We start from the raw sequence: 56,350 nt of genomic DNA, 5'->3' as shown, positions 1-56,350 counted from the left end.
AACAGGCCGACCCGCAAAGCGCCGCGGGGATCGCCGCGCAGGCGCACTGGTTCGGCGACGCCAGCGTGGCCGCGCCGGTGGCCGCGCCGCCGCTGACTGTGATCGGCGTGCTGGCCGGCCCGGCGAGTCAGGCCTTCGCCATCGTCGAGGAAAACGGGCAGAAGCTGCCGCTGTTGGTCGGCAAGGCGACGCCGGGGGGCTGGACGCTGCAGCAGGTGACCGCATCCGGCGTGGTGCTGAGCCGGCCGGGCGGCAACAACAGTTTCGTGCCCTTGATCAGCCGCAACGGCGAGGCCGCGGCCGCACCACCGGCCGCTCCCGGCGGCTTCGCACCTCCTTCGGCCAACCCGGCCATCGCCGTCCCGCCACCTCAGGGCGTCACTCTACCGCCTTCGGCCAACCCGGCCGTATCCGCCCCGGCGCCTACCCTGCCGCCGGACAATGTCGTTCCACCCCCCAGCCACTAAGACTTCGTCCATGCGCTTTGCCCGTATTGCCTGCCTGCTTGCCCTGACCGTTGCCTGCCGCAGCTTCGCCGCCCCCGCCGAGCCGGTGATGCTCAACTTCGTCAACGCCGACATCGAGACGGTGGTGCGCGCGATCGGCGAGATGACCGGCAAGAACTTCGTGATCGACCCGCGGGTGAAGGGCACGGTCAATATCGTGTCGAGCCGGCCGGTGCCGGGCGCGCTCGCCTACCAGATCCTGCTGTCCAGCCTGCGCCTGCAGGGCTTCGCCGCGGTCGAGGGCAACGGTGTGGTGAAGATCATGCCCGAGGCCGACGCCAAGCTGCACGCCAAGGCCGGCACGCCGCGCCGCAACGACGGCGACCGGCTGATCACCAAGGTGTTCGCGCTGAAGCAGGGCAGCGCCACCCAGCTGGTGCCGGTGATCCGGCCGATCGTGTCGCCGAACAACACGGTGGCGGCGTTCGCGCAGGGCAACGCGCTGGTGGTGACCGACTACGCCGACAACATCCGCCGCATCGAGTCGATCATCGAGTCGGTCGAGAGCGCCTCGGCCGGCGACGTGGCGGTGCTGCCGGTGACCTTCGGCTCGGCGGTGGAAATGGGGACGATGCTCAACAAGCTGATGCAGGAGTCGGCCGGAGCCGGCAGCGGCGACAACGGCAAGATGACGATCATCCCGGACGCGCGCGCCAACGTGCTCCTGGTGCGCGCCGACACGCCGGGGCGGTTGGGCAAGGTGAAGAGCCTGCTCAAGGTGCTTGACCAGCCGAGCCAGGCCGGTTCGAACGTGCGGGTGGTGTACCTGAAGAACGCCGAGGCGACCAAGGTGGCGCAGACGCTGCGGGTGCTGCTGACCAGCTCGTCGAGCGATAGCGGCAGTGCGGCGAGCAGCGCCGCCAGCAATGCCGCGGCGAATAACACGGTTCCGAGCAGCAGCGACCCAAGCAGCGGCAACGCGATCGCCAGCACCCCGATCAGCCGCAACAACGCCCCGGCGGCGCTGGCGCCGGCGCCGGTCGGCTCGATGATCCAGGCCGATCCGTCGAGCAACGCGCTGATCCTGAACGTGCCGGACAGCATGTATCAGAACCTGCGCAACGTGATCGACCTGCTCGACCGCCGCCGCGCCCAGGTGCACGTCGAGGCGCTGATCGTCGAGCTGTCGGCCGAGCGGGCGATGGAGCTGGGCGTGCAGTGGCAATCGCTGTCCAATGGTGGTGGCGGTGCTACGGTGATCGGCGGCACCAACTTCCCTGGCACTAGCGGTGTCCAGGGCATCCTCAGTACCGCCAAGAGTCCGGGCAACCTGGCCGGGCAGGGCGGCCTGAACATCGGCGTGGTGAAGGGCACGATCAACATCCCGGGGCTGGGCGAGATCCTCAACCTCAGCGTGCTCGCGCACGCGCTTGAGACCGAGGCGAAGGGCAACGTCCTGTCGACGCCGAACCTGATGACGCTCGACAACGAGGAAGCGAAGATCGTCATCGGCCAGAACGTGCCGATCCTGACCGGCCAGTACAGTAATACCTCCGGCAGCAGCTCGACACCGCAGACGCCGTTTCAGACCTTCGACCGCAAGGACGTCGGCCTGACGCTGAAGGTGAAGCCGCAGGTGTCCGAGGGCGGGCTGATCAAGCTCAACATCTTCCAGGAGGCGTCGAGCATCGACGAGTCCACCCGCAACAACCCGGCCGGCCTGACCACCAACAAGCGCTCGATCGACACCACCGTGCTGGTCGACGACGGCAATATCATCGCGATCGGCGGCCTGATCCAGGAAACGGTCAGCGACGGCACCGACCAGGTGCCGCTCTTGGGCGACATCCCTGGCCTCGGTTGGCTGTTCAAGTTCCAGAAGAAGAACCGCAAGAAGACCAACCTGATGGTGTTCCTGAAGCCGACCATCGTCCGCGACGATGTAGGCGCACGCACCTTGGCCGGCGAGCGCTACGACTACATTATCGGCGACCGCCAGACCAACGGCCAGGCCAAGCTGCCGCTCGACATCGGCAGCATGATGAAGGCGCCGCCGATCCAAAGCGGCATCCAGCAGGGCCTCGACGCGCTGCACCCGGCGCAACCGTTGTCGCAGCCGCCGCTCGCACCATGAAGACGCTGACCAGCTACTCGTTCGCGCGCGCCAACCGGGTGCTGATGCTCGACGGCGCCGGCGGGCGCCGCCTGCTCTTGGCCGACAGCGCCACGCCGGCGGCGTGGGCCGAGGCGCTGCGGGTGTTCGGCGCGGCCGAGGCCGAGCGCTTGTCCGACACCGACTTCGACCAACGCTTGGCCGAACACTACGCGCAGCGCGACGGCCAGGCGGCCGAGGTGGTCGACGACATCGGCCAGACCCTCGACCTGTCGGCGATGGTCGAGTCGCTGCCGGCGGTGGAAGACCTGCTCGAGAGCGAGGGCGACGCGCCGATCATCCGGATGATCAACGCGCTGTTGACGCAGGCGCTGCGCGACGGCGCGTCCGATATCCACATCGAACCGTTCGAGACCCGCTCGCTGGTGCGCTTCCGCCTCGACGGCACGCTGCGCGACGTGGTCGCGCCGCACCGTGCGCTGCACGCGGCGATGGTGTCGCGGATCAAGATCATGGCGGCGCTCGACATCGCCGAGAAGCGCATCCCGCAGGACGGCCGGATCTCGCTGCGCCTCGCCGGCCGGCCGGTCGACGTGCGGGTGTCGACGCTGCCGACCGCGCACGGCGAGCGGGTGGTGCTGCGTCTGCTCGACAAGGAAAGCGTGCGCCTGGATCTCGCGACGCTCGGCATGGCGCCGGACACGCTGGGCCGGCTCGACCAGCTGATCCGCCAGCCGCACGGCATCGTGCTGGTGACCGGGCCGACCGGCTCGGGCAAGACCACCACGCTGTACGCGGCGCTGTCCCGGCTCGACGCCGGCCAGACCAACATCATGACGGTCGAGGACCCGATCGAGTACCAGCTGGCCGGCGTCGGCCAGACGCAGGTCAACGCCCGCATCGACATGAGCTTCGCCAAGGCGCTGCGCGCGATCCTGCGCCAGGACCCGGACGTGATCATGATCGGCGAGATCCGCGACCTGGAGACCGCGCAGATCGCGGTGCAGGCGAGCCTGACCGGCCACCTGGTGCTCGCCACCCTGCACACCAACGACGCCGCCAGCGCGGTGACCCGGCTGACCGATATGGGGGTCGAGCCGTTCCTGTTGGCGTCGAGCCTGATCGGCGTGATGGCGCAGCGGCTGGTGCGCCGGCTGTGCCTGGCCTGCAAGGAAATCAACCCGCTCGACTTGGCCGAACGGCCGGGCCTGGCCCACTACCGCCCGGTCGGCTGCCTGGCCTGCGGCGGTAGCGGCTACCGCGGCCGTTACGGCATCTATGAACTGTTGCCGGTCGATGACGCGCTGCGCCGGTTGATCCACGACCGCGCCGCCGAACAGGTGCTACGCGATGCGGCGCTGCTTGATGGTATGCGCACGCTGCGCGAGGACGGCCTGCGCTGGCTCGCCGCCGGCGAGACCGCGCACGAGGAAATCCTGCGTGTGACGAGGAGCGTCTGATGGCAGCGTTCCGCTTCGTCGCGCTGGCGCCGGACGGCCGCGAGGAGAAGGGCTTCGTCGAAGCCGACTCGCCGCGCAGCGCGCGTGCCCAGCTGCGCGAGCGCGGCCTAGTGCCGGTGTCGGTGGAAAGCGTCGCGGCCAAGGCCGCCGCCGGCAGCTTCGGCCGGATCGGTCGCAGCCTGCCTAGCGCCACGCTGGTGCTGCTGACCCAGCAGCTGGCGACCCTGCTCGACGCCGGCCTGCCGCTCGAGAAGGCGCTGAGCGCGGTCGCCGACCAGAGCGAGGACGCGCGTGCCAAGACCGTGGCGGTGGCGATCCGCAGCAGCATCCTCGAGGGCCACAGCCTGGCGCAGGCACTCGCCGCGCAGCCGGCGGTGTTCTCGCCCTTGTACCGCTCGCTGGTCGCCGCCGGCGAAACCAGCGGCGAACTGACCCGGGTGCTGTTGAAACTGGCCGACTACCTGGAAAACCGTCAGCACACCCGCCAGAAGGTGATCCTGGCGCTCGCCTACCCGGCGGTGGTGACGCTGGTCGCGGTGCTGGTGGTCGGTGGGCTGATGAGCTTCGTCGTGCCGCAGGTGGTCGGCGTGTTCGCGCAGACCAAGCAAACGTTGCCGCTGCTGACCCGGCTGTTACTGATGACCAGCGACTTCCTGCGCCAGTGGGGCTGGCTGGCCGGCCTGCTGCTGGCCGGAGGTGGCTATCTGGCGGTGCGTGCGCTGAAGACCGAGGCGTTGCGCCGCCGCTTCGATGCACGACTGATGAAGTTGCCGGTGCTCGGCCGGCTCTTGGTCAGCCTCGATACCGCACGAATGGCGAGCACCTTGGCGATCCTCGCCGGCAGCGGCGTGCCGCTGTTGTCGGCGCTCGATGCTTCGCGCAATCTGCTGACCTTGCTGCCGCTGCGCGAAGCGTTGGCCGAAACGCACGACAAGGTGCGCGAGGGGGCGTCGCTGGCGCGCTCGCTCGGTTCGAGCAAACGCTTTCCGCCGGTACTGACGCACCTGATCGGCAGTGGCGAGGCCAGCGGTACCTTGCCGACCATGCTGGAAAAGGTCGCCGAGCAGCAGCAGCGCGAGGTGGAGCGCAAGCTCGCCACGCTGACCACGCTGATGGAGCCGCTGTTGATCCTGGTGATGGGCGGCGTGGTGTTGCTGATCGTGCTGGCGATCATGCTGCCGATTATCGACATGAACCAGATGGTGCACTGAGTGAGCGCTGCTCATCGACCCTGTTGGGCGTTGTTGCGCGGCCTTGCCGTACTAGTTGTACTGTCTGCGGCCGCGCGCCTAGCCCAACAGGGCCGCTGAGCGGCGTTGGTAGCGTCGTGAAAATGCAATTGTAAATACCCGCCCACAAGGCAAGTCGTAACACGGAGACAACATGAAACCCATCCGCCACGCCGCCCAGCGCGGCTTCACCCTGATCGAGATCATGGTGGTGATCGTCATCCTCGGCGTGCTCGCCGCGCTGATCGTGCCCAAGGTGATGGGCCGCCCGGACGAGGCACGCATCGTCGCCGCCAAGCAAGACATCGGCGCGATCAGCCAGGCGCTGAAGCTGTACCGTCTCGACAACACCCGTTACCCGACTTCGGAGCAGGGACTGAAGGCGCTGGTGCAGAAGCCGACCACCGGCCCGGAAACCAAGAACTGGAAGCCGGGCGGCTACCTCGAGCGCCTGCCGGACGATCCGTGGGGCCACCCGTACCAGTACGCCAACCCGGGCACGCACGGCGAGATCGACATCTGGAGCCTCGGCGCCGACGGCGAGCCGGGCGGCGAGGGCGCCGACGCCGATATCGGCAACTGGCAGCTGTAAGCCGTCCGGCCGACCATGCACTCGCGCGCCGCAGGGTTTACGCTGATCGAGCTGTTGGTGGTGATGCTGATCATCAGCATCATGGCGACCACGCTGACGCTCAGCCTGGCGCCCGACACGCACCGGGCCGCCGAGGACGAGGCGTGGCGCTTCGCCCGGGTGCTCGAGCAGGCGGTCGACGCCGCCGAGCTCGGCCAGCCGCTGGCGCTGGTCTGGAGCGCCGAGGGCTATGCGTTCCGCGAGCTCGACGACGATGGCCGCTGGCAGGCGCCGAGCGATGCGTTCTTCGCCGCGCACCGTTGGCCGGACGGCATCAGCAGCGAGTCGGTGAAACTTAACGGCGTCGCGCAGCCGCCCGGGCAGCCGCTGTGGCTGGTCGAGCAGGGCCAGGCGCGGCCGTACGAATTGATCCTGCGCGCCGGCGAGCGGCGGCGCCGGATCCAGCTGTCGCCACTCGGCAAGGCCAGCGTCGGGGCGCTGTCGTGAGCCGGCAACGCGGTTTCACCCTGTTCGAGGTGCTGGTGGCACTGGCGATCATGGCGATCGCGCTGGCGGCGCTGCTGCGCGCCACCGGCCTTGCCGCCGACAATAGCGAAGGCCTGCGGCTGAAGATGCTGGCGACCTGGGAGGCGCAGAACCAGCTGGCGTTGATGGTCGCGCGGCGCGAGTGGCCGGCGCAGGGGACCGCCGCCGGCGAGGTCAAACAGGGCGGCGTGCTGTTGCGCTGGGAGCGCGAGGTGATTGAGACGCCCGATCCGCGCTTGCGCCGGGTGCTGATGAGGGTGAAGCGCGGCGACTATGTATTGGCCGAGCTGAACGGCTTCCTGCGACTGCCGGGAGGTGGCGGATGAAGCGGCAGGGCGGCCTGACCCTGATCGAGCTCCTGGTCGCGATGAGCCTGTTGGCGATCCTGTCGGTACTCGGCTACCGCGCCTTCGGCAACCTGTTGATCGCACGCGAGCGGCTGATGGACACCGGCACCCGCTGGGTCGAGTTGGCACGCGCGTTCCGTCGGCTCGAGGGCGAGTTGGCCGAACTGCCGTCTGTCGCGCAGGTGAACAACGGCGTGCCGCCGCTGCTGTTGCAGCTGGACGGCCCACGCCAGCAGCTGGTGCTGACGCGCTTCTCGGCGCGCTACCAGGGCGGGCGCGAGGCGCTGCGCTACCGCGCCGACGGCCAAGGCCTGGCCTGGGCGGCCGGCGCGCCGGAACTGACGGCCAACTTCCTGCCCTTGCTGCCGGCCGACAGCCCGGTGCACTTCAGGGTGCTGACGGCGAGCGGCAACTGGCTCGACAGCTGGCCAGTGCCGGGCGAGACCGCCCGGGCGCTGGAGATGGCGGTGACAACGCCGGGCAGCGAGCCGATCCGCCGCGTCTGGGCACTGCCATGAGGCGCCAAGATGGCATGGCAGTGGTGATGGCGCTGTTGATCGTCGCGCTGGCGGCGAGCGCGTCGGCCTTGGTGCTGTGGCAGCAGGGGCTGTGGCTGCGCCAGGTCGAGCAGGACCGCGCGCGCGCCGGGGTGCGGCTGGCGGCCGACGGCGGCCTCGCCTGGGCGATGGACCTGCTGCGCTTCGACGGCATGAGCACCAGCATCGACCATCTGGGCGAATTGTGGGCGCAGCCGCTGCCCAAGCTCGATGCGCAGGGCTTCAGCGTTACCGGCCAGATCAGCGACGCCCAGGCGCGCTTCAATCTGAACAATCTGGTCGACGGCAACACCGGCAAGATCAACCCGCCGCAGCTGAAGCTGTACCGGCAGCTGCTCGTGACGCTCGGCCAGCCGCCGACCTTGACCGAACCGCTACTGGCCTGGATGGGCGCGCGCGGCGACGATGACAAGAATGCCGCGAGTGGCCCGCCGCGCCGGCTGGAGCGCGCCAGCCAGCTCGCCTGGGTGCCGGGCTACCGCCCCGAGGTGCTGGCGCGGCTGCTGCCGCAGGTGGTGGCGTTGCCGGAAACCAGCGCCACCGCGATCAACGTCAACACCGCCACACCGGAGGTGCTGGCGGCGCTGGTGCCGGCGCTCGACAGCGGTCGCCGCTTGGCGCTGCTCAACCAGCGCAAGGCGCTGCCTTTCAAAGATCAGGAAGATTTTCAGGCCAAGCTAGTGCTGCCGGACAAGCTGAAGCCCGACAAGGCGCTGTTCGACGTGAAGAGCGGCTATTTCCTGCTCGACAGCGAAGTCAGCAAGGCGCCGGTGCGGCTCAAGCAGCGCACGCTGCTGCGCCGTTCCGGCGAGGTGAGCCTGGTGTGGCGCGAAGAGGGCGGCTTGCCGCCGACCAATACGGACAATCATGACGATACTGCGACTCCATCTGACGCCGGGCTGGCCCGATAACGCCGCTAATCTGCCCTGGGCGCTGCTCGACGCGCACGGTCAGCGCCGCGACAGCGGCGACGCCGCGCCGTCCGGCTGGCCGGCCACCGCCGCGGTGGAGCTGGTGCTGCCGGCCGGACGGACGCTGTTCACCGCGGTGAAGCTGCCGGACGGCCAGCGCGAGCCGACGCCGCAGCTGATCGGCTACGCGCTCGAGGACCAGCTCGCCAACGACCCTTCGGCCAACCTGTACCTGGTCGGCAAGCTGCTCGCCGACGGTCGTCGCCATGTGGCGCTGACCGAGGCGGCGCCGGTGAAGCGCGCGGTGGCGATGCTGCGCCAGCTCGGCCGTGCCCCTGACCGGATCGTGCCGGAGGAGGCGTTGCTGCCGCTGCCGGCGGCCGGCTGGGCACTGGCACCGCTCGAGCAGGGCTGGCTGGCGCGGCTGCCGCAGGCGCCGTGCTGGCTGCCGGCCGGCAGCGAGGCGGCGCTGTTGCCGGCGCTGGCGGCCGGTGCCGACGGCCCGCTGACGCTGCACGGCGCGGCGGACGCGTTGGCCGAATGGCTGCCGGTGCACGAGGCGGTGCGGGTCGCGCCGTTCGACTGGCGCCGGGGCCTCGCCGACGGCAGCGTCGACTTCGCTACCGGCGAGCTGGCGGCGCGTCACTTCAGCCGGCGTTACTGGCCGCTGGCGCGCAAGCTCGGCCTCGTCGCCGGCCTGTTGATCGCGTTGCAGCTGGCGTTGCTGCTCGGCGAACTGGGCTGGACCGCCTGGCAGAAGTCGCGCCTGGCCGAACGCAGTAAGGCGCTGAGCACGCCGTGGCTGACGTCCCCGGCGCTGCCGGGGATGGCGACGCTGCCGGTGACGCGCGCGGTCGACAGGTTGCGGCTGGCGCACGGCCTGCCGGCGCGCGACGATGGCCTGGCGCTGATGGGCGCGCTGGCCCGGGTGACCGGCAGCGAGCTGACCGTGCAACGACTCAACTACGACAACGGCAGGCTGGAGTTGACCGTCGCGGCGCTGCCGCCGGCTTCGCTGACCCGCTGGCGCGCGCAGCTGGCCGAGCGGCGCATTGCGCTGACCCAGCAGCGCGGCGAAAACGGCAGCCAGCAACTGCTCGTGACGGAGGAACCGTAATGGCAACGATGGCATGGCAGGCTCAGGCCGGCCGCATGTGGGCGGCGCGCAACCCGCGCGAGCGGGTGTTGCTGGCGACACTGGCGCTGGTGCTGGGTGCAACGCTGGTGTATCTCGCGATTTGGCAGCCGGCCGAGAAGCAGATCGCGCGCAACAGGGCGAGCATCGTCCGGCTGGCGGCCGAGGTGGCGACGCTGGAAAGGCTTGACGCCGAGGCGCGGCCGCTGAAGCGCCAGCCGGCCGCCGCGCCGCGCAAGGCGGCCGAACTGCAGCCCTTGCTGCAGCAGATGCTGAGCCAGCACGGCCTGTCCGGCCTGACGCTGGCCGCCGACGGCGAGTACGGCGTGACGCTCGCCGGCGAGGCGGTGTTCGACCGTTGGCTGCAGTTCGCCGGCGAGCTGGCTGCGCAGCAACAGATTCGGCTGGTGCGGCTGCAGGCCGACGCGATCGGCCCGGGCAAGGTGCGGCTGAAGGCGCTGTTGGTGCAGGGCGGGGGCGAGGCATGAGGCGACGCTACCGCTGGTCGCTGGTCGCGGCCGGCCTGGGACTCGGCGCGCTGGCGGCGGCGCCGGCCAGCCTGCTCGATACGGCGCTGGCCGCCACGAGCCAGCGGTATCTGCGTCTGGCCGAAGCCAGCGGCAGCGTCTGGCAGGGGCAAGGCCAGCTCTATTATCAAGGTGAGCGCGAGGCGCTACCGTCGAGCCGCTTGAGTTGGCGCTTCGAGGCCAAGGCCTTGTGGCGCGGCGAACTCGCCTGGCGGCTCGATACGCCCGGCCGGAAGGGCCGGCTGGCGCTGAGTCCGCGCGGCGTCCAAATTGAGCAACTGGTGCTCGTGCTGCCGGCGGCGGCGATTGCCGAGGCGGCGCCGGCCTGGCGCGGGGCGGGCCTCGGCGGGCAGCTCGCGCTGCAGCTCGAGTCATGGCGCTGGCAGCGCGGCCAGTTTGCCGGGCAACTGCAGCTCGACTGGGACGGCGCCAGCGCCAACGTCAGCACGGTGCGGCCGTTCGGCCGCTATCGCTTAAACGTCACCGGTACAGGCAACGGCGTCGGCCTGGCGCTGGCGACGCTGGCCGGGCCGCTGACGCTGGAGGGCGGCGGCCACTGGCAGCCGGGCGCGCGGCTGATGCTGGCCGGCAACGCCAGCAGCCCGCCGGAGCAGGCCGAAGCGCTGCGGCCGCTGCTGTTGCTGATGGGGCGTCAGGTCGGCGAGAACCAGTACGCCTGGCAGCTGAAGTAGCGAATTAGCCCGTCCTGCTGTTGTGCCTGGACGAAAATCACGTTATTATTGAAAGGTTTAACCAAACGGGACAAGTGCCGCCGCACTGAGTCCCGTTATTCGCATCAAGCCATCATAAAAGCAGCAAATGCAAACAGCAAACAGGAGCCAGCCAATGTCCATGCCCGCACTTCTTGCCTTGGCTGACGGTACGATATTCAAAGGCACTGCCATCGGTGCCGCTGGTTTCACCGTTGGCGAAGTGGTCTTCAATACCGCCATTACCGGTTACCAGGAGATCCTCACCGATCCCTCGTACACCAAACAACTCGTCACCTTGACGTATCCGCATATCGGCAACGTCGGCGCGAATTCGGAAGACACCGAATCCCGCGCCGTTTTTGCGTCGGGGCTGATCATTCGCGATCTGCCGCTGTTGCACAGCAACTTCCGCGCCGAGCATTCGCTGTCCGGCTACCTGCAGGCCAACAACGTCGTCGCGATCGCCGACATCGACACCCGCAAGCTGACCCGTCTGCTGCGCGAGAAGGGCGCGCAGGCAGGCTGCATCATGGCCGGTGCCGACCTCGACGAGGCGCGCGCGGTCGAACTGGCCAAGGGCTTCGGCAGCATGGCCGGCCAGGATCTGGCCAAGGTGGTCAGCTGCGAGCAGACCTACCACTGGGACACCCGCGAGTGGCGTCTCGGCGAAGGTTACGGTGCCCAGGCCGAGGCCAAGTACCACGTGGTCGCGTACGACTTCGGCGTCAAGCACAACATCCTGCGCATGTTGGCCGAACGCGGCTGCCGCCTGACCGTGGTGCCGGCTCAGACTTCGGCGAAAGATGTGCTGGCGCTCAACCCGGACGGCGTGTTCCTGTCGAACGGCCCGGGGGACCCGGAACCGTGCGACTACGCGATCGAAGCGATCAAGCAGATCCTCGACACGAAGCTGCCGGTGTTCGGCATCTGTCTCGGCCACCAGCTGCTCGGCCTCGCCACCGGCGGCAAGACCTCGAAGATGAAGTTCGGCCACCACGGCGCCAACCACCCAGTGCAGGACCTCGACTCCGGCCGCGTGATGATCACCAGCCAGAACCACGGCTTCCAGGTCGACGAGACCAGCCTGCCGGCCAATGTGCGCGTCACCCACCGTTCGCTGTTCGACGGTACCGTGCAGGGCATCGCGTTGACCGACCGTCCGGCGTTCTCGTTCCAGGGCCACCCGGAAGCGAGCCCGGGCCCGAACGACGTCGCCTACCTGTTCGACCGCTTCGTCGCGCTGTTGGCCGAGCGCCAGCGCTGAGCCGGAAAACGCAGGAGAGACCATGTTTGGCATCACCGACCCGTTGACCTACCTGATCGGCACCATCTTCATCGTGCTGCTGCCGGGGCCGAACTCGCTGTACGTGCTGTCGGTGGCAGCGCAGCGCGGGGTGAAGGCCGGCTTCGTCGGTGCGTTCGGGGTGTTTGCCGGCGACGCGATGCTGATGATCGCCACCGCGGCCGGTGCCGCGTCGATCCTCAAGGCGCTGCCGGGGTTGTTCATGGTGCTGAAATACGCCGGTGCCGCGTACCTCGCCTGGATCGGCGTCAACATGCTGAAGGGCGCGGTCAAGAGCTGGTTCGGCCCGGCGCCGGTCGAGAGCGAGACGGTGGCGCTGACGGTGGACACGCGCAACCCGTTCGCCCGGGCGCTGTCGATCAGCCTGATGAACCCCAAGGCGATCCTGTTCTTCCTGTCGTTTTTCGTGCAGTTCGTCGACCCTGCGTACCCGCATCCGGCGCTGACCTTCGTCGCGCTCGGGCTGATGTTGCAGGTCTGCAGCGCCACCTACCTGACCGTGCTGATCCTGGCCGGAGCGCGCCTGGCGGCGGCGTTCCGCGCACGGCGCCGCCTGGCCAGCGCGGCGAGCGGCGGGGTGGGCGTACTGTTCCTGGGCTTTGGGGCCAAGCTGGCCGCGGCCAGCCTGAATTAAGCAATACCGAATTGAATATCGAGATAGAGCGATGCCGAAACGTACCGACATTAAAAGCATTCTGATTATTGGCGCCGGCCCGATCGTGATCGGTCAGGCCTGCGAATTCGACTATTCCGGCGCGCAGGCGTGCAAGGCGCTGCGCGAAGAGGGTTACAAGGTCATTCTGGTCAACAGCAATCCGGCCACCATCATGACCGACCCGAACATGGCCGACGTCACCTACATCGAGCCGATCAACTGGCAGGTGGTCGAGAAGATCATCGCCAAGGAGCGCCCGGACGCGATCCTGCCGACGATGGGCGGCCAGACCGCGCTGAACTGTGCGCTCGATCTGGCTCGCAACGGCGTGCTCGACACGTACAAGGTCGAGCTGATCGGCGCGACCGAAGACGCGATCGACAAGGCCGAAGACCGCGGCCGCTTCAAGGAGGCGATGGCCAAGATCGGCCTGTCGTGTCCGCTGTCCTTCGTCTGCCACACGATGGAAGAGTCGTTGGCGGCGCAGACCAAGGTCGGCTTCCCGACGCTGATCCGGCCGTCGTTCACTATGGGCGGCTCGGGCGGCGGCATCGCGTACAACAAGGAAGAATTCCTGGCGATCTGCGAGCGCGGTTTCGAGGCGTCGCCGACGCACGAACTGTTGATCGAGCAATCGGTACTCGGCTGGAAAGAGTACGAGATGGAAGTGGTGCGCGATAAGCACGACAACTGCATCATCATCTGCTCGATCGAGAACTTCGACCCGATGGGCGTGCACACCGGCGACTCGATCACCGTCGCGCCGGCGCAGACGCTGACCGACAAGGAATACCAGATCATGCGCAACGCCTCGCTGGCGGTGCTGCGCGAGATCGGCGTCGACACCGGCGGTTCGAACGTGCAGTTCGCGACCAACCCGGACACCGGCGAAATGATCGTGATCGAGATGAACCCGCGCGTGTCGCGTTCCTCGGCTCTGGCGTCGAAGGCCACCGGCTTTCCGATCGCCAAGATCGCCGCCAAGCTGGCGGTCGGCTTCACCCTCGACGAGCTGAAGAACGACATCACCGGCGGCAACACCCCGGCGTCGTTCGAGCCGTCGATCGACTACGTCGTCACCAAGATCCCGCGCTTCGCGTTCGAGAAATTCCCGCAGGCCGACGACCGGCTGACCACGCAGATGAAGTCGGTCGGCGAGGTGATGGCGATGGGCCGCACGCTGCAGGAATCGATGCAGAAGGCGCTGCGCGGTCTGGAGACCGGCCTGTCCGGCTTCGACTCGGTGACTACCGACCTGGAAGAAATCCGTCACGAGCTCGGCACGCCGGGCCCGGAGCGCATCCTCTACGTCGCCGACGCGTTCCGCGCCGGCTTGTCCCGCGACGACATCTTCGCAATCAGCAAGATCGACCCGTGGTTCCTCGCGCAGATCGAGGACATCGTCGGCGAAGAGCAGGCCTTGGCCGGCCGCAAGCTCGAAGAGCTCGACTACGCCGAACTGCGCCGCCTGAAGCGCAAGGGCTTCTCCGACCGTCGCCTCGGCACGCTGCTCGGCGTCGACCAGGGCGCGGTGCGCGCCAAGCGCTGGGCGCTGAAGCTGCACCCGGTCTACAAGCGCGTCGACACCTGCGCCGCCGAATTCGCCACCGACACCGCCTACATGTACTCGAGCTACGAGGAAGAGTGCGAGTCGCAGCCGACCGACAAGAAGAAGATCATGGTGCTCGGCGGCGGGCCGAACCGTATCGGCCAGGGCATCGAGTTCGACTACTGTTGCGTGCATGCGGCGCTGTCGCTGCGTGAGTCGGGTTTCGAGACCATCATGGTCAACTGCAACCCGGAAACCGTGTCGACCGACTACGACACCTCCGACCGCCTGTACTTCGAGCCGCTGACGCTGGAAGACGTGTTGGAAATCTGCCGCATCGAGAAGCCGACCGGCGTGATCGTCCAGTACGGCGGCCAGACCCCGCTGAAGCTGGCGCGTGCGCTCGAAGCCAACGGCGTGCCGATCATCGGCACCAGCCCGGACATGATCGATGCCGCCGAAGACCGCGAGCGTTTCCAGAAGCTGCTGCAGGAACTCGGCCTGAAGCAGCCGCCGAACCGCACCGCGCGCAACCCGGTCGACGCGATGAAGTTGGCCGAAGAGATCGGCTACCCGCTGGTGGTGCGGCCAAGCTATGTGCTGGGCGGCCGCGCGATGGAGATCGTCCACGAGCCGGCCGACCTCGAGCGCTATATGCGCGAGGCGGTCAAGGTGTCGAACGACAGCCCGGTGCTGCTCGACCGCTTCCTGAACGACGCGATCGAAGTCGACGTCGACGCGGTGTCCGACGGTGAGCAGGTGGTGATCGGCGGCATCATGCAGCACGTCGAGCAGGCCGGTGTGCACTCCGGCGACTCGGGCTGCTCGCTGCCGCCGTACAGCCTGTTCCCGGCGGTGCAGGACGAGATCCGCCGCCAGACCATCGCGATGGCGAAGGCGCTGAACGTGGTCGGCCTGATGAACGTGCAGTTCGCGATCCAGGGCGACACCATCTACGTGCTGGAAGTGAACCCGCGCGCCTCGCGTACCGTGCCGTTCGTCTCCAAGGCGACCAGCGCGCCGCTGGCGAAGATCGCCGCCCGCGCGATGGCCGGTATCAGCCTGGCCGAACAGGGCTTCACCAAGGAAATCGTGCCGCCGTACTACGCGGTGAAGGAAGCGGTGTTCCCGTTCATCAAGTTCCCGGGCGTCGACACCATCCTCGGGCCGGAAATGAAGTCGACCGGCGAGGTGATGGGCGTCGGCCGCACCTTCGCCGAGGCGTACGTGAAGAGCCAGCTCGCCGCCGGCGACCGCCTGCCGAAGACCGGCAAGGTGTTCATCTCGGTGCGCGACAGCGACAAGACCGGCGCGGTCGAAGTCGCCCGCGAACTGCAGCGCCTCGGCTTCGGCGTGTGTGCGACCCGCGGCACCGGCAAGGTGCTGCAGGACGCTGGCATCGCGGTGCAGGTGGTCAACAAGGTGGCCGAAGGCCGTCCGCACATCGTCGACATGATCAAGAACGGCGAGATCGCGCTGGTGATCAACACCGTCGACGAGAAGCGCCAGGCGATCCAGGACAGCCACTCGATCCGCCGCAGCGCGCTGCAGATGCGCGTGCCGCAGTACACCACCCTGGCCGGCGCCAAGGCGGTCTGCGTGGGCATGGGGCACGCCGACGACTTCGACGTCTACAGCTTGCAGGGCCTGCACGCCCAGGTGGCCGATGCCAAGTGATTGATCGGCGGCGTTCGGCCACACTTTGAACCGGACGCCGTTTGCCGTTACAATCCTTGCAAAGTTAAGCACCAGCCAAGCCGCCGTCCCGTACGGCGGCTTGCGTTTTTAGTATCGCGGCGGCCAGTCCGCCCTGGAGAAAACCCATGATTAAAGTCCCGTTGACCGTGCGTGGCGCGGAACTGCTCAAGGACGAGCTGCAGCGGTTGAAGAGCGTGGAGCGTCCCAAGGTGATCGAGGCCATCGCCGAAGCCCGCTCACACGGCGACCTGTCGGAAAACGCCGAATACGACGCCGCCAAGGAACGCCAGGCCTTCGTCGAAGGCCGCATCGCCGAGCTGGAAGCCAAGCTGTCCAACGCCCAGGTGATCAACCCGGCCGAGCTCGACGCCGACGGCCGCATCGTGTTCGGCACCACCGTCGACCTGATCGAGCTGGAATCCGAAGACAACGTGACCTACCAGATCGTCGGCGACGACGAGGCCGACATCAAGCTCGGCAAGGTCTCGGTCAACTCGCCGATCGCGCGCGCGCTGATCGGCAAGGAGGCGGGCGACGTCGCCGAAGTGATGGCGCCGGGCGGCATCCGCGAATACGAAGTGCTGGACGTTCACTACCGCTAACACCTCGCTCGGGGAGTCTGCATGAACTGGATACGCGCCATCGCCGCCACGCTGTGGATCGGCGGGATGTGGATCGTTGGGCTGATGGTCGCCCCCTTGCTGTTCGCCTCGCTCGACCGGGTCACCGCCGGGATGGTGGCCGGACGGATCTTCGCGGTGCTCGGCTGGGTCGGCCTGCTGTGCGGGGTGATCCTGCTGGTCGACATCATCTGGCGTGACGGGGTGAGCGGGGTGAAGGGCGCACTGTTCTGGGTGGCGTTCGGCATGCTCGCCTGCACGGTGATCAACCAGTTCGCCGTCACCCCGATCATCGCGCAGCTCAAGCAGGGCATGAACCACGCGGCGCAGGGCATGTTCGGCGGCGGCTTCGCCACTTGGCACGCGATCTCCAGCCTGATCTACCTGGTGCAGAGCCTGCTCGGCTTGGTTTATGTGCTGAAAAGAGACAGTTGAGGCGCTTCGGCCAACCGTATGATTAGCTTGGCCGAACGGGCAAAATAAAAGCGGTGGCCACGGCCACCGCTTTTGTTGCCGGGAAGTAGGGGCTTATTTGGCCGCTTTCTTCTTGCTCGGCTTCGGCAGTACGATCTTTTCCTTGTCCGACGGGCGCCACATCACCAAGAGCTTGCCGATGTGCTGCACCGGCGCAGCGCCCAGTTCGTCGCACAACTGCTCGTACATGGCGACGCGGGCGTCGCGGTCGTCGCCGAGCACGCGCACCTTGATCAGTTCGTGGGCGTCGAGGTTGACGGCCACCTCGCGGATCACCGCCTCGGTCAGGCCGTTATTGCCGATCATCACCACCGGGTTCAGGCCGTGAGCCAGCCCCTTCAGGTACTGGCGCTCGACCGCAGTCAGCTCGATTTTCATGGGTAGGGTTCCTGAATAAAAGCGGATTCTACTAAACTTTAGCCTGTTGCCCCAAGGCCGCCGACGACAGCCGGCGAAAACGCGACAGCCACAAGTCCGGCGCTTACCCGCCGAGGCCGACTTTCCGTTACGATCGGAACTGACCGATCACCGAATCATCCGGACGGCAGCGCCGTCCGCCCAGACACGAAACCGCATGGCACGATCCAAAACCAGCAAGGCGTGGCTGTCCGAGCACGTCCACGACCACTACGTCCACCAGGCGCAAAAGGACGGTTACCGTTCGCGCGCCGCCTACAAGCTGTTGGAGATCAACGAGAAGGACAAGCTGATCCGCCCCGGCACCGTGCTGGCCGACCTCGGCAGCGCGCCGGGCAGCTGGTCGCAGGTGGCCGCGCAGATCGTCGGCGACAAGGGCCGCGTGTTCGCGCTCGACATCCTGCCGATGGACCCGCTGCCGGGCGTTGACTTCATCCAGGGTGACTTCCGCGAGCAGGAAGTGCTCGACGAATTCGTGCGGTTGCTCGGCGGTCGCGCGCTGGACCTTGTTATTTCCGATATGGCCCCCAATATCTCCGGGATGAGCGCGATCGATCAGGCTCGCAGTTTCCACCTGACCGAGCTCGCGCTGGAATTCGCCCGCGATCATTTGAAACCGGGTGGCCATTTTCTCGTCAAAGTGTTTCAGGGCAGCGAATTTCAGGATTACCTGAAAGCGATGCGCGAACTCTTCGTCGAAGTGGTCAGTCGTAAGCCCAAGGCCTCGCGCGACCGCTCCAATGAAATCTACCTCCTGGGAAAGGTACGGCGCTGACATTCCACAGGGGCGGGTTTACAATTCGTTTAATGACACGGGCCACAAAGAGCGTCAGGGCGCAAAGGAGTCCCATCGAGTGAACAATATCGGTAAGAATATCGCCATCTGGGTGATTATCGGACTGGTGCTGATGACAGTATTCAACCAGTTCAATAAGCGCCAGGATGCGCAGAACCAGGTCGAGTACTCCCAGTTCATCAGTGACGTGGAGTCCGGCAAGGTGCAATCGCTGACCATCGAGGGGCATCCGTTGCGTGGCCAGTGGCTGAAAGGGAAACGCTCGGACGGCACCACGTTTGCCACCTACGCGCCGTACGACCCGCAGCTGGTCGACGACCTGATCAAGAACAACGTGCGCTTCGCCGCCAAGCCGGAAGAAGAGCCGAGCCTGCTGATGAACATCTTTATCAGCTGGTTCCCGATGCTGCTCTTGATCGGCGTCTGGGTGTTCTTCATGCGTCAGATGCAGGGCGGCGGCAAGGGCGGGGCGTTCTCGTTCGGCAAGAGCAAGGCGCGCATGCTCGACCAGGACACCAACACCGTCACCTTCCAGGACGTCGCCGGTTGCGACGAGGCGAAGGAAGAGGTGAAGGAGATCGTCGACTACCTGCGCGACCCGACCCGCTACCAGAGCCTCGGTGGCCGGATTCCGCGCGGCATCCTGCTGTGCGGTAGCCCGGGTACCGGTAAGACGCTGCTGGCCAAGGCGATCGCCGGTGAAGCGAAGGTGCCGTTCTTCAGCATTTCCGGGTCCGACTTCGTCGAAATGTTCGTCGGTGTCGGCGCCGCCCGCGTGCGCGACATGTTCGAGCAGGCCAAGAAGAACTCGCCGTGCATCATCTTCATCGATGAAATCGACGCGGTCGGCCGCCAGCGCGGCGCCGGCCTCGGCGGTGGCAACGACGAACGCGAGCAGACGCTAAACCAGCTGCTCGTAGAGATGGATGGCTTCGAGACCAATACCACGGTGATCGTGATCGCCGCGACCAACCGTCCGGACGTGCTCGACCCGGCGCTGCAGCGCCCGGGCCGCTTCGACCGCCAGGTGGTGGTGCCGCTGCCGGACATCCGCGGCCGCGAACAGATCCTGACCGTGCACATGCGCAAGGTGCCGGTGTCGGCCGACGTCGACGCGCCGATCATCGCACGCGGTACCCCAGGCTTCTCGGGCGCCGACCTCGCCAACTTGGTGAACGAGGCCGCGCTGTTCGCCGCGCGTCGCAACAAGCGCCTGGTCGACATGGAAGACTTCGAGGCCGCCAAGGACAAAATCATGATGGGCGCCGAGCGCCGCAGCATGGTGATGACCGAGGAAGAGAAGAAGAACACCGCCTACCACGAGTCCGGTCACGCGGTGGTCGCCAAGCTGCTGCCGAAGTCCGACCCGGTGCACAAGGTCACCATCATCCCGCGCGGCCGCGCGCTGGGTGTGACGATGCAGCTGCCGGAAGAGGACCGTTACGCCTACGATCGCGGTTATCTGCTCGACCGTGTCGCCATCCTGTTCGGTGGCCGGATCGCCGAAGAGCTGTTCATGAACCAGATGACCACCGGCGCCTCGAACGACTTCGAGCGGGCGACGCAGATGGCGCGCGACATGGTGACCCGCTACGGCATGAGCGACAAGCTCGGCCCGATGGTGTACGGCGAGAACGAGGGCGAAGTGTTCCTCGGTCGCTCGGTCACCACGCACAAGAACCTGTCCGAGGCGACGATGCAGCAGGTCGACAGCGAGATCCGCCGCATCATCGACGAGCAGTACAAGCTGGCACGCCGCCTGCTCGACGAGAACCGCGACAAGGTCGAGGCGATGACCGCCGCGCTGCTCGAATGGGAAACCATCGACGCCGAGCAGATCGACGACATCATGGCCGGCCGGCCGCCGCGTCCGCCGAAACCGGGCAACGGCTACACGCCGACCAATGGCGGTACGCCGTCGGCTTCGGCGCCCGAGCCGACCACGATGCCGGCGCAGGAACTGTAAGCCAGCTTCTGCCCGTTCCCGCCAAGGCGGCAGCGCACGCTGCCGCCTTTTATTTTGCTACGGATCCGATCTACCGATGACCTCTTTGCTGTGCGGCCGTTTCCGGCTCGACCTGTCCCAACCGCTGGTGATGGGCATCCTCAATGTCACCCCCGACTCGTTTTCCGACGGCGGCCGCTTCGACCGGCTCGACACCGCGCTGGCGCACGCCGAGCAGATGGTGAGGGATGGCGCGGCGCTGATCGATATCGGCGGCGAATCGACCCGGCCGAACGCGCCCCATGTCAGTCCCGAGGAGGAGCTGGAGCGGGTGTTGCCGGTGCTGGAGAGGTTGGTCGGACTCGGCGTGCCGCTGTCGCTCGACACCCGCCGCGCCAGCGTGATGCGCGCGGCGCTCGCCACCGGCGCGGTCGACCTGATCAACGATGTGTCGGCGCTGGAGGACGACGGCGCGCTTGGGCTCGCCACCGCTTCGGCCAACGTGGCGGTGTGCCTGATGCACAAGCAGGGCAATCCGGACACGATGCAGGACAAGCCCGGTTACGACGACGTGGTCTCCGAGGTCGGCGACTACCTCGGTCGCCGGGTGCGGTTGTGCATCGATGCCGGCATCGCCGCCGACCGGCTGTTGGCCGACCCCGGCTTCGGCTTCGGCAAGACGCTGGAGCACAATCTCGCGCTGCTGCGCCAGTTGCCCGAGCTCGAGCGCCGCGCCGGCGTACCGCTGCTGGTCGGGATGTCGCGCAAGTCGATGCTCGGGGCGATCACCGGTGAAACCGTGCCGGCCGAGCGACTCGGGGCCAGCGTGGCGGTGGCGCTGGAGGCGGCGCGGCGCGGTGCCAGGATCATCCGCGTACACGATGTGAAGGCAACCCGTCAGGCGCTGCAGGTGCTGGCCGCGCTGTAAGGACCACGCGCCACTACTTTGTCATATACTGCGCAGCGTCCGATCGTCGGCCAAAGACGGCCGGGGAGGGACGGTGCACGGTACACTACCCCAGTTTTTTCAGGATATTGCTTCGATGGCTCGTAAATACTTTGGGACCGACGGCGTGCGTGGCGAGGTCGGTCGTTTTCCGATCACGCCGGAATTCGTGCTGAAGCTCGGCTACGCGGCTGGCCGGGTGCTGGTGAACCACGAGGCGCAGACCCGCCCGACCGTGCTGATCGGCAAGGACACCCGGATCTCCGGCTACATGCTCGAGGCGGCGCTGCAGGCCGGCTTCACCGCCGCCGGCGTCAACGTGCTGTTGACCGGCCCGCTGCCGACGCCGGGCATCGCGTATCTGACCCGCGCGTTGCGCCTGTCGGCCGGCGTGATGATCTCGGCGTCGCACAACCCGTTCCAGGATAATGGCATCAAGTTTTTTGCCGAGGGCGGCAAGAAGCTGGACGACGCGCTCGAACTCGAGATCGAGGCGATGCTCGAGCAGCCGATGGGCACCAAGCCGTCGCTCGAACTCGGCCGGGCGCGCCGCATCGAAGGCGCCGCCGACCGCTATATCGAATTCTGCAAGAGTGGCTTCCCGAACGACCGCAATCTGCGTGGCCTGAAGATCGTGGTCGATTGTGCGCACGGTGCGACCTACCACATCGCGCCGAAGGTATTCCATGAGCTGGGCGCCGAGGTGGTCGTGATCGGCGGCGAGCCGTCCGGTTACAACATCAACGACAAGGTCGGCGCGACCTATCCGGCGACCCTGCAGCAGGCGGTGCGCGAGCACGCGGCCGATTACGGCATCGCGCTCGACGGCGACGGCGACCGCCTGATCATGGTCGACCGCGACGGCGCCGCCTACGACGGCGACCAGCTGATCTACGTGATCGCCAAGGCGCGCGCCGCGCGCGGCGAGCTGAAGGGCGGCGTGGTCGGCACGGTGATGACCAATATGGCGATGGAGCTGGCGTTGGCTGAACAGGGCGTGCCGTTCGCGCGCGCCAAGGTCGGCGACCGCTACGTGCTGGAGCTGCTGCACGCCAACGGCTGGCAGGTCGGCGGCGAAGCGTCGGGCCACGTGCTGTGCCTCGACCAGCATACGACCGGCGACGGCATCATCTCGGCGCTGCAGGTGCTCAACAGCCTGGCCGAGCTGCAGATGGAGCTTGCCGACGTATGCCGCGACTGGCAGCCGTTCCCGCAGACGCTGATCAACGTGCGCCTGAACGGGCAGGACTGGAAGAACGCCTCGGCGGCGCTGCTGGCCGACGCCGAAGCGGCGCTGGCCGGTCGCGGTCGGGTGGTGTTGCGTCCGTCCGGTACCGAACCGGTGGTACGGGTGATGGTCGAGGCGGATGAGGCGGGGTTGGCCGAGCGCTGGGCGCGCGACATCGCCGACGCGATCGAGCGTGCGGCGGTCTGAGGCCGGCGGTACGATGGCAAACGCCGCGTTGGACGCGGCGTTTTGTGCAAGTGCAGAAGGTGGATCGAAGCGGCCGATTAGCGCCGCAACTGGCGCGGCACCCGCGCGGTGATCGCGCACATCAGCTCGTAGGCGATCGTGCCGGCCTCGGCGGCGACCTTCTCGATCGGCACGTTCGGCCCCCACAGTTCGACCCGGCTGCCGACGCCGGCCTGCGGCAACTCGGTCAGGTCGACCGTCAGCATGTCCATCGAGACGCGACCGAGGGTGCGGCTGGGCCGGCCGTCGATGCCGACCGGGGTGCCGGTCGGCGCGACGCGCGGGTAACCGTCGCCGTAACCGCAGGCGACCACGCCGATCCGCATCGGCCGCTCGGCGCTGAACAGCGCCCCGTAGCCGACGCTGTCGCCGGGTCGCAGCTCTTGGACGGCGATGACCTCGGCCGTCAAGGTCATCGCCGGCTTCAGGCCCAGCTCGGCGCCGGTGAGGCCGTCGAACGGCGAGGCACCGTACAGCACCAGCCCAGGGCGGACCGCGTCGGCGTGGCACTCCGGGAAGGCGAACAGCGCGGCCGAGTTGGCGGCGCTCAGCGCCAGCCCGCTCGGCTGCGCGGCCTGCCGGAACGCGGGCCACTGTGCCACAATGCCGCGGGCGTCGTCGGCGGTGGCGAAGTGGGTCATCACCGTGGTCGGCACCACCTGCGGCAGCGCGGCGAGGCTGGCGAGCAGTTCGGGCAGCCGCTCCGGCCGGAAGCCGAGCCGGTTCATGCCGCTGTTGAGTTTGAGCCAGACTTCGAGCGGGCGCGGCAGCGGCGCGCGGCGCAGCCAGTCGAGCTGGTGGTCGCTGTGGATCGCGCCGCTCAAGCGGTGCTCGCTCATCGCGGTGACTTCGGCGGCGTCGAACGGGCCCTCGAGCAGCATGATCGGCTGGACGATGCCCGCTTCGCGCAGGCGGAGCGCGTCCTCGATATTGAGCAGTGCGAAGCCATCGGCGATGTCGGCCAGCGCTTCGGCGACGGCCAGGCTGCCGTGGCCGTAGGCGTCGGCCTTGATCACAGCGAGCGTGCGCGAGTTGGGCGCTTTTTGTTTACAGATCAGGTAGTTGTGCCGTACGGCCGCAAGGTCGATGGCTACACAGACAGGGCGTGTCATGGCAAATGGTGGGTCGACGAGGTGTGCTATTATAAGCCGCCGTTAATGCTTGCATACACTAGCCTGTACGTCAGGAAACGCAACCTCACCGGCCGGCGGCGCGGCGGAAAATAATGGATATTCTTCAGCTCTTACTCGATTTCTTCACGAGCTACGGCTACCTCGCCGTGTTTTTCGTGCTGCTGCTGTGCGGCTTCGGCGTGCCGATTCCGGAGGACATCACGCTGGTCGCCGGTGGGGTGATCTCCGGTCTGGGCTATGCCAATGTGCACGTGATGTTCGCGGTCGGGATGGCCGGGGTGTTGCTCGGTGATGCCGTGATGTTTACCGCTGGCCACGTGTTCGGCCCGCGGGTGCTGCGCTTTCGCCCGCTCGGGCGGATCCTGACGCCGGAGCGCTTCCAGGCGGTGCAGCGAAAGTTCGACAAGTACGGCAACTGGGTGCTGTTCGTCGCGCGCTTCCTGCCGGGGCTGCGCTCGCCGATCTTCATCACCGCCGGGATGAGCGGCAAGGTGTCCTACCTGCGCTTTTTGGTGATGGACGGCATGGCCGCGCTGATCTCGGTGCCGGTCTGGGTGTATCTGGGCGACTTCGGCGCGTCCAACCGCGAGTGGCTGCTGCTGATGGTCCATCGCGGCCAGACCGGGCTGTTGCTGGCGGTGGGGCTGCTGCTGCTGACGGTCGGGGTGGTCTGCTGGCGCAAGAAGAAGCTGGGTACGGCCACGCACCGTAAATAGTGCTCCGAGCGGGTTTGATGCAAAACGGGCTGCCTTTTGGGCAGCCCGTTGTGTTTGTTGCTGTTGGAATGCGGGCTCAGCCCACCGACAGCAGCTCCACTTCGAACACCAGAGTGGCGTCGGGCGGGATCACGCCACCAGCGCCGCGCGCGCCGTAACCGAGGTGCGGCGGAATGGTCAGCTTGCGCTTGCCACCGACTTTCATGCCGATCACGCCTTCGTCCCAGCCCTTGATCACGTAGCCCGCGCCGAGCGGGAAGGTGAACGGCTGCATGCGATCCTTGCTCGAATCGAACTTGGTGCCGTCGGTCAACCAGCCGGTGTAGTGCACGGTCACTTCCTGGCCCTTGATCGCTTCGGCGCCCTGGCCCAGTTCCAGTTCGTCAATGATCAGTTCGTTACTCATCGGGCATCCTTTTGTTGCGTCACAGTGAAAACCGATTGTAGCAGGCCTCGGCGACGGACTCCGGGGCGACCGGTTGTCTTTTCCGTTATGTGGCTTATAACGGAAAAATACTGGGGCTTTTGCCACGCGACTCGCTAGAAGGGGGCTGTAATGGATATTACCCACCTACCATCCCGGGACCACCCGGTGGTGCATCACGTCAAGCCGTCCGATACCCTGACCTGGTTGAAGCAAGGTTACCGCGACCTGCAGCGCGCCCCGGCCGACGCGATGCTGTACGGCGTCGCCTTCGTGGTGATGGGCTTTCTGTTGGTGTTCTACTTCGACCGCGCCCCCGAGTACGTGATCACGCTGTCGACGATGTTCATGCTGCTCGGGCCGTTCCTGGCGATCGGGCTCTACGACATCGCCCGGCAGCTGGAAATGGGCGGACGGCGCATCAATCTGATGCAGAGCCTGACCGCCTGGCGGGCCAACATCCAGAGCTTCTCGCTGTACGTGGTGCTGCTGACGGTGTTGGTGTTTGCCTGGTTCCGTGTGTCGCTGTTGATGTTCGCGCTGTTCTTCGAGGGGCCGCTACCGACGATCAACTCGTTGATCACGAACGCGCTGCATCCGGAGAACCTGACGTTCCTGGTCGCCTACTTCGGTACCGGTTTCTTCTTCGCGCTGCTCACCTTCGCGATCAGCATGGTGTCGATCCCGATGATGCTCGACAAGGAGGTCGACGCGATCACCGCGATGATCACCAGCTTCCAGGCGGTCTATAAGAACCTGCTGACGATGCTGGCATGGGCGGCTATCATCGTGGCGTTGACGGCGGTGGGCTTCTTGACCTACTTCATCGGGCTGGTTTTCATCATGCCGGTGATCGGCCTCGCCACCTGGCATGCCTACCGCGCCCTGATAACCTACGAGCGCTGACCAGACCCTTCATGACCCACTCCATCGTGTTTCTTGACCGGGACAGCCTGGCTGTCCCGGTTCCCGTTTTTGGCTTTCCGCACCGCTACACCGAGTACCCGGCCACGTCGGCCGAACAGCTGCTGCGGCACGCCGCCGGTGCCGACATCCTGATCACCAACAAGGTGCCGATCAGCGGCGCGCTGTTGGCCGAACTGCCGGATCTCAAGCTGATCGCGGTGGCCGCGACCGGCGTCAACCATATCGACCTCGACGCCTGCCGCGCGCGCGGCGTGGCGGTGTGCAATGTGCGCCACTACGGCGACGACACGGTCGCCGAGCATGCCTTCATGCTGATGATGGCGCTGCGCCGCAATCTGCCGGCGTACCAGCGCGACGTCGCGGCTGGCGTCTGGCAGAACGCCGGGCAGTTCTGTCATTTCGGCGCGCCGATCCGCGATCTGGCCGGTGCGACGCTCGGCCTCGTCGGCGGTGGCGGCATCGGCCAGGCGCTGGCCAAGCGCGCCGAGGCGTTCAGCATGACGGTGTGGCAAGCCGAGCGCAAGGGCGCGGCGACGGTGCGGCCGGGCTACACGGCGTTCGACACCGTGCTCACGCAGGCCGACGTGATTTCGCTGCACTGCCCGCTCAACGACGAGACGCGCGGAATGATCGGCGAGGCGGAGCTGGTGCGGATGAAGCCGGGCGCGATCCTGATCAACACCGCCCGCGGCGGGCTGGTCGACGAGGACGCGCTGGTCGCGGCGCTGAAGTACGGCCAGCTCGGCGGCGCCGGCTTCGACGTGCTGTCGGTCGAGCCGCCGCGCGACGGCAACCCGCTGTTGAAGGCGCGGCTGCCGCACCTGATCGTCACCCCGCATGTGGCGTGGGCGAGCGGCGAGGCGATGGGGCGGCTGGCGCAGCAGGTGGTCGACAACATCAACGCCTTTGTCGGTGGGCGCGAGGCCAACCGGGTGGTGTGATTCGTCGGGGACGATAACAGGAACGGCGAGCCGGTGGCTCGCCGTTCCTGTTTTACGATGGTGATGAGCCGTCCTGCCTAGGCGAGGGACATGGTACGAGGCGTGTACAGGCTCAGTCCGGAATCTCGTTCGGGTTGAGGCGCGGCGTGTCCTCGGGGTCGAGGCCGAGTCGCTGGCGGATGCCGGAAAGGTAGCGGTTGACGTCCGGACCGCCGCCGTAGCGCTGGGCGTGCCAGATCATTTCGCCGAGCGCGTCCATACAGGCGTGCTGCGCGTCGTGCTCGCTGCCCAGGCGCAGCGCCAGCTGCGCGTACAGCGAACGGATGCCGAACGGCTGGTCGATCGAGCGCTGTTCCTCGATCGCCAGATGCAGGCCCAGATGCAGGAACGGATTGGTCTCGCCTAGCTCTGGAGTCCATTCGCGTTCGAGATAACGCGCAGGATTGTCTAGGATGGGATGGTATTCGGGATGTTCGACCAGGATCGCGAACGTCATCTGCTCGAGATCGGTCAGCGGCTGTCCGGCCTGGTGCTTGGCCCAGGTGTCGAAGAAGAAGCGCCGCGCATCCTGCCGACTGGGTGTAAACATCGTTAAAAACCCGACTAAAAAACTCGGGTAAGATTATAGCGATAGCGACGGAGACCCGCCATGACTACGCTTCACGACTTCAGCGCCCGCCACCTCGACGGTCATGAGGAATCGCTGGCCGATTACGCCGGTCGCACCGTGCTGGTGGTGAATACCGCCAGCGAGTGCGGCTACACCCCGCAATACCAGGGCCTGCAGGAACTGTACGAACACTTCGGGGCGGAGAAGCTCGCCATCCTGGCGTTTCCGTGCAACCAGTTCGGCGGCCAGGAGCCCGGCTCGGCCGACGCGATCGCGCAGTTCTGCGAGGCGCGCTTCGCGGTCCGCTTCGACCTGTTCGACAAGATCGAGGTGAACGGCCCGGGCGCCCATCCGCTGTGGCGCTGGCTGACCGGCGCCGACAGCGCCAAGCCGCAGCCGATCAAGTGGAACTTCACTAAGTTCCTGCTCGACCCGAAGGGCCGGGTGGTGAAACGCTTCGAGCCGGCGGTGGCGCCGTACGAGCTGCTCGACGACATCGCCGCGCTGGCCGGCAAGTCGACCGGCTGAGTTCGACCGCACAGCCCCAAAATGCGTTCGGCCAACCTGGCAAGGTTGGCCGAACGGAGCGCGGGACCGAGTGGGATCAGGCGGCGCGGCGGGTGAAGATCACGTCCCAGACGCCGTGGCCGAGCTTGATGCCGCGCGCCTCGAACTTGGTCAGCGGGCGGTAGGCCGGACGCGACGCGAAGCCGTCGGCGCTGTTGGCGAGCTCGTCGTTGCCGGACAGCACCTCCAGCATCTGCTGCGCGTACTCTTCCCAGTCGGTGGCGCAGTGCAGATAGCCGCCGGTCTTCAGCTTCTTCACCAGCTTGGCGATCAGCGGCGGCTGGATCAGCCGGCGCTTGTGATGGCGCTTCTTCGGCCACGGGTCGGGGAAGAAGATGTGGATGCCGTCGAGCGAGCCGTCCGCCAGCATGTGATCGATCACCTCGACCGCGTCGTGGCGGATGATGCGCAGATTGGTGATGTCCTGCTCGCCGATCAGCTTCAGCAGGTTGCCGACGCCCGGCGAGTGCACCTCGACGCCGAGGTAGTCGTTGTCCGGACAGGTGTTGGCGATCTCGGCGGTGGCGGTGCCCATGCCGAAGCCGATCTCGAGGATCTTCGGTGCTTGACGGCCGAACGCGGCGGTCAGATCCAGCGGCTCGGCGCGGTACTCGATGCCCCAGCGCGGCAGACCGTCGTTCATGGCGCGCTGCTGCGCCGCCGACAAATGCCCCTGGCGCAGCACGAAGCTCTTGATGTGTCGCTGGTAGGCCGGATTTTCCATGGTTCCTGTCCGAAAAACGCAAAAAGAACGCGATGTTACCGAATCCGCCGCGGTGAGGCGAGCCTAACGCGGCGGCGTCCAGCCGGCGAGGAAGGCGTCGACGCTCGGATAGGCGAGCCGCACCTGCAGTTCGGCCAACCTGGCGTTGCTGAGCCGGCGCGATTCGGCGAGAAACGACCACAGCGCCGGCGACACTCGCTGCCGCACCTGATCGCGCGGCAGCCGTTCGGGGCGCGGCAGGCCGGTGGCATCGGCTAGGCGGTCGAACCAGTCGCCGATCGGCAGCGGCGCATCGTCGCAGGCGTTGTAGACGCGCAGCCCGCCGCGGCGGCGCAGCGCGGCGGCGCACAGCATCGCCAGGTCGTCGGCGTGGATGTGATTGCTGACGCTGTCCTCGCCGGCGACGATGCTCGGCGTGCCATTGGCAAGGCGCGCCAGCGGCAGCCGCTCGGCGGCGTAGATGCCGGGCGCGCGCAGGATGGTGACGCTGGTGCCGTGACAGGCGGCAAAGCGCCGCAGCGCGGTCTCGGCGTCGAGCCGGCGCCGGGCCCGGTCGCTGGTCGGCCGGCACGGCGTGGTCTCGTCGACCCAGCCGCCGCCGGCGTCGCCGTACACCCCGCTGGTACTGATGTACACCACCCGCTGTGGTATGCTGCCCGCTTTCGCCAGCGTCGCCAGACAGCGCCGCAAACGCCGGTCGCGCACGCCGCTGTCCGGCGGCGGTGCGGTATAGAGCAGCGCTTCGGCGAGGCCTGCCAGCCGTGGCAGTAAGGCCGGCCGGTCGAGGTCGACTAGCAGGGGAATCACCCCGAGAGCGCGCGCCGCGGCGGCCTGCTCCGGCCGTCGCACCGCGGCGATCAGCCGCCAGTGGCCGGCCAGCCGTGGCACCGCGCGGCGCGCCACGTCGCCGAAACCGATAATCAATAAGGTAGGCATGCTGGCATTGTAGCGAGCAAACACCAAGGGTAGAGAAAACATGACGTGTCAGGTCAAGGTGCTTCCGAGCGGCCACACCTTCGCCGTGGAAGACCACGAAACCATTCTCGACGCCGCGTTGCGTCATAGCGTCGGCCTGCCGTACGGCTGCCGTGACGGCGCCTGTGGCGCCTGCAAGGGCAAGGTGGTCGAGGGCCGGGTCGAACAGGGCGCTCACCAGTCCAAGGCGCTGACCGAGCAGGAAGCGGCGCAAGGGCTGGCGCTGTTCTGCTGCGCCAAGCCGCAGGGCGACCTGACCATCGAAGTGCGCGAACTCACCGGCGTCGGCGACATCCAGATCAAGACGCTGCCGTGCCGGGTCGAGAAGATCGAGAAAGTGCACGACGTCGCGATCCTGAAGCTGAAGCTGCCTGTGTCCGAGCGGCTGCAGTTCCGCGCCGGCCAGTACATCGACATCCTGATGCGCGACGGCAAGAAGCGCAGCTTCTCGATCGCCAACGCGCCGCACGACGACGCCTTCATCGAACTGCACATCCGCAACCAGCCGGGCGGCAGCTTCTCCGAGTACGTGTTCAACACGATGAAGGAGCGCGAGATCATGCGCTTCAAGGGGCCGCTCGGCACCTTCTTCCTGCGCGAGGACTCGGACAAGCCGATCATCTTCATCGCCAGCGGCACCGGCTTCGCGCCGATCAAGGGCATCATCGAGCACGCTATCTACAGCGGCATCGACCGCCCGATGGTGATGTACTGGGGCGCCCGCACCAAGGCCGACCTGTACCAGGCCGAGCTGGCCGGCTCCTGGCAACAGCAGCTGCAGGGTTTCAGCTTCATCCCGGTGTTGTCCGAGGCGCTGCCGGAAGACAACTGGATCGGCCGTACCGGTTTCGTCCACCAGGCGGTGCTCGACGACTTCGCCGACCTGTCCGGCTACCAGGTGTACGCCTGCGGTGCGCCGGTGATGGTCGAGGCGGCGCACACGAGCTTCACCACCACGCGCGCGCTGCCGGAGGAGGAGTTCTTCTCCGACGCCTTCTTCCTGTCCAAGGACATGAAGGGCGCCAACCCCGCCTGAGCGAAGTTGACCGGTCCCCTGAAAACAGCCCCGCATGCGGGGCTGTTTTTTTGCGCGCGCTACCGGCTTGATCTGGGTCAAACGGCCGCCGGTCGCCCGTGATTATGCTGAACGGGTCGATTGGCATTCGCAGGAGGGTGGACATGGAACTGTGGAAAGAACTGCTGAGTTCGGACGTCGGACTGCTCAGCCTGATCACTATCGTGTTGACCATGGCGGTCGTCGGCACCTGTGTGACGATCTTCATCCGCAAGGTGCGCAGCGCGCCGCAGCCGTCGGAATAATGGCCTGCGGTGAGGAGAACAGCGGTTTTCCTCTTGATGTCTGTTCGGGGTAGGGCGGTCGTCCTTATCCCGCTTTTTCTGCCATGGTCGAAAGCGCTTCGTTTAAGGTGCTCCAATTTTGAATGTTTACTCATTGATTTTTAAGTGATTATTCCAATTGAATTAAGTGTGCGACCCCTGGACGAGTTTATGAAAATATTCTAAAAACAAGGTCGCACGGCTCTCAAGCTGAGAGACACCGGTGTTCTTGACCCAGGTCAAACAAGTCCCGACTGCTGCTGGAAGCCCCGATTAGAGGGGCTTATCATTGAGTCAATTGATAAGAATTTAATAATATTAAAACAGTTTTCAAATTTGATTTGCTAATCGGAGATCGACTATGTCCTCTGAAACGGAAGTGCAAGCAGGCGGCGCAGTGCAAGCCGTTGGCACCACCAAGCTGAGGCTCGGTGCGCTGACCGCGCTGGTGGTGGGGTCGATGATCGGTGGCGGGATCTTCTCGCTGCCGCAGAACATGGCCGCCAGCTCTGGCGCCGGTTCCATCATCATCGCCTGGGCGATTACCTTCGCCGGCATGCTGACCTTGGCGTTTGTGTTCCAGAACCTGGCCAATCGCAAGCCGGAGATCGAAGGCGGTGTCTACGGTTACGCGCGCGCCGGTTTCGGCGACTACATCGGCTTCAACTCGGCCTGGGGTTACTGGATCTCGGCGTGGATCGGCAACGTCTCGTATATGGTGGTATTCTTCTCCGCACTCGGCGCGTTCGGTGCGCTGTCGTTCTTCGGTGAGGGCAATACGCTGCCGGCGATCATTGCCGCCTCGCTACTGCTGTGGGGCCTGCATACGCTGATCCTGCGCGGCGTGCAGGGGGCGACCTTCATCAACACCATCACCACGATCGCCAAACTGGTGCCGCTGGCGCTGTTCATCGTGATCGTGGTCTTCGCGTTCAACATCAAGACCTTCAACACCGACTTCTGGGGCAGCCCGGCGCTCGGTGCTGTGATCGACCAGGTCAAGGGCTCGATGCTGGTGACCGTCTGGGTGTTCATCGGCATCGAAGGCGCGTCGGTGTTCTCCAGCCGCGCCGAATCGATGAAAGAAGTCGGCAAGGCACCGTGATCGGCTTCCTGCTGACCATCGCGCTGCTGGTCGCCGTGTCGCTGCTGTCGATGGGCGTGCTGTCGCAGGCGGAGCTGGCCGCACTGAAAAACCCGTCGACCGCGGGGGTACTCAAAGCCGCCGTCGGCCCGTGGGGCGCCACGCTGATCAATATCGGTCTGGTGATCTCGGTCGGTGGTGCGCTGCTCGCCTGGACGCTGCTCGCCGTCGAAATCCCCTACCTCGCCGGCAAAGACGGCATCTTCCCGAAGATGTTCGGCAGGCTGAACGCCAGCGGTTCGCCGGCCGCCGCGCTGTGGCTCACCAACGGCATGGTGCAACTGTTCCTGACCATCACCCTGTTCAGCTCGGCCGGTTACCTGGCGCTGTTGTCGCTGGCGACCTCGATGATCCTGATCCCGTACCTGCTCTGCGGCCTGTACGCGCTGATCGTCGCGCTGCGCGGCGAAGGCTACCCGGCCGGCGACGCGGCCCGTAACAAGGACCTGCTGACCGGCCTGATCGCGTCGGTCTACGGTGTCTGGCTGGTCTATGCCGCCGGCCCGAGTTACCTGTTCCTGTCGATGGTGCTCTACGCCCCGGGCGTGCTGTTCTACCTGAAGGCGAAGAGCGAGCGTGGTGAGCAACCGTTCAAGGGCTTCGAAGCCGCCATCGTCGCTGTCGTGGTCGTCCTCGGCATCTATGCCGCCTACCAGCTGGCGACCGGTGCGATCAGCATCTGATCTCGTAGTACAGCGTGTCTTGCGCGGCCGCCCCGCGGCGGCTGCCGGAACCCACCCGATTCATCCTTAGCAAGGAGTTCGACATGAGCAAGTTCGGTGTCCATTCTGAATGCGGCAAACTGCGCACCGTGATGGTGTGTCGCCCGGGCCTCGCGCACAAGCGCCTCACCCCGGCCAACAGCCACGAGCTGCTGTTCGACGACGTGATCTGGGTCGAACGCGCGCAGAAAGACCACGCCTACTTCGTCGAGCAGATGCGCACCCGTGACATCGAGGTGATCGAACTGCACGACGCGCTGGCCACGGTGCTCGACGACAAGGCCGCGCGCGCCTTTGTCCTCGACCGCAAGGTCAAGGCCGACAACGTCGGCGTCGGCATGCTCGGCGACCTGCGCGGCTGGCTCGACGAGATGGCGTCGGCGCAACTGGCCGAGCACCTGATCGGCGGCATCGCCAAGGCCGAACTGCCGTTCGACCCGAAAGGCCTGTTCGGCGGCTACCTCGACCGGTCCGACTTCGTACTGCCGCCGGTGCCGAACACCCTGTTCCAGCGCGACCCGAGCTGCTGGATCTACGAAGGCGTCACCCTCAACCCGATGTACTGGCCGGCGCGCCGCCAGGAAACGCTGATCCTGCAGAGCGTCTACCAGTTCCACCCGACCTTCGCCGGCAAGGCGAGGGTGTGGTGGGGCGATGCCGACCAGGACTTCGACCCGGCCACGCTGGAAGGCGGCGACGTGATGCCGATCGGCAACGGCGTGGTGCTGATCGGCATGGGCGAACGCACCAGCCCGCAGGCGGTGGTGCAGGTCGCCAAGCGCGTGCTCGGCAAGGACGGTGGCGCGACGCGCGTGATCGCCTGCCAGATGCCGAAATCGCGCGCCGCAATGCACCTCGACACCGTGTTCTCCTTCCTCGACGTCGACCTCTTGTCGGTATTCCCGGACGTGGTCGACGAGATCGTCTGCACCAGCATGTACGCCGGCGACAAGGAAGGCGAGGTCCGCTTCGAACGCCACGACGGCCAGCACCTGACCGATATCGTCAAGGATGCGCTGCACCTGCCGGAGATTCGCGTCATCCGGACCGGTGGCGACCTGTACCAGCGCGAACGCGAACAGTGGGACGACGGCAACAACGTCGTCGCGCTCGACCGCCGGGTCGTGGTCGCCTACGACCGCAATACCTACACCAACCGGCGGATGCGCGAACACGGTGTCGAGGTGATCGAAATCCCGGCGTCCGAACTCGGCCGCGGCGGCGGTCACTGCATGACCTGCCCGATCATCCGTGACGAAGTGAAACGGTAGGTACGGCGGACGGATCGGTCGTTCGGCCAACCCAAGGTTGGCCGAACACCCTCCAAGCAACTGCACCACCCGTTACCGCACCGACAGGTTGACCGCCCCGGAGCCTACCCCGTCCGCCGCGATCGCTTGCCCAGACCGACTCTTAATCCAGGAGCAATCACCATGGCTTTCAATCTGCGCAACCGCAACTTCCTCAAAATGCTCGACTTCACCCCGCGCGAGATCCGCTACCTGCTCGACCTGGCCCGCGACCTGAAGCGCGCCAAATACAGCGGCACCGAACAGCCGCACCTGAAGGGCAAGAACGTCGCGCTGATCTTCGAGAAGACCTCGACCCGCACTCGCTGTGCGTTCGAAGTGGCGTGCTTCGATCAGGGCGCCAACGTCACCTACCTCGGCCCGTCCGGCTCGCAGATCGGCATCAAGGAATCGATGAAAGACACCGCCCGGGTGCTCGGCCGGATGTATGACGCGATCGAATACCGCGGCTTCGATCAGGAGATGGTCGAGCACGAACTGGCCCGCTACGCCGGCGTGCCGGTCTACAACGGCCTGACCGACGAATTCCACCCGACCCAGATGCTCGCCGACGTGCTGACCATGTGGGAACACAGCGACAAGCCACTGTCCGAGATCAACTACACCTACCTCGGCGACGCCCGCAACAATATGGGCAACTCGCTCTTGGTGATCGGCGCCAAGCTCGGCATGCACGTGCGCATCGGCGCGCCGAAACACCTGTGGCCGAGCGACGAACTGGTCGCCGAATGCAAAGCGATCGCCGCGAAGACCGGCGCCCGGCTCACCCTGACCGACGACCCGAAGGAAGCGGTCAAGGGCACCGACTTCATCCACACCGACGTGTGGGTGTCGATGGGCGAACCGGCCGACGTGTGGGCCGAGCGCATCCAGCTGCTGAAACCGTACCAGGTCAACGCCGAACTGATGAAGGCGTCCGGCAACCCGGCGGTCAAGTTCATGCACTGCCTGCCGGCCTACCACAACGCCGAGACCAAGGTCGGCAAGGAGATCGCCGCGCAGCACCCGGAACTGGCGGGCGGCATCGAAGTGACCGAAGAGGTGTTCGAATCGGAAGCGTGCGTCGCCTTCGAGCAGGCCGAGAACCGCATGCACACCATCAAGGCGATCCTGGTGTCGACGCTGGCGGGCTAAGCCCGAGCCAGGCACCACGTCTGTGGTGCCTTTGCCCCTCCCGGCTGGCCCTACCCGCCGCGGGCGGGGCGGCCGCTTCCTACTTCCTCACCGGTTGGCCGAACACGGCCGGCCAGTTATAGAAGGAGTCCCATCATGCGAGTAGTCGTCGCTCTGGGCGGCAACGCCCTGCAACGGCGTGGCGAAGCCATGACCGCCGCCAACCAACGCGCCAACGTGCAAGTGGCCGCCAAGCAGCTGGCCGCCGTCACCCGGCTCGGCCACAACCTGGTGATGTGCCACGGCAACGGCCCGCAGGTCGGCCTGTTGGGCCTGCAGAACGACGCCTACGCCCGCCACGTCGACGGCAAGGTCACCCCGTATCCGCTCGACGTGCTCGGCGCGCAGACCGAAGGGATGATCGGCTATATGATCGAACAGGAGCTCGGCAACGTGCTGCCGTTCGAGGTGCCGCTCGCCACCATCCTGACCCAGACCGAAGTCGACGCCAACGACCCGGCGTTTAAGAACCCGACCAAGTTCGTCGGCCCGGTGTACAGCAAGGCCGAGGCCGAGCAGCTCGCCGCCGAGCATGGCTGGACGGTCAAGGCCGACGGCGAGTACTACCGCCGCGTGGTGCCGAGCCCCAAACCGAAACGCCTCTTCGAAATGCGCCCGATCAAGTGGCTGATCGAGAAGGGCGCCGTAGTGATCGCCGCCGGCGGTGGGGGTATCCCGACCCTGTACCAAGGCGACAAGCTGGTCGGCGTCGAAGCGGTGATCGACAAGGATCTCGCCTCGGCCCTGTTGGCGCGCGAAGTCGAGGCCGACTACTTTGTGATCGCCACCGACGTGCCGACCGTGTTCGTCGGCTGGGGCACCCCGGACGCGAAGGCGATCCGGTGCGCCCACCCGGACGCGATGGCCAAGCTTGGCTTCGCGGCCGGTTCGATGGGGCCGAAGGTGGAGGCGGCCTGCGAGTTCGCCCGCTTGACCGGCAAGCGCGCGGTGATCGGCGCGCTGGAGGACATCGAGGCGATCGTGAAGGGCGAGGCGGGGACGGTGATCAGCACCAAAGTGGACGGGATCGAGTGGTACTGAGCGGTAAGACGGGATGAGAAGAGGGCGGCCTGTGGCCCCCTCTTTCGTTTGGATAGGCGGTTGGCCGAACGGTTCGGCCATGCTCGGCGTCATCATGCAAAACGGCCCGCAAGCGGGCCGTTTAAACGCAGGCCTTTCGGCCGGCTTCAGCGTCCTTGGAACGAGCACGCCGTGAACAACGGCAGCCCCGAGTCGCGCACCAGCTGGCCGCCCTTCAGTTCTGGCAGCTCGATGATCGCGCCGGCCTCGACCACCTCCGCGCCGAGGCGCTTGAGCAGCTTGTAGCCGGCCATCATCGTGCCGCCGGTCGCGACCAGATCGTCGATCAGGATCACCCGGTCGCCGGCCTTGACCGCGTCGGTGTGCATTTCCACCGCGGCGTTGCCGTATTCCAGCTCGTATTCCTCTTCTACCGTGGTGAACGGCAGCTTGCCCTTCTTGCGGATCGGCACGAAACCGACGTTCAGCTCGTAGGCGAGCACCGAGCCGATGATGAAGCCGCGCGCGTCCAGCCCCGCGATCACATCGATCTGCTCGCCCATATAGCGGTGCACGAAGATGTCGATCAGCATGCGGAAGCTCTTCGGGTTCTGCAGCAGCGGGGTGATGTCGCGGAACATCACGCCGTCGTGCGGCCAGTTCGGCACGGTGCGGATCCAGCCCTTCAGGTAGCTGGAATAGTCGAGATTGCTAAGGTTTTCCATGGCCAGAATTGTAGCAGAGCCCCTGGAACACCGGCGTGAGCAGCAGCAAAAACGGGCTTCCCGTGGGAAGCCCGTTGCGATCGCGAGCCGTATGGTTCAGTGCAGGGCGAGCTTCAGGACCCACAGGATGGCGATCACCCACACCGCCGGCTTCACCTCGCGGGCGCGGCCGGCCAGCAGCTTCACCACGGCGTAGCTGATGAAGCCGAAGGCGATACCGTCGGCGATCGAGTAGGTGAACGGCATGGTCAAGGCGCCCATCACCGCCGGCGCGGCTTCGGTCAGGTCGTCCCACTCTACTTCGGCGAGACCCCGGGTCATCAGCACCGCGACATAGCACAAGGCTGGCGCGGTAGCGTACGCCGGCACGCTTTCGGCCAGCGGCGACAGCCACAGGCAGGCGATGAACAGGATCGCGACCACGGTGGCGGTCAGGCCGGTGCGGCCGCCGACGGCGGCGCCGGCGGCGGACTCGATGTAGGCGACGGTCGACGAGGTGCCCATCGCGGCGCCGGCGATGATCGCGGTCGAGTCGGCCATCAGCGCGCGCTTCAGGCGCGGCAGCTTGCCGTCCTTGGAGATGCCGGCACGGTGCGCGACCGCCACCAGCGTGCCGGTGGTGTCGAACAGGTCAACGAAGAAGAACACGAAGATCACGCCGACCAGGCTGGCGGACAAGGCGCCCTTCAGGTCCATCTGCAGGAAGGTCGGAGCCATGCTCGGAATCGGCGCGGCGATGCCCTGGAATTTCGACAGGCCGAGGGCGATCGACAGCGCGGTCACCGCCAGGATGCCGATGATGATCGAGCCATGCACCTTGCGATATTCCAGCGCCAGAATCAGGAAGAAGCCGAAGATCGCCAGCAGGGTCGTCGGCGCGTGCAGGTCGCCCAGGGTGACGAAGGTCGCCGGGCTGGCGACCACGATGCCGGAGCTCTTCAGCGCCAGCAGCCCGAGGAACATGCCGACGCCGGCCGAGATCGAGAACTTCAGCGACAGCGGGATCGCGTTGATGATCTGCTCGCGCACCTTCGACAGGCTGACGACGACGAACAGGCAGCCGGACAAGAACACCGCGCCCAGCGCGATCTGCCAGGGCACCCCCATGCCCTTGACCACGGTGAAGGTGAAGTAGGCGTTCAGGCCCATGCCCGGCGCCAGGGCGATCGGGTAGTTGGCGACCAGGCCCATGATCGCGCTGCCGATCGCCGCGGCGATGCAGGTGGCGACGAACACCGCCTTGAAGTCCATGCCGGTGATCGACAGGATGGCCGGGTTGACGACCACGACGTAGGCCATGGTCAGGAAAATGGTGATGCCGGCGATCACCTCGGTGCGCACCGTGGTGTCGTTTTCTTTGAGCTTGAACAGCCTCTCCAGCAGGCTGTTCGGCGCGTTTTCAGTGGCTTGCATCCCGATCTGATCCTCGTGTGTTGGTGGTGTTATTGAGTGGGGTGCGTAGCTTAGCGAAAAAGATACTTCCCGTTGTGTAAATTTGTCTTGACATTAAGCTGTTTTCGCTGGTCTTTATTGCGGCCGGCAGTGCTCCTGCTAGTTTCGCTAACTTGCTGGGGGCTCAGCCAGCCCACGCTTCCCCGATACAGGTCGTCTGGGCAGCCATGCTGCAGCTACCTCCCTGCGCTTTTGCAACACCCGGCAAGCCGACAAACACAACCTTCGCCGAGCAAAAGTGGAATGGCTTTCCAGTTTTGCGATAAGCGGTGCGACAATTGGTTGCAATGTGAAGAATCTTGCTTGTAAGATAGTTGCAAGGTCTGGTCTCCAACTAGGGAACCTAGATCTACCTGAGTCGCAACGGAAACGAGTTACAAAAAAGATTTCCGTGCGGAAGCGGGTTCTGCAAAAGGAGAGAGGCAGCCATCTAAAAAAAACAAAGGCTGCCGACGGATGTGAGGAGAAGGAACTGCTGCTCGTCTTACCTGATGGGTAGTGGCGCGCCTGCGAGTCGGCCAGACGGCTGCCGAACCGGCGTGAACGTGGTGCTGCAGTCCCGGCGTGCTGTTCGGTACGTCACTGTCTGGCACCTACCGGCCGATCCTTGCCTGTCTTACCTGCTGCAATCGCTTCAAGTCGAACCATTGTTGGCGTTTTCGGGGGCGACCCCCTTATCAAGACGTTCTTGGTTGTATTTGCATACAGCAGGGAAATAGAGAGGTGCAGGCCGCATGGCTTACTGACCTTTCCCTTGTTCACAAACACATAGACGCATGAGAGCAAACCTGATGACGGACGGGGAATCTGGCCGTTTCAGCACGCTGATAAAGGAGCTGTATCATGATTGAACAAGCAGGCATTGGTGCTGGCGTTTCTGAAGGCAGAGGCAAGCTCGACCGGTATTTCCAAATCTCGGCGCGTGGCAGCACCCAGCGCCAGGAAATCCTGGCAGGGATTACCACCTTCATGGCGATGGTCTATTCGGTCATCGTCGTACCGGGCATGTTGGGTGAAGCCGGCTTCGACAAGAGTGCCGTTTTCGTCGCCGTCTGCCTGACCACCGCGTTTGGTTCGCTGCTGATGGGCCTGTGGGCCAAGTTGCCGCTGGCCATCGGTTGTGCCATTTCGCTGACTGCCTTCACCGCCTTCGGTCTGGTGTTGGGTCACCATCTGTCGCCTCAGGTGGCGCTGGGTGCCGTATTCCTGATGGGCATCGTGTTCACCGCCATTTCGGTGACCGGTGTGCGTTCGTGGATCCTGAAGAACCTGCCGTCTGGCGTGGCGCATGGTACGGGGGTCGGTATCGGCCTGTTCCTGCTGCTGATTGCGTCCAATGGCGTGGGTTTGGTCGTGAAGAACGCGCATCCGGGCCTGCCGGTGACGCTGGGTAACATCACCGCCTTCCCGGTGCTGATGTCGATCCTGGGTCTGGCGGCGATCTTCGGCATGGAGCGTCGTCGCGTGCCGGGCGGCATCCTGCTGGTGATCGTTGCGCTGTCGGTTCTTGGTCTGATCTTTGATCCGGCGGTGAAATTCAGCGGCGTGTTCGCCATGCCTAGCCTGGGTGCCGCTGGTAAGTCGCTGATCGGCTCGATGGATATCCAAGGCGCACTGACCTCCGCTGTGATCCCGAGCGTTCTGGCGCTGGTGATGACCGCCGTGTTTGACGCGACCGGTACCATCCGTGCCGTGGCCGGTCAGGCGGGCCAACTCGACGAGAAGGGCCAGATCATCAACGGCAACCGTGCGCTGACCGCTGACTCGCTCAGCTCGATCTTCTCCGGTTTCTTCGGTGGTGCCCCGGCTGCGGCCTATATCGAATCGGCGGCAGGTGTGGCGGCTGGTGCCAAGACCGGTCTCGCCGCTGCCGTGGTGGGTGCGCTGTTCCTGGTGGTGATCTTCTTCTCGCCGCTGGCAGCACTGGTTCCGTCCTACGCTACCGCGCCGGCTCTGATGTACGTGGGCCTGTTGATGCTGGGCAATATCAGCAAGCTGCACATGGACGACATGGTCGATGCCATGGCCGGCCTGGTGTGCGCCGTGTTCATCGTGCTGACCTGCAATATCGTCACCGGCATCATGCTCGGCTTCTGCACCCTGGTCATCGGCCGCATCATCGGTGGCGAGTTCCGCAAGCTGAACATCGGCACCGTCGCGATCGCGATTGCATTGGCCGTGTTCTACGCGGGCGGTTGGGCGATCTGATTTGTGCCAGAGGGTCTATGCCTGAAGGGCCCTGTGCCTTCGAAACAAACCCTCCGCTACGGCGGGGGGTTTGTTTTTGTGCACGTGCAGGGGAAACGCTGTCGCCGGGCTTTAGGGCAAATTTGGCACTGGGCGCTTAATCGAGTTGCCCGGTTGTGGTACCCTGAAAGATTGATTTCACCGAAGGGAAAGCGGCCATGGCCCAGCAAAGCGGCAACATCTTCATCGTCACGGCACCCTCCGGTGCAGGCAAAACGACGTTGGTGGCAGCGTTGCTGGCGGCCGAACGTGCGGTGCAACTGTCGGTGTCGTACACCACCCGTGAGCCGCGCGAAGGCGAGGTCGAGGGGCGGCACTACCACTTCGTGGGCCGCGCGGACTTCGAGGCGCGCATCGAACGTGGTGAGTTCCTCGAGCACGCCGAAGTGTACGGCAACTATTACGGCACCAGCGAAACCTGGATCCGTGAGCGCTTGGCCGAAGGGCGCGACATCCTGCTAGAGATCGATTGGCAGGGCGCGCAGCAGGTGCGCAAGGTGTTTCCCGAAGCGATCAGCATCTTCATCCTGCCGCCCTCGCTCGAGGAGCTGGAGAAGCGTCTGCGCGGTCGTGGCACCGACAGCGACGAGGTGATTGCGCGCCGTCTGGCGCTGGCGCGCAGCGAGATCGACCACGCCGAGAGTTTCGATTACATGTTGATCAACGACGACCTCGGCACCGCCACGCTCGACCTGATCAGCGTGGTGCGCGCCGAACGGTTGCGTCCGGCACGCCAGCTGGCGCGGCACGGCGAGGCACTGCTGCAGTTGCACACGCCCGGCTGAGCGTTGGTCGCCGACCGGTTTTTCTATATAGTGGGACGCTGGGTATCCTGGCATTTCTGAAAAGAGGATTGTATGGCTCGTATTACTGTTGATGATTGTCTGGATCGTATCCAAAACCGTTTCGACCTGACCCTGACTGCCGCCTACCGCGCCCGTCAGATTGCCTCGGGCTCGACCACCTTCGTTGAAGGCGGCCGCCATAAGCCGACCGTGGTGGCGCTGCGCGAAATCGCCGCCGGCCACGTGGGCAAGGAAGTGCTGAGCCGCAAGGCCTGATTCCCCTTTGGACGTCATGAGCGCAGAACCCGTCATTCCCGTGGACTACGCTGCCCAGATCGCGGCGGACGCCGAGACCTTTTTTGGGGCGGCCGGCCGTTATCTGAGGCCGGAGGACGTGCAGCTGCTGCGGCAGGCGTTCGAAGTCAGCCGCAATGCGCACGAAGGGCAGACCCGCAAGAGCGGCGAGCCTTACATCACTCACCCCTTGGCGGTGGCGTCGATGTTGGCCGAATGGCGGCTCGATGCGCAAGGGCTGGCGGCGGCGCTGCTGCATGACGTGCTGGAGGACACCGGCGTCACCAAGTCGACGCTGGCCGAGGGTTTCGGCAAGACCATCGCCGATCTGGTCGACGGTCTCTCCAAGCTGGAGCGACTCGAATACGCCACCCGCGAGGCGGCGCAGGCGGAGAATTTCCGCAAGATGGTGCTGGCGATGGCGCGCGACATCCGCGTCATCATCGTCAAGCTGGCCGACCGCTTGCACAATATGCGTACCCTCGACGCGATGCGCGAGGACAAGCGCAAGCGCATCGCGCTGGAGACGCTGGAAATCTATGCGCCGATCGCCAACCGGATCGGCCTCAACCAGGTCTACCGCGAACTGCAGGATCTGGCGTTCAAGCACTTGTACCCGACCCGTTATTCGGTGATCGCCAAGGCGGTCAAGGCGGCGCGCGGCAACCGCCGCGAGGTGGTCAACAAGATCACCCAGGCGATCCAGCAGAAGCTGGTCGACTGCCACGTCGAGGCGACGATCAAGGGTCGCGAGAAGAACCTCTACAGCATCTACAAGAAGATGCAGGAGAAGCAGCTGTCGTTCTCCGAGGTGCTCGACATCTACGGTTTTCGGGTGATCGTCCACGACGTCGCCCACTGTTATCTGGCGCTGGGGGCGCTGCACGGCCTGTACAAGCCGATCCCCGGCAAGTTCAAGGACTACATCGCGATCCCGAAGGGCAATGGCTACCAGAGTCTGCACACCACGCTGTTCGGCCCGTACGGCACGCCGGTGGAGATCCAGATCCGCACCCAGGAGATGCACTCGGTGGCCGAGGCGGGGATCGCCTCGCACTGGATGTACAAGAGCGGTGACGCCAGTCTCGACGCGGCCAAGCAGCGTACCCACCAGTGGCTGCAGAGCATTCTCGACATCCAGGCCGAGAGCGACGACGCGATCGAGTTTCTCGAGCACATCAAGATCGACCTGTTCCCGGACGAAGTGTACGTGTTCACCCCGAAGGGCAAGATCATGGTGCTGCCGCAGGGCTCGACCCCGGTCGACTTCGCCTACGCGGTGCACACCGACGTCGGTCACCGCTGTATCGCCGCGCGCGTCAACTACGCGCTGGTGCCGCTGCGCACCGAGCTGCGCAACGGCGACACGATCGAGATCATCACCGCCACCCAGGCCAAGCCGAACCCGGCCTGGCTCAATTTTGTCGTCAGCGGTCGGGCCCGCTCCGGCATCCGCAGCTACCTGAAGGGCTTGCAGCGCGAAGAGTCTCAGCAACTGGGCGAGCGCTTGCTGCGCCAGGCGCTGGCAGCGCTGGCGGTGTCGCCGCTGGTGCTGACCGACACGCTGCGCGACGCGTATCTCGCCGAGTACGCCGAGAAGGTCGATTCGTTCCAGCAAGTGTTGGCCGAAATCGGCATGGGTCGCTTGATGCCGATCGTCGCGGCGCGTCGACTGGTCGAGCTGGCCGGTGAGAAACTCGGTGAAGAGGTGCGCGTTGGCCCGGTGACGATCCGCGGCAACGAGGGCGGATCGGTGCAGCTGTCGAGCTGCTGCAACCCGATCCCCGGCGATGCGATCGTCGGCGTGATCACCAAGGGGCAGGGGCTGGTGATCCATCGCAGCAACTGCTCGAACGCCAAGCGCGTCGAGCCGGACAAGCTGCTCGACGTGGCGTGGGAGCCGCAGAAGGACCGGCTGTTCGGCGCGGTGATCAGCGTGCTGGCGCGCAACCAGCGCGGTATGCTGGCCGAGGTGGCCGCGGCGATTTCCAATGCGTCGGCCAACATCGAGACGGTGGATACCCAGGACACCCATCGCGGCGATGGTTTCATTCACATTATTTTCCGCATCCAGGTGGAAGGCGTCGCGCATCTGGAGCAGACGCTGGCAATCGTGTCGCAGATCGACGCGGTGCAGCAGGTTGAGAGGAGATAGGCGGTGGTGTCGATTATGCTGAACGGCGAGGCGCGCCAGTTCGCCGGGGTGGCGACGGTCGCCGACCTGGTCGGGGTGCTGGAGCTCGTCGGCAAGCGGCTGGCGGTGGAGCGCAACGGGGAGATCGTGCCGAAGAGTCGCCACGCGGCCGAAGCGCTGAACGACGGTGACCGGCTGGAGATCGTCGTCGCGGTTGGCGGCGGCTGAGCAGAAGGTTCGGGGGGGAGGCGGCAGATCAGGCCACAGAGCCGGCGCGCCGCCGAAGGGCAAGGGTAGGGCGAGAGGGCATCCGCTTAAAACCTGCAATGTCTGATGGAAGGAGTAAGGGATGAACGATCAACTCGTCATCGCCGGCAAGGCGTACGGTTCGCGTCTGCTGGTGGGTACCGGCAAGTACAAGGACTTCGACGAAACCGCGCAGGCGCTCGACGCGTCCGGCTCGGAAATCGTCACCGTGGCGATCCGTCGCGTCAACCTCGGCCAGGACCCGAATTCGCCCAGCCTGCTCGACGCGCTGCCGAAAAACCGCTATACCCTGCTACCCAACACGGCCGGCTGCTATAGCGCCGACGACGCGATCCGCACGCTGCGGCTGGCGCGCGAGCTGCTCGACGATCATCGTCTGGTCAAGCTCGAGGTGCTCGGCGATCCGACCAATCTGTTCCCGAACGTCAAGGAAACCCTGAAGGCGGCCGAGGTGCTGGTGGCGGAAGGTTTCGACGTGATGGTCTACACTTCGGATGATCCGATCATCGCGCGCGAGTTGGAAGCAATCGGTTGTTGTGCGATCATGCCGCTCGCCAGCCTGATCGGTTCCGGGATGGGGATCCTCAACCCGTGGAACCTGCAGCTGATCATCGAGCAGTCGAAGGTGCCGGTGTTGGTCGATGCCGGCGTCGGTACCGCGTCGGACGCGGCGATTGCGATGGAATTGGGCTGCGATGGCGTATTGATGAATACCGCCATCGCCGCAGCCCGCGAGCCGGTGCGCATGGCGCATGCGATGAAGCTCGCGGTAGAAGCCGGGCGTGCCGCCTATCTGGCCGGGCGCATGCCGAAACGTTTTTACAGTGCCACACCAAGTTCTCCACGTGAGGGGGTGATTTCGAGCCGGAGCTGATGCGCAAAGCGCACAGTCGGGTCGCTGTTTTGACTGGCGGGCTTTTCCTGTCCGCCCAATGTTGTTAGAATTCCGTCTTTATCAAGCATTTAGCTTTCAGAATTTAAGGATTCGAGTCAATGCCGAACATTCGCGTTAAAGAGAACGAACCGTTTGAAGTGGCGATGCGCCGCTTCAAACGCGCTGTGGAAAAAACCGGTCTGCTGACCGAACTGCGCGCACGTGAGTTCTACGAGAAGCCGACTGCTGAGCGCAAGCGCAAGGCCGCTGCCGCTGTGAAGCGTCACTTCAAGCGCCTGCGCAGCCAGACGCTGCCGCCGAAGCTGTACTAAGCTTCAGCCAGTAGGCGCACAAAGCGGGACCGCAGGCTATGCCTGCGGTTTTCCCATTTGTGCGTACCGAATTTTGCAGCCCGCGGTCGCGGGCTGATGTCTGCCAGCAGAGAGTGTCATGAGCCTGAAAATCCGCATCACCGACGACATGAAATCGGCCATGAAGGCCAAGGAAACCGCCAGGCTGGCGGCGATTCGCCTGCTGCTGGCGGCGATCAAACAGAAAGAAGTCGATGAGCGCATCGAGCTCGACGATGCCGGCATCACCGCGGTGATCGACAAGATGCTCAAGCAGCGTCGCGACTCGGTCGAACAGTATGAAGCGGCGCAGCGCCAGGACCTGGCCGACAAGGAGCGCTTCGAGATGGACGTGCTGTCGGTCTACCTGCCGCAGCCGCTCAGCGACGCCGAAGTCGCCGCACTGATCGAAGAGGCGGTCGCCGCCACCGGCGCCGCCGGCATGCAGGACATGGGCAAGGTGATGGGCGTGCTGCGCCCGCAGTTGACCGGCCGCGCCGACATGGGCGTGGTGTCGGCCAAGATCAAGGCGCGGTTGAGCGCTTGATCCGACTCCGAGGATGATTCCGCAGGACTTCATCGACCAGCTGCTGTCGCGCGTCGACATCGTCGACGTGATCGACCGCTACGTGCCGCTCAAGAAGGGTGGCCAGAACTACCTCGCCTGCTGCCCCTTCCACAAGGAAAAATCGCCCTCATTCACCGTGAGTCCGAGCAAGCAGTTCTACCACTGCTTCGGCTGTGGCGCGCACGGTTCGGCGATCGGTTTCGTGATGGAGTACCAGGGCCTCGGCTTCGTCGAGGCGGTGAAGCTGCTGGCCGAAGGCATCGGCATGCCGGTGCCCGAGGAGCGTTCGGCCAACCCTGAGGCGGCGCGGGTGGCGCGCGAGCGCCAGCTGTCGCTGGAAGAGTCGCTGGTGCTGGCGGCCAAGTTCTACAAGCAGCAGTTGAAGTCGGCGCCGCAGGCGGTCGGCTACTTCAAGGGCCGTGGCCTGACCGGCGAGGTGGCCGCGCACTTCGGTCTCGGTTATGCGCCGGACGAATGGCAGCCGCTCGCTACGGTGTTCCGCGACTATCAGGACGAGAAACTGGTCGAGGCCGGGCTGGTGATCGCCGGCGACGAGGGCAAGCGCTACGACCGCTTCCGCGGCCGGGTGATGTTCCCGATCCGCAACCAGCGCGGTGCGATCGTCGGCTTCGGCGGGCGGGTGCTCGGCAAGGGCGAACCGAAGTATCTGAACTCGCCGGAGACGCCACTGTTCGAGAAGGGTCGCGAGCTGTACGGCCTGTACGAGGCGCGCCAGGCGATCCGCGACAAGAACCGCGTGCTGGTGGTCGAAGGCTATATGGACGTGGTGGCGCTGGCGCAGTTCGGCATCGGTTACGCGGTGGCCGCGCTCGGCACCGCGACCACCGCCGAGCATGTGAAGAAGCTGTTGCGCCACGCTGACGCGGTGTACTTCTGCTTCGACGGCGACGCGGCCGGCCAGAAGGCCGCCTGGCGCGCGCTGGAAAATGCGTTGCCGATGCTGGTGGACGGCAAGGCGCTGCATTTCCTGTTCCTGCCGGCCGAGCACGATCCGGACAGCTTTGTGCGCGAATTCGGCGCCGAGGCGTTCGAGAAACAATTGTTGGAAGAAAGCCTGCCGCTGTCGGCGTATTTCGCGCGCGAGCTGACCCGGCGGGTCGATATGAATACCCCGGAAGGCCGGGCCGACCTGATCCGTCAGGCGACGCCGTTGCTCGCGCAGATCGCCGCGCCGGCGTTGGCCTTCTTGATCCGGCAGAGGTTGGCCGAACTGGCCGGTGTCAGCAGCGATGCCTTCGATCAGCTGACCGGTCGGGCTAAGCCGGCGCCGCGCGGCGGCAAGCGCGAATACCGGCTGCCGGCCGAGTCGAATCGGCAGATCAATACCCCGATCGCGCGCAAACAGATCAAGTGGTTGCTGATGAACCCCGACTGGTCGCGCGATGTACAGATTCCGGACAGCATGGTGCTGTCGGATGAACTGGCCTGTCTTGCCATGTTGGCCGAAACCGTTGAGCAACACGTCGAACCCCTATCGACCGCACAGCTAATTGAAAGCGTACGCGGCACCCCCTACGAGGGGCTGGTGGACAGTGTGCTGCAACAGGCGATGGAAGACCCGGCCGAGTTCGACGCGCCCAGTAACGAGGCGCGTACGCAGTTTCAGGAGGGCAACGACAAGCTCCTGAAAATTCTGCGGAACTCGCAGCTTGAGCGGCTAAAACAAAAGGACCGCAGCGAAGGTCTAAGCCCTCAGGAGAAACGCTTATTGCTGGAGTTGCTGCTGCCCAAGTAGCGGCGACTCCCGCACCCAAACAGTGCTTGACGTGTTGTGATATAATCAAGTGTTTTTTCGGCTTTTTTTCGAGCAGGAAACCAAATGGCGGCCTCACCCGATTTGAACAAAGACGAGCAGGACAACCAGGCACCCGAACAGATGAGCCTGGAAGAGCAGCGCAAGCGGCTTCGCCAGCTGATCGCGCTCGGCAAGGAACGTGGTTACCTGACCTTTGCGGAAATCAACGACCACCTTCCGGAAGACGTCTCGGACGCCGAGCAGATCGAGAACATCATCGGCATGATCCAGGGGCTGGGCATCCAGGTGACCGACGAGGCGCCGGACGCCGAGTCGTTGCTGATGTCCGACAGCACCCCGACCGTGGCCGATGAGGACGCGGTGGAAGAAGCGGAGGCCGCGCTGTCGTCGGTCGACGCCGAATTCGGCCGGACCACCGACCCGGTGCGCATGTATATGCGCGAGATGGGCACGGTCGAGCTGTTGACCCGCGAGGGCGAGATCGTAATCGCCAAGCGGATCGAAGAAGGCCTCAAGAACATGATCGAGGCGATCTCGGCCTGCCCGGGAACGATCGCCGAGGTGCTCGCGCTGGTCGACCGCATCGAGAAGGAAGAAATCCGCGTCGACGAGGTGATCGACGGCTTCATCGACCCGGACGCGGAAACCGCCGAAGAGGTCGAGTTTGCCGAACCGGTGGCCAGTGTCGAGGAAGTCGACGAGGACAGCGACGAAGACGTAGAAGGCGACGAAGAGGCCGATGCGGCCGCGATCACCAGCGCCAACCTGGAAGAGCTCAAGCGCCAGACGCTCGAGCACTTCGGTGGTGTGCGCGTGCTGTTCGATAAGCTGGTGGTGGTGCTGAACAAGCACGGCAGCCAGCACAAGCAATACATCGAGTTGCAGGAGGTGATCACCGCCGAGTTCATGAAGGTGCGCTTCGCCACTCGTCAGATCGAGAGCCTGTGTGAGAGCCTGCGCAGCAAGGTCGAAGAGATCCGCAGCTACGAGCGCGCCATCCAGGACATCTGTGTGACCCGTGTGCGGATGGACCGCGCCCACTTCATCGATCGCTTCCCGGGCAACGAGACCAACCTCGAGTGGGTCGAGGACGAGATCGACCGCGGCCGGGTCTGGAGCGAGGCGTTGACCCGCTTCAAGTATTCGATCATCGAGAAGCAGACCAAGCTGAACGAGCTGCAAGACCGCGCGATGCTGTCGATCAAGGAGCTGAAAGAGATCAACCGCCAGATGTCGATGGGTGAGTCGAAAGCCCGTCGCGCCAAGCGCGAGATGATCGAGGCCAACCTGCGTCTGGTGATCTCGATCGCCAAGAAATACACCAACCGTGGCCTGCAGTTCCTCGACCTGATCCAGGAAGGCAATATCGGCCTGATGAAGGCGGTGGACAAGTTCGAATACCGTCGCGGTTACAAGTTCTCGACCTACGCCACTTGGTGGATCCGTCAGGCGATCACCCGCTCGATCGCCGACCAGGCGCGTACCATCCGGATTCCGGTTCACATGATCGAAACGATCAACAAGATGAACCGGATCAGCCGGCAGATCCTGCAGGAGTCCGGTCACGAGCCGGATCCGGCTGAGTTGGCCGAACGGATGGAGATGCCCGAGGACAAGATCCGCAAGATCATGAAGATTTCCAAGGAGCCGATCTCCATGGAAACCCCGATCGGCGACGACGACGACTCGCACCTGGGCGACTTCATCGAGGATCAGAACAACCTGGCACCGTCCGAGGCGGCGATGTACGCGTCCTTGCGCGAGGCGACCAAGGAAGTGCTCGACACGCTGACCCCGCGCGAGGCCAAGGTGCTGCGGATGCGCTTCGGCATCGACATGAATACCGACCACACGCTGGAAGAAGTCGGCAAGCAGTTCGACGTCACCCGCGAGCGGATCCGTCAGATCGAGGCCAAGGCGCTGCGCAAGCTGCGCCACCCGACCCGTTCGGAACGGCTGCGTAGCTTCCTCGACAACGAGCCGGGCAACCAGTAAGTCCGTCCCGCCGTTCGCCGTACACCAAGCCCCAGCTCGCTGGGGCTTGTTATTTTTACCGCGAGACTTTGACCTGGCCGGCATACAGTCGGTAGAATCGCTGCTCTTCGGGCCTCTAGCTCATGCTTGGTTAGAGCAGCGGACTTAAAGGATGATGTTCCTGCGGCTCGCGAGAGTACGGAACAGCGTCGTATGGGTTGCCCTGGAGCAAGTTGACTCTGCTCCTGGGTAGAACTGCTCAAAGTCGGGGAAGCCTCTGGTTAACCGTGGTAATCCCGAGCGAAGCTCTTGCGAGAGAGAACGTGTAGAGACTGTACGGGCAGGTCGTAAAGACAAGAGACAGTCCAGACCACAAACCCGAAAGGGGCGGCGAAAGCCGTAGTTGGTAAGCATAATCCGTTGGTGCCGGGTTCGACTCCCGGGGGGCCCACCAAATACCGAAACCGCACAGGACGAGTCCTGTGCGGTTTTTTTTGTTTCCGTAGCTCCTCCATGCCTTGCTGGGCGGCCGCGGCGGAAGGAAAGGGGATTTCCCTACGCGGCAACAACCGCGGGGCCGGGGTGCATGGCTAGGAGCTGTGCCCGCCGCCGACTCGGCGTGGATAGATTTGTTTCGAATTTCATAGAAATGAATCGGTATAACCTGGTTATATGGTGCTGGGTTAGCATCGTCGACATATCGAAAGTGTCGAAAGTGGCCGGGATGGAATTGGGGTATGTGATTGCAGGGCTGGTGGTGGGGTTCATCGTCGGCCTGACGGGAGTAGGGGGCGGCTCGCTGATGACGCCGATCCTGCTGTGGTTCGGGATCAGCCCGGCGACGGCGGTCGGTACCGACCTGTTGTACGCGGCGGTGACCAAGGCCGGGGGCGTGCTGATCCACCATCGGCAGCGCCACGTCGACTGGCGGTTGGTCGGTTGGCTGGCGGCCGGTAGCGTGCCGGCCTCGCTGGTCACGCTGTTCTTCCTGTCGAACGCCCATCTGGCCTCGCATCAGCAGGACTCGCTGATCAAAACCATGCTCGGTGTGGCGCTGATCCTGACCGCGGTCGCGATCCTGTTCAAGCCCTGGCTGCTCAAGCGTGTGCCGGCGCGTTTCCAGAATGCCTCGTTCGAAAGCCTGCGTCCGCTGGTGGTGCTGACCGGCGTGATGCTGGGGACGCTGGTGACGCTCAGTTCGATCGGTGCTGGCGCCCTCGGTACTTTGGCGCTGTTTCTGCTGCTGCCGGCGTTGCCGACCACCCGTCTGGTCGGCACCGAGATCGCCCATGCGGTACCGCTGACGCTGGTCGCGGGTCTCGGCCATGCCAGCCTCGGCAACCTCGATGTGCCGCTGCTGCTCAATCTGTTGATGGGCTCCCTGCCGGGCATCTGGCTGGGCAGCAAGCTGACCCACAAGATGGCCGAAGGCGTGTTGCGCCCGGCTCTGGCGCTGATGCTGGTGGTGATCGGCGCCAAGCTGGTGGCGTAAGCCGAACGGCAGCGGATCGGGTGATCCGCCCGAAGCCCTCTCGATTTCGACGATAGCCTGCGTTCATGACGCAGGCTTTTTCTATTGGTCTTTGCCGGTTTGGTGAAGACCTCGTTGGTTTTATCTCTTGAACGTCGCGGGCCGTGAGAAGCCCTGCCGGGCCTCGCGTTCGAGGCGCTGAGCCCATTGCAACATTGATACAAAGATCCCTTTGACATGCCGTTTGGCGCTTATTTAATGAAATGGCGGACGGCAAGACCGGTCTGGTTATGACAAAAGGACAAAGGGAGCGTGCAATGAGGTTTCAACGCGGTTTTCTCGGGTTCACCAGCGGCAGTGGGCCGTTGCGCGAAGTGCTCGAACAGGCGATCGACGCGGTCATTACCATCGATGCCGACAATACCGTCACCTTCTTCAACGCGGCCGCCGAAAAACTGTGGGGCTACAGCCGGCACGAGGTGCTTGGCCAGAACGTGAAGATGCCAGTGCCGCCCGCGATCCAGCACGATCACGACCGGCTGGTGAACACCAACCGTACCACCGGCGTCGACAAGATTGTCGGTACCAGCCGCGAGGTGCCGATCGAGCGCAAGGACGGCACCAAGATCTGGGGCCTGCTGTCGCTGTCCAAGATCCGCATGGACGGCAAGATCGCCTACACCGCCTTCGTCAAGAACGTCGAGGCCGAGCACGAGGAACACGACACGACCAATAACGCGATGGAGGCGGTGCTGAATTCGAGCAATCAGATCGGTCAGATCGTTGCCGTCATCGACGAGATTGACTCGCAGACCAACCTGCTGTCGCTAAATGCCGCGATCGAGGCGGCGCGCGCCGGTGAGGCAGGGCGGGGCTTCGCGGTGGTCGCCGACGAGGTGCGCAAGCTCGCCACACGCTCGGCGACCTCGGCACGCGAGATCGGCGGTCTGGTGGACGAAACCAAGCAACGGATCGGCGAACTGGCGAGCTCGCTCAAACGTCTAAGCGAGCAGTAGTCGTATTGTGAGCCTGCAGAAATCAAGAAGCCCGCCCATCGGCGGGCTTCTTGATTGGCGAGCGCAATAAATCAACGAAGGCAGTTGCGGTAGGACGGGGCGGCCTGGCGATGGTTAGGCGCATCGCTACGGCCAAGCTCGGCAGGAGGTCCTCAGTTGTCCCAGTACGGCTCGACGCCGAAACGCTCGGCGAGGAAGTCGAGCAGGCTTTTCAGCGTCGGTGATAGTTGGCGCCGTGACGCGTACACGCCGTAGATGCCCAGCGTGTCCGGCTGGCAGTCGGGCAGCAGCGCGATCAGCTGGCCGGTACGGATCAGCGGCAGCGCGGCGTAGGTCGGCTGCTGGGTGATGCCGGCGCCGGTCAGCGCCGCCTGCAGCAGCACGGTCGACTCGTTGGCCGACAGGTTGCCGCCGACCGGCACGACGACCGGCTCGCCGCTGCGCTCGAAGCGCCAAAGACTCTTGCCGAAGTAGCTGTAGGTCAGGCAGTTGTGCAGTGCCAGTTCCTCTGCGCGGTGCGGGGTGCCGTGCTGCGCCAGATAGCTCGGCGCCGCGCACACCACCGAGCGGCACACCGACAGCTTGCGGGCGATCAGGTTCGGGTCGAGGTCGTTGCTGATCCGCACCGCCAGGTCGATCCGTTCCTCGATCAGGTTGACCGCGCGGTCGAGTAACAGCAGGTCGACCGCGGTCTTCGGGTAACGCGCCACATAGTCGGCCAGCGCCGGCGCCAGCACAGTCTGGCCGAACGCGGTCGACACGGTGACGCGCAGCAGCCCCTGCGGCGTGTCGTGTGGCGCGCGGCTGGCGGTCAGCGTCTCGTCGGCCAGCTCCAGCATCTGCCGGCAGCGCGGCAACGCCTCTTCGCCGGCACCGGTCAGGCTCAGTCGTCGGGTCGAGCGGTGCAGCAGTCTTGCTCCCAGCCAGTCTTCCAGTTCGGCCAAGTAACGCGACACCATCGCCCGCGACATGTCGAGCTGCTCGGCGGCGCCGCTCTGGCTGCCGCGCTCGACCACGCTGACGAAGACGCGCATGGCGGTGAGTCGGTCCATGATCTGCTCGATTCGTGCAACAAACAAACGCGTTGTACGCGGTTTTTCGGGCGATTGCCAGTCGTTAGACTGGCGGGACTGCTCAATGCATGCCAATCGGCACGCGCTGCATCAACGAGACAACCGCATGAAACCAGCAACCTTGCATTATATCTACGACCCGTTCTGCGGCTGGTGTTATGCCGCCGCGCCGCTGGTGCACGCCGCCGCGATGCTGCCGGGACTGCGAGTCGCCTTGCACGGCGGCGGGATGATGGCAGGTAGCCAGCGCCAGCCGGTGACCGAGGCGCTGCGCCGCTACGTGATCCCGCACGACCAGCGCATCGCCGCGCTGACCGGCCAGCCGTTCGGCGACGCCTACTTCGAGGGGCTGCTGCGCGATGCTGGCGCGGTGTTCGACTCCGAGCCGCCGATCGCCGCGGTGCTGGCCGCCGAGGCCTTGAATGGGCAAGGCCTCGCGCTGCTCAAGCGCATTCAACTGGCGCATTACCGGAACGGCCAACGCATCGCCGATGCTATCGTGCTGGCCGGCTTGGCGGCCGGACTCGGCATCGAGCCGCGAGTATTTGCCGACAAGTTGGCCGAAACCCTTGGCGAACCAACGGGGCAGCACATCGCCGCCAGTCGCGAGTTGCTGGCTCAACTGGGCGGGCAGGGCTTCCCGACGCTGGCGCTGGAATGTAACGGCCGCGTGGAGCGGCTCGACCTCGGCCCCTATCTGGGTAAGCCGGACGCGTGGTGCGCGCTGCTGCAGCAGCGTCTGGGCGCCCCGGCGGCCGGCAGCGAAGCGGGCGACGGGCCGGTCTGCAGTCCGAATGGCTGTGCCTTGCCGGGCTGAGTCGAGAGGCGTTTTCTCTCTATCACTATTAAGTTGGCCGAAGCCGCGTGGCTTCGGCCAACCTTTGTCTTATTCTCGGCCGCCCTGCTGCCGACGGTACTGGTTGGGCGTGGTGCCGCACTGGCGCTGGAACATCGCGATAAACGCCGACGAGGTGCTGTAGCCCAGCTCCAGCGCCACCGTTTGCACCGGTTGGCCCCGTTCGAGCAGCGGCAGCGCGGCCAGGAAGCGCTGTCGCTGGCGCCATTCGCCGAAACTCATTCCCAGATCGCGCTGGCAGCGCCGCGCCAGCGTGCGTTCGGTCACGTGTAGCTGTTGTGCCCAGTCGGCCAGCGAGCGGTTACAGCCGGGGTCTTGCTGCAGGCTGGTCAGCAACACGGTCAGCGCCGCATCGTCGCTGGCCGGCAGATAGCTGCTGGTGCAGCGTGCCTGCTTGAGCTGGTCGACCAGTACCTCGGCCAGCCGTCGGTCGGCGGGCGTGGCGGGGATGGGGACCTTGCGTTCGGCAAAGTCGGCCAGGATCGCCTTCAGGATCGGACTGAGCAGCAGCGAGCACGGCTTGTCCGGTAACTCGGTGCACAGCGGCGCATCGACGTAGGCCGAGTGGTAGATCACGTTCTGGTGGATCTGCGCGTCGTGCGGCAGGCCGGGCGGAATCCACACCGCGTACTGCGGTGGCGACAGGAAGCGCTGCCCGTCGATGTTGAGTTCCATCACCCCGGCCGCCGAGTAGTTGAGCTGGCCCCATGGGTGGCGATGGCTGACGAAGTGCGAGTCGGCGGCGAAGTCATCGATGCGGAAGTACACCGGGTACGGCAGTTCGGTGAACGGCGGCGGGCAAAGCGGAGCGCTGGTCGGCATGTCTGGATCGCGGCATGGATTGTCTGATTAGGAGTATATCCTTCCAATGGGACGGTGCGAGAATGGCTCTCATCACATCTTCGCTCGTCCTGAGGGAATCGAATGAACCTGAAACACTACGGGCTGCCGCTCACCGCGGTGCTGATCTGGTCGGCCAACGCCGTGGTCAGCAAGCTCGCCGCCGGCGTCATCGAGCCGTCGGCGATTTCCTTTTACCGCTGGCTGCTCGCCGGCCTCTTGATGGCGCTGGTGCTGGCGAAACCGGTCTGGCGTCAGCGGTGCGAGATCATGCCCTTCCTGCCCAAACTGTTCGTGCTCGGCCTGCTCGGCATGGTGATGTATCAATGCCTCGCCTATATCGCGGCCCAGACCACCACCGCCACCAATATGGGCATCCTCGCCTCCTTGATGCCACTATTGGCGGTGGGCCTGAGCGTGCTGCTGCTCGGCGAGGCGCCGACCGTCGGCGGCATCGCCGGCGGCGTGCTGTCGCTGCTCGGGCTCGGCTATCTATTGAGTCACGGCAACCCGGCGGTGTTGCTGGCGCACGGCGTCACCACCGGCGACGGATTGATGCTGCTCGCCTGCCTGTCGTACGCCGCCTACGGCGTACTGCTCAAACGCTGGGCGATTCCGCTCAACAACTGGCACTCGCTGTTCGTGCAGATCTGGTGCGCCAACCTGGTGCTGTTCGTCTATTACCTGAGCCAGTCGGCACCACCGATCACCGCAGCCGGACTGCCGCTGGTGCTGTTCGCCGGCATCCCCGCATCGGTGATCGCGCCCTTTCTGTGGATGCACGGCGTCGGTCAGCTGGGCCCGAGCCGCACCACCACGCTGATGAACCTGTTGCCGGTGTTCACGGTCGCGATCGCGATGCTGTTTCTCGGTGAGACGCTGCATCCCTATCACGTGATCGGCGGTGGTATCACGCTGCTCGGCGTGGTGCTGGCGCAGAAACTGAAGCAGCCGCTGCGTCGTCGAGTCGCACTGGCCTGATTCGAATGCCCTCTATATATGTCATCAAAGCTTGGCCGAACGACAGTTCGGCCAAGCTTTTTGCTTTTGGGGGTAATAGGACAGGGTTAACGGCCGAGATTTCAGGGCCGGTTCCGGGCTGAAACGACCGCCGGTGGCGGGTCTGCGGCGGGTCATTAACGATTTATGCAAACAGTCGAATTTCATATTCTGTTGCAGATCAGCGGCTTGAGGCTGATTGGGCGGATTGATGGCCAGATTCTTCACTTTTCTTCGCGGGGAGGTGTTGACGGAGGCAGGGCGGATCGGTATAGTTCGCCTCCTCTGCTGCTGACACAGCGAAACGAAGCCAGTCAGCCGCAACTGCTCTTTAACAGAACGAACAACCGATAGGTGTGAGTGCCTGGTCTGATCAGGTGCTCATGCCGCAAGCTTCGAAGAGTCCGCAAGGGCGCTTCGAGCCTTGCAGCCAAGTACGAAAATAGCGAAAGATTGAACTGAAGAGTTTGATCCTGGCTCAGATTGAACGCT

Annotated in this window: 54 protein-coding genes and 3 pseudogenes (1 of these 57 cut by a window edge); 46 read left to right on the top strand and 11 right to left on the bottom strand. The window is 65.2% G+C overall.

The genetic code is table 11. The annotated features are described in order from the left end of the window. The 17 genes from ACZ2IA_RS16000 to ACZ2IA_RS15920 all read left to right on the top strand — a co-directional run. Positions 1–467, top strand: the 3' portion of a protein-coding gene (locus ACZ2IA_RS16000; protein ID WP_470293588.1) for a type II secretion system protein N. 148 nt of this gene lie to the left of the window's left edge; only the last 467 of its 615 coding nucleotides appear in the window; its start codon lies off the left edge, out of view; the stop codon is at positions 465–467. Between the two features lie 10 nt (positions 468–477). Next, positions 478–2,580 carry a type II secretion system secretin GspD gene (gene gspD / locus ACZ2IA_RS15995; RefSeq protein WP_470293587.1) on the top strand — a complete coding sequence of 701 codons (2,103 nt, stop codon included), beginning with the start codon at positions 478–480 and terminating at the stop codon, positions 2,578–2,580. Continuing rightward, positions 2,577–4,019 carry a type II secretion system ATPase GspE gene (gene gspE, locus ACZ2IA_RS15990; RefSeq protein ID WP_470293586.1) on the top strand — a complete coding sequence of 481 codons (1,443 nt, stop codon included), beginning with the start codon at positions 2,577–2,579 and terminating at the stop codon, positions 4,017–4,019. Before gspD ends, gspE begins: the two co-directional genes overlap by 4 nt. Continuing rightward, positions 4,019–5,230, top strand: coding sequence for a type II secretion system inner membrane protein GspF (gspF, locus tag ACZ2IA_RS15985; RefSeq protein WP_470293585.1), 1,212 nt, complete (start codon positions 4,019–4,021; stop codon positions 5,228–5,230). The genes gspE and gspF overlap by 1 nt, the downstream gene beginning before the upstream one ends. Before the next feature lie 172 nt (positions 5,231–5,402). Beyond that, entirely contained in the window at positions 5,403–5,840 is a 438-nt protein-coding gene (gene gspG, locus ACZ2IA_RS15980) for a type II secretion system major pseudopilin GspG (protein WP_470293584.1), read from the top strand. 15 nt (positions 5,841–5,855) lie between these two features. Next, positions 5,856–6,326: a prepilin-type N-terminal cleavage/methylation domain-containing protein gene (locus ACZ2IA_RS15975; protein WP_470293583.1), complete on the top strand. Its 471-nt coding sequence runs from the start codon at positions 5,856–5,858 to the stop codon at positions 6,324–6,326. Then, positions 6,323–6,691, top strand: a complete 369-nt coding sequence (gene gspI / locus ACZ2IA_RS15970; protein ID WP_470293582.1) for a type II secretion system minor pseudopilin GspI — start codon at positions 6,323–6,325, stop codon at positions 6,689–6,691. The genes ACZ2IA_RS15975 and gspI overlap by 4 nt, the downstream gene beginning before the upstream one ends. Beyond that, positions 6,688–7,230 (top strand): type II secretion system protein GspJ, encoded by a 543-nt coding sequence (locus ACZ2IA_RS15965; protein WP_470293581.1) that lies wholly within the window; start codon positions 6,688–6,690, stop codon positions 7,228–7,230. Before gspI ends, ACZ2IA_RS15965 begins: the two co-directional genes overlap by 4 nt. Then, entirely contained in the window at positions 7,227–8,180 is a 954-nt protein-coding gene (gspK, locus tag ACZ2IA_RS15960) for a type II secretion system minor pseudopilin GspK (protein WP_470293580.1), read from the top strand. Before ACZ2IA_RS15965 ends, gspK begins: the two co-directional genes overlap by 4 nt. Then, the gene (gene gspL, locus ACZ2IA_RS15955) at positions 8,137–9,297 is read left to right on the top strand and encodes a type II secretion system protein GspL (protein WP_470293579.1); all 1,161 of its coding nucleotides are present in this window, start codon (positions 8,137–8,139) and stop codon (positions 9,295–9,297) included. The genes gspK and gspL overlap by 44 nt, the downstream gene beginning before the upstream one ends. Continuing rightward, positions 9,297–9,803, top strand: a complete 507-nt coding sequence (locus ACZ2IA_RS15950; RefSeq protein ID WP_470293578.1) for a type II secretion system protein M — start codon at positions 9,297–9,299, stop codon at positions 9,801–9,803. The genes gspL and ACZ2IA_RS15950 overlap by 1 nt, the downstream gene beginning before the upstream one ends. Beyond that, positions 9,800–10,534, top strand: coding sequence for a type II secretion system protein N (gspN, locus tag ACZ2IA_RS15945; RefSeq protein ID WP_470293577.1), 735 nt, complete (start codon positions 9,800–9,802; stop codon positions 10,532–10,534). Before ACZ2IA_RS15950 ends, gspN begins: the two co-directional genes overlap by 4 nt. A gap of 154 nt (positions 10,535–10,688) precedes the next feature. Next, positions 10,689–11,819 carry a glutamine-hydrolyzing carbamoyl-phosphate synthase small subunit gene (carA, locus tag ACZ2IA_RS15940; RefSeq protein WP_470293576.1) on the top strand — a complete coding sequence of 377 codons (1,131 nt, stop codon included), beginning with the start codon at positions 10,689–10,691 and terminating at the stop codon, positions 11,817–11,819. 22 nt (positions 11,820–11,841) lie between these two features. Then, positions 11,842–12,492 carry a leucine efflux protein LeuE gene (leuE, locus tag ACZ2IA_RS15935; RefSeq protein WP_470293575.1) on the top strand — a complete coding sequence of 217 codons (651 nt, stop codon included), beginning with the start codon at positions 11,842–11,844 and terminating at the stop codon, positions 12,490–12,492. A 31-nt stretch (positions 12,493–12,523) separates the two neighbouring features. Further along, a complete protein-coding gene (gene carB, locus ACZ2IA_RS15930) occupies positions 12,524–15,739 on the top strand; it encodes a carbamoyl-phosphate synthase large subunit (protein WP_470293574.1) in 3,216 nt (1,071 codons plus the stop codon). Positions 15,740–15,885: 146 nt separating this feature from the next. Further along, entirely contained in the window at positions 15,886–16,362 is a 477-nt protein-coding gene (greA, locus tag ACZ2IA_RS15925; protein WP_470293573.1) for a transcription elongation factor GreA, read from the top strand. A 21-nt stretch (positions 16,363–16,383) separates the two neighbouring features. Continuing rightward, the gene (locus ACZ2IA_RS15920; protein WP_470293572.1) at positions 16,384–16,815 is read left to right on the top strand and encodes a DUF4149 domain-containing protein; all 432 of its coding nucleotides are present in this window, start codon (positions 16,384–16,386) and stop codon (positions 16,813–16,815) included. A 93-nt stretch (positions 16,816–16,908) separates the two neighbouring features. Here ACZ2IA_RS15920 and yhbY read toward each other — a convergent pair whose 3' ends face one another. Next, a complete protein-coding gene (gene yhbY / locus ACZ2IA_RS15915) occupies positions 16,909–17,232 on the bottom strand; it encodes a ribosome assembly RNA-binding protein YhbY (protein ID WP_470293571.1) in 324 nt (107 codons plus the stop codon). A gap of 196 nt (positions 17,233–17,428) precedes the next feature. Between yhbY and rlmE the strand changes: the two genes are divergently transcribed. From rlmE to glmM, 4 genes are all read left to right on the top strand, one after another. After that, positions 17,429–18,046, top strand: a complete 618-nt coding sequence (gene rlmE, locus ACZ2IA_RS15910) for a 23S rRNA (uridine(2552)-2'-O)-methyltransferase RlmE (protein WP_470293570.1) — start codon at positions 17,429–17,431, stop codon at positions 18,044–18,046. Between the two features lie 79 nt (positions 18,047–18,125). Next, the gene (gene ftsH, locus ACZ2IA_RS15905; RefSeq protein WP_470293569.1) at positions 18,126–20,033 is read left to right on the top strand and encodes an ATP-dependent zinc metalloprotease FtsH; all 1,908 of its coding nucleotides are present in this window, start codon (positions 18,126–18,128) and stop codon (positions 20,031–20,033) included. A gap of 76 nt (positions 20,034–20,109) precedes the next feature. After that, positions 20,110–20,940 (top strand): dihydropteroate synthase, encoded by an 831-nt coding sequence (gene folP, locus ACZ2IA_RS15900; RefSeq protein WP_470293568.1) that lies wholly within the window; start codon positions 20,110–20,112, stop codon positions 20,938–20,940. Positions 20,941–21,055: 115 nt separating this feature from the next. Continuing rightward, complete coding sequence (gene glmM, locus ACZ2IA_RS15895; protein ID WP_470293567.1) at positions 21,056–22,393, top strand: phosphoglucosamine mutase; 1,338 nt, start codon at positions 21,056–21,058, stop codon at positions 22,391–22,393. Positions 22,394–22,470: 77 nt separating this feature from the next. Here glmM and alr read toward each other — a convergent pair whose 3' ends face one another. Next, positions 22,471–23,544, bottom strand: coding sequence for an alanine racemase (gene alr / locus ACZ2IA_RS15890; RefSeq protein WP_470293566.1), 1,074 nt, complete (start codon positions 23,542–23,544; stop codon positions 22,471–22,473). A 119-nt stretch (positions 23,545–23,663) separates the two neighbouring features. On the opposite strand from alr, the gene ACZ2IA_RS15885 reads away from it, so the two are divergent. Then, a complete protein-coding gene (locus ACZ2IA_RS15885) occupies positions 23,664–24,281 on the top strand; it encodes a DedA family protein (protein WP_470293613.1) in 618 nt (205 codons plus the stop codon). 76 nt (positions 24,282–24,357) lie between these two features. Here ACZ2IA_RS15885 and ACZ2IA_RS15880 read toward each other — a convergent pair whose 3' ends face one another. Next, positions 24,358–24,687: an FKBP-type peptidyl-prolyl cis-trans isomerase gene (locus ACZ2IA_RS15880; RefSeq protein WP_470293565.1), complete on the bottom strand. Its 330-nt coding sequence runs from the start codon at positions 24,685–24,687 to the stop codon at positions 24,358–24,360. A 150-nt stretch (positions 24,688–24,837) separates the two neighbouring features. On the opposite strand from ACZ2IA_RS15880, the gene ACZ2IA_RS15875 reads away from it, so the two are divergent. After that, entirely contained in the window at positions 24,838–25,611 is a 774-nt protein-coding gene (locus ACZ2IA_RS15875) for a DUF2189 domain-containing protein (protein ID WP_470293564.1), read from the top strand. An 11-nt stretch (positions 25,612–25,622) separates the two neighbouring features. Beyond that, entirely contained in the window at positions 25,623–26,573 is a 951-nt protein-coding gene (locus ACZ2IA_RS15870) for a D-2-hydroxyacid dehydrogenase (RefSeq protein ID WP_470293563.1), read from the top strand. 112 nt (positions 26,574–26,685) lie between these two features. Here ACZ2IA_RS15870 and ACZ2IA_RS15865 read toward each other — a convergent pair whose 3' ends face one another. Continuing rightward, a complete protein-coding gene (locus tag ACZ2IA_RS15865; protein WP_470293562.1) occupies positions 26,686–27,162 on the bottom strand; it encodes a DUF1841 family protein in 477 nt (158 codons plus the stop codon). A gap of 60 nt (positions 27,163–27,222) precedes the next feature. On the opposite strand from ACZ2IA_RS15865, the gene ACZ2IA_RS15860 reads away from it, so the two are divergent. After that, complete coding sequence (locus tag ACZ2IA_RS15860) at positions 27,223–27,711, top strand: glutathione peroxidase (protein ID WP_470293561.1); 489 nt, start codon at positions 27,223–27,225, stop codon at positions 27,709–27,711. Between the two features lie 76 nt (positions 27,712–27,787). Here ACZ2IA_RS15860 and trmB read toward each other — a convergent pair whose 3' ends face one another. Further along, entirely contained in the window at positions 27,788–28,474 is a 687-nt protein-coding gene (gene trmB, locus ACZ2IA_RS15855; RefSeq protein ID WP_470293560.1) for a tRNA (guanosine(46)-N7)-methyltransferase TrmB, read from the bottom strand. A 63-nt stretch (positions 28,475–28,537) separates the two neighbouring features. Continuing rightward, a complete protein-coding gene (locus tag ACZ2IA_RS15850) occupies positions 28,538–29,410 on the bottom strand; it encodes an SDR family oxidoreductase (RefSeq protein WP_470293559.1) in 873 nt (290 codons plus the stop codon). 40 nt (positions 29,411–29,450) lie between these two features. On the opposite strand from ACZ2IA_RS15850, the gene ACZ2IA_RS15845 reads away from it, so the two are divergent. The 6 genes and pseudogenes from ACZ2IA_RS15845 to arcC all read left to right on the top strand — a co-directional run bounded on the left by ACZ2IA_RS15845 (position 29,451) and on the right by arcC (position 36,177). After that, positions 29,451–30,485 carry a CDP-6-deoxy-delta-3,4-glucoseen reductase gene (locus ACZ2IA_RS15845; RefSeq protein ID WP_470293558.1) on the top strand — a complete coding sequence of 345 codons (1,035 nt, stop codon included), beginning with the start codon at positions 29,451–29,453 and terminating at the stop codon, positions 30,483–30,485. 143 nt (positions 30,486–30,628) lie between these two features. Next, positions 30,629–30,769 (top strand): DUF3149 domain-containing protein, encoded by a 141-nt coding sequence (locus tag ACZ2IA_RS15840; protein WP_470293557.1) that lies wholly within the window; start codon positions 30,629–30,631, stop codon positions 30,767–30,769. Positions 30,770–31,148: 379 nt separating this feature from the next. Next, positions 31,149–32,614 (top strand): annotated as a pseudogene (gene arcD / locus ACZ2IA_RS15835) (arginine-ornithine antiporter). Between the two features lie 83 nt (positions 32,615–32,697). Then, positions 32,698–33,924, top strand: coding sequence for an arginine deiminase (locus ACZ2IA_RS15830; protein ID WP_470293556.1), 1,227 nt, complete (start codon positions 32,698–32,700; stop codon positions 33,922–33,924). Between the two features lie 162 nt (positions 33,925–34,086). Further along, the gene (locus ACZ2IA_RS15825) at positions 34,087–35,097 is read left to right on the top strand and encodes an ornithine carbamoyltransferase (RefSeq protein ID WP_470293555.1); all 1,011 of its coding nucleotides are present in this window, start codon (positions 34,087–34,089) and stop codon (positions 35,095–35,097) included. Positions 35,098–35,232: 135 nt separating this feature from the next. Then, entirely contained in the window at positions 35,233–36,177 is a 945-nt protein-coding gene (arcC, locus tag ACZ2IA_RS15820) for a carbamate kinase (protein WP_470293554.1), read from the top strand. A 146-nt stretch (positions 36,178–36,323) separates the two neighbouring features. Here arcC and ACZ2IA_RS15815 read toward each other — a convergent pair whose 3' ends face one another. Further along, complete coding sequence (locus ACZ2IA_RS15815; protein ID WP_470293553.1) at positions 36,324–36,881, bottom strand: adenine phosphoribosyltransferase; 558 nt, start codon at positions 36,879–36,881, stop codon at positions 36,324–36,326. Positions 36,882–36,977: 96 nt separating this feature from the next. Then, on the bottom strand, positions 36,978–38,294 hold the full coding sequence (locus tag ACZ2IA_RS15810) for an NCS2 family permease (RefSeq protein WP_470293552.1): 1,317 nt from the start codon (positions 38,292–38,294) through the stop codon (positions 36,978–36,980). An 882-nt stretch (positions 38,295–39,176) separates the two neighbouring features. On the opposite strand from ACZ2IA_RS15810, the gene ACZ2IA_RS15805 reads away from it, so the two are divergent. The 13 genes and pseudogenes from ACZ2IA_RS15805 to ACZ2IA_RS15745 form a co-directional block, all read left to right on the top strand. Next, entirely contained in the window at positions 39,177–40,541 is a 1,365-nt protein-coding gene (locus ACZ2IA_RS15805) for an NCS2 family permease (RefSeq protein WP_470293551.1), read from the top strand. 197 nt (positions 40,542–40,738) lie between these two features. Further along, complete coding sequence (gene gmk, locus ACZ2IA_RS15800) at positions 40,739–41,365, top strand: guanylate kinase (protein WP_470293550.1); 627 nt, start codon at positions 40,739–40,741, stop codon at positions 41,363–41,365. A 72-nt stretch (positions 41,366–41,437) separates the two neighbouring features. Further along, positions 41,438–41,641, top strand: a complete 204-nt coding sequence (gene rpoZ / locus ACZ2IA_RS15795; RefSeq protein ID WP_470293549.1) for a DNA-directed RNA polymerase subunit omega — start codon at positions 41,438–41,440, stop codon at positions 41,639–41,641. Positions 41,642–41,657: 16 nt separating this feature from the next. Further along, positions 41,658–43,814 carry a RelA/SpoT family protein gene (locus ACZ2IA_RS15790; RefSeq protein ID WP_470293548.1) on the top strand — a complete coding sequence of 719 codons (2,157 nt, stop codon included), beginning with the start codon at positions 41,658–41,660 and terminating at the stop codon, positions 43,812–43,814. 3 nt (positions 43,815–43,817) lie between these two features. Next, positions 43,818–44,021, top strand: coding sequence for a sulfur carrier protein ThiS (gene thiS, locus ACZ2IA_RS15785; RefSeq protein WP_470293547.1), 204 nt, complete (start codon positions 43,818–43,820; stop codon positions 44,019–44,021). Positions 44,022–44,142: 121 nt separating this feature from the next. Next, positions 44,143–44,934, top strand: coding sequence for a thiazole synthase (locus tag ACZ2IA_RS15780; protein ID WP_470293546.1), 792 nt, complete (start codon positions 44,143–44,145; stop codon positions 44,932–44,934). Between the two features lie 119 nt (positions 44,935–45,053). After that, positions 45,054–45,266 carry a 30S ribosomal protein S21 gene (gene rpsU, locus ACZ2IA_RS15775; RefSeq protein WP_289832029.1) on the top strand — a complete coding sequence of 71 codons (213 nt, stop codon included), beginning with the start codon at positions 45,054–45,056 and terminating at the stop codon, positions 45,264–45,266. A gap of 118 nt (positions 45,267–45,384) precedes the next feature. Then, complete coding sequence (locus ACZ2IA_RS15770) at positions 45,385–45,831, top strand: GatB/YqeY domain-containing protein (RefSeq protein ID WP_470293545.1); 447 nt, start codon at positions 45,385–45,387, stop codon at positions 45,829–45,831. Between the two features lie 13 nt (positions 45,832–45,844). Further along, positions 45,845–47,608, top strand: a complete 1,764-nt coding sequence (gene dnaG / locus ACZ2IA_RS15765) for a DNA primase (RefSeq protein ID WP_470293544.1) — start codon at positions 45,845–45,847, stop codon at positions 47,606–47,608. Positions 47,609–47,692: 84 nt separating this feature from the next. Further along, positions 47,693–49,624 carry an RNA polymerase sigma factor RpoD gene (gene rpoD, locus ACZ2IA_RS15760; RefSeq protein WP_470293543.1) on the top strand — a complete coding sequence of 644 codons (1,932 nt, stop codon included), beginning with the start codon at positions 47,693–47,695 and terminating at the stop codon, positions 49,622–49,624. A 703-nt stretch (positions 49,625–50,327) separates the two neighbouring features. Next, positions 50,328–51,095: a sulfite exporter TauE/SafE family protein gene (locus ACZ2IA_RS15755; RefSeq protein ID WP_470293542.1), complete on the top strand. Its 768-nt coding sequence runs from the start codon at positions 50,328–50,330 to the stop codon at positions 51,093–51,095. Between the two features lie 242 nt (positions 51,096–51,337). Beyond that, a pseudogene (locus tag ACZ2IA_RS15750) lies at positions 51,338–51,778 on the top strand (PAS domain S-box protein); the annotation flags it as partial. Positions 51,779–51,835: 57 nt separating this feature from the next. After that, a pseudogene (locus tag ACZ2IA_RS15745) lies at positions 51,836–52,013 on the top strand (methyl-accepting chemotaxis protein); the annotation flags it as partial. A gap of 229 nt (positions 52,014–52,242) precedes the next feature. Here the strand turns inward: ACZ2IA_RS15745 and ACZ2IA_RS15740 are convergent. Continuing rightward, positions 52,243–53,142 carry a LysR family transcriptional regulator gene (locus ACZ2IA_RS15740; RefSeq protein WP_470293541.1) on the bottom strand — a complete coding sequence of 300 codons (900 nt, stop codon included), beginning with the start codon at positions 53,140–53,142 and terminating at the stop codon, positions 52,243–52,245. A gap of 127 nt (positions 53,143–53,269) precedes the next feature. Between ACZ2IA_RS15740 and ACZ2IA_RS15735 the strand changes: the two genes are divergently transcribed. Beyond that, positions 53,270–53,980: a DsbA family protein gene (locus ACZ2IA_RS15735; protein ID WP_470293540.1), complete on the top strand. Its 711-nt coding sequence runs from the start codon at positions 53,270–53,272 to the stop codon at positions 53,978–53,980. Between the two features lie 69 nt (positions 53,981–54,049). Here the strand turns inward: ACZ2IA_RS15735 and ACZ2IA_RS15730 are convergent, their stop codons facing one another. After that, positions 54,050–54,841: an AraC family transcriptional regulator gene (locus ACZ2IA_RS15730; protein WP_470293539.1), complete on the bottom strand. Its 792-nt coding sequence runs from the start codon at positions 54,839–54,841 to the stop codon at positions 54,050–54,052. 102 nt (positions 54,842–54,943) lie between these two features. Here ACZ2IA_RS15730 and ACZ2IA_RS15725 point away from each other — a divergent pair, with 102 nt between their 5' ends. Next, complete coding sequence (locus ACZ2IA_RS15725; protein ID WP_470293538.1) at positions 54,944–55,840, top strand: DMT family transporter; 897 nt, start codon at positions 54,944–54,946, stop codon at positions 55,838–55,840. Between the two features lie 24 nt (positions 55,841–55,864). On the opposite strand, the gene ACZ2IA_RS15720 is transcribed toward ACZ2IA_RS15725, so the two are convergent. Then, complete coding sequence (locus ACZ2IA_RS15720) at positions 55,865–56,086, bottom strand: hypothetical protein (protein ID WP_470293537.1); 222 nt, start codon at positions 56,084–56,086, stop codon at positions 55,865–55,867. Positions 56,087–56,350: the final 264 nt, after the last annotated feature.

Source organism: Crenobacter sp. CS_VA4, from assembly GCF_055597485.1.
This window is presented reverse-complemented; position numbering and strand designations above follow the sequence as displayed.

Bases quoted from the DNA above. Each gene is read 5' to 3' on its own strand.
- gspD (WP_470293587.1), top strand. From the start codon at position 478: ATGCGCTTTGCCCGTATTGCCTGCCTGCTTGCCCTGACCGTTGCCTGC.
- gspE (WP_470293586.1), top strand. From the start codon at position 2,577: ATGAAGACGCTGACCAGCTACTCGTTCGCGCGCGCCAACCGGGTGCTG.
- gspF (WP_470293585.1), top strand. From the start codon at position 4,019: ATGGCAGCGTTCCGCTTCGTCGCGCTGGCGCCGGACGGCCGCGAGGAG.
- gspG (WP_470293584.1), top strand. From the start codon at position 5,403: ATGAAACCCATCCGCCACGCCGCCCAGCGCGGCTTCACCCTGATCGAG.
- ACZ2IA_RS15975 (WP_470293583.1), top strand. From the start codon at position 5,856: ATGCACTCGCGCGCCGCAGGGTTTACGCTGATCGAGCTGTTGGTGGTG.
- ACZ2IA_RS15965 (WP_470293581.1), top strand. From the start codon at position 6,688: ATGAAGCGGCAGGGCGGCCTGACCCTGATCGAGCTCCTGGTCGCGATG.
- gspK (WP_470293580.1), top strand. From the start codon at position 7,227: ATGAGGCGCCAAGATGGCATGGCAGTGGTGATGGCGCTGTTGATCGTC.
- gspL (WP_470293579.1), top strand. From the start codon at position 8,137: ATGACGATACTGCGACTCCATCTGACGCCGGGCTGGCCCGATAACGCC.
- ACZ2IA_RS15950 (WP_470293578.1), top strand. From the start codon at position 9,297: ATGGCAACGATGGCATGGCAGGCTCAGGCCGGCCGCATGTGGGCGGCG.
- gspN (WP_470293577.1), top strand. From the start codon at position 9,800: ATGAGGCGACGCTACCGCTGGTCGCTGGTCGCGGCCGGCCTGGGACTC.
- carA (WP_470293576.1), top strand. From the start codon at position 10,689: ATGTCCATGCCCGCACTTCTTGCCTTGGCTGACGGTACGATATTCAAA.
- leuE (WP_470293575.1), top strand. From the start codon at position 11,842: ATGTTTGGCATCACCGACCCGTTGACCTACCTGATCGGCACCATCTTC.
- carB (WP_470293574.1), top strand. From the start codon at position 12,524: ATGCCGAAACGTACCGACATTAAAAGCATTCTGATTATTGGCGCCGGC.
- greA (WP_470293573.1), top strand. From the start codon at position 15,886: ATGATTAAAGTCCCGTTGACCGTGCGTGGCGCGGAACTGCTCAAGGAC.
- ACZ2IA_RS15920 (WP_470293572.1), top strand. From the start codon at position 16,384: ATGAACTGGATACGCGCCATCGCCGCCACGCTGTGGATCGGCGGGATG.
- yhbY (WP_470293571.1), bottom strand. From the start codon at position 17,232: ATGAAAATCGAGCTGACTGCGGTCGAGCGCCAGTACCTGAAGGGGCTG.
- rlmE (WP_470293570.1), top strand. From the start codon at position 17,429: ATGGCACGATCCAAAACCAGCAAGGCGTGGCTGTCCGAGCACGTCCAC.
- folP (WP_470293568.1), top strand. From the start codon at position 20,110: ATGACCTCTTTGCTGTGCGGCCGTTTCCGGCTCGACCTGTCCCAACCG.
- glmM (WP_470293567.1), top strand. From the start codon at position 21,056: ATGGCTCGTAAATACTTTGGGACCGACGGCGTGCGTGGCGAGGTCGGT.
- alr (WP_470293566.1), bottom strand. From the start codon at position 23,544: ATGACACGCCCTGTCTGTGTAGCCATCGACCTTGCGGCCGTACGGCAC.
- ACZ2IA_RS15880 (WP_470293565.1), bottom strand. From the start codon at position 24,687: ATGAGTAACGAACTGATCATTGACGAACTGGAACTGGGCCAGGGCGCC.
- ACZ2IA_RS15875 (WP_470293564.1), top strand. From the start codon at position 24,838: ATGGATATTACCCACCTACCATCCCGGGACCACCCGGTGGTGCATCAC.
- ACZ2IA_RS15870 (WP_470293563.1), top strand. From the start codon at position 25,623: ATGACCCACTCCATCGTGTTTCTTGACCGGGACAGCCTGGCTGTCCCG.
- ACZ2IA_RS15865 (WP_470293562.1), bottom strand. From the start codon at position 27,162: ATGTTTACACCCAGTCGGCAGGATGCGCGGCGCTTCTTCTTCGACACC.
- ACZ2IA_RS15860 (WP_470293561.1), top strand. From the start codon at position 27,223: ATGACTACGCTTCACGACTTCAGCGCCCGCCACCTCGACGGTCATGAG.
- trmB (WP_470293560.1), bottom strand. From the start codon at position 28,474: ATGGAAAATCCGGCCTACCAGCGACACATCAAGAGCTTCGTGCTGCGC.
- ACZ2IA_RS15850 (WP_470293559.1), bottom strand. From the start codon at position 29,410: ATGCCTACCTTATTGATTATCGGTTTCGGCGACGTGGCGCGCCGCGCG.
- ACZ2IA_RS15845 (WP_470293558.1), top strand. From the start codon at position 29,451: ATGACGTGTCAGGTCAAGGTGCTTCCGAGCGGCCACACCTTCGCCGTG.
- ACZ2IA_RS15840 (WP_470293557.1), top strand. From the start codon at position 30,629: ATGGAACTGTGGAAAGAACTGCTGAGTTCGGACGTCGGACTGCTCAGC.
- ACZ2IA_RS15830 (WP_470293556.1), top strand. From the start codon at position 32,698: ATGAGCAAGTTCGGTGTCCATTCTGAATGCGGCAAACTGCGCACCGTG.
- ACZ2IA_RS15825 (WP_470293555.1), top strand. From the start codon at position 34,087: ATGGCTTTCAATCTGCGCAACCGCAACTTCCTCAAAATGCTCGACTTC.
- arcC (WP_470293554.1), top strand. From the start codon at position 35,233: ATGCGAGTAGTCGTCGCTCTGGGCGGCAACGCCCTGCAACGGCGTGGC.
- ACZ2IA_RS15815 (WP_470293553.1), bottom strand. From the start codon at position 36,881: ATGGAAAACCTTAGCAATCTCGACTATTCCAGCTACCTGAAGGGCTGG.
- ACZ2IA_RS15810 (WP_470293552.1), bottom strand. From the start codon at position 38,294: ATGCAAGCCACTGAAAACGCGCCGAACAGCCTGCTGGAGAGGCTGTTC.
- ACZ2IA_RS15805 (WP_470293551.1), top strand. From the start codon at position 39,177: ATGATTGAACAAGCAGGCATTGGTGCTGGCGTTTCTGAAGGCAGAGGC.
- gmk (WP_470293550.1), top strand. From the start codon at position 40,739: ATGGCCCAGCAAAGCGGCAACATCTTCATCGTCACGGCACCCTCCGGT.
- rpoZ (WP_470293549.1), top strand. From the start codon at position 41,438: ATGGCTCGTATTACTGTTGATGATTGTCTGGATCGTATCCAAAACCGT.
- ACZ2IA_RS15790 (WP_470293548.1), top strand. From the start codon at position 41,658: ATGAGCGCAGAACCCGTCATTCCCGTGGACTACGCTGCCCAGATCGCG.
- ACZ2IA_RS15780 (WP_470293546.1), top strand. From the start codon at position 44,143: ATGAACGATCAACTCGTCATCGCCGGCAAGGCGTACGGTTCGCGTCTG.
- rpsU (WP_289832029.1), top strand. From the start codon at position 45,054: ATGCCGAACATTCGCGTTAAAGAGAACGAACCGTTTGAAGTGGCGATG.
- ACZ2IA_RS15770 (WP_470293545.1), top strand. From the start codon at position 45,385: ATGAGCCTGAAAATCCGCATCACCGACGACATGAAATCGGCCATGAAG.
- dnaG (WP_470293544.1), top strand. From the start codon at position 45,845: ATGATTCCGCAGGACTTCATCGACCAGCTGCTGTCGCGCGTCGACATC.
- rpoD (WP_470293543.1), top strand. From the start codon at position 47,693: ATGGCGGCCTCACCCGATTTGAACAAAGACGAGCAGGACAACCAGGCA.
- ACZ2IA_RS15755 (WP_470293542.1), top strand. From the start codon at position 50,328: ATGGAATTGGGGTATGTGATTGCAGGGCTGGTGGTGGGGTTCATCGTC.
- ACZ2IA_RS15740 (WP_470293541.1), bottom strand. From the start codon at position 53,142: ATGGACCGACTCACCGCCATGCGCGTCTTCGTCAGCGTGGTCGAGCGC.
- ACZ2IA_RS15735 (WP_470293540.1), top strand. From the start codon at position 53,270: ATGAAACCAGCAACCTTGCATTATATCTACGACCCGTTCTGCGGCTGG.
- ACZ2IA_RS15730 (WP_470293539.1), bottom strand. From the start codon at position 54,841: ATGCCGACCAGCGCTCCGCTTTGCCCGCCGCCGTTCACCGAACTGCCG.
- ACZ2IA_RS15725 (WP_470293538.1), top strand. From the start codon at position 54,944: ATGAACCTGAAACACTACGGGCTGCCGCTCACCGCGGTGCTGATCTGG.